The organism is Aquimarina sp. Aq78, assembly GCF_900299525.1.
GTDB lineage: Bacteria > Bacteroidota > Bacteroidia > Flavobacteriales > Flavobacteriaceae > Aquimarina.
Window position 1 is genome coordinate 57,672 of record NZ_OMKA01000002.1, and the last position, 57,671, is coordinate 115,342.

Below are 57,671 nucleotides of genomic sequence, written 5' to 3' on the forward strand. Positions count from 1 at the left end.
GTCACTAGAAAAAGGTAATTCTATGATATCGGTCCATATTCCGTCTTTGAGGGTAGCCATGTATAATTTTAGTAATACAACCCCCTTTTTACTTGTTCCTAATTTGTTGTTGGTATAGTTGTTTCTAGAAAAATATACTGTTTCTCCATCTTTACTAAAACTGGTAGATGACTCATGAAATTTTGTATTTATTTTTCCTTTTAACTTAACAGGGTCTTCCAGAGTAATCTGATCTTCTTTGATGTTTGAAGAAAAGATATCTAAAAAAGGCATTTTGTTCCATTTATGAAGTTTTGAATCATTAATATTTTTACTTCTTGACGAGGCAAATACGATTTGATTTTTGTTGTTGAAACTAGGAGCGTATTCAGAATTTTTTGAATTAATACTAAGGGGAAATATGTCATATTTCCCTGATTGCATTTCGATGAAATCTAGATAATTTCTCTTTTCTATGAAAGATTTAGCACGTTTGTCATTTCCTGTAATAGCATAGAATTGGTCCATGATATTATCGGCTTCCTTGTAGCGTTCAACACTTTTTAAGCTTTGTGCATATCTAAATAAATATTCGGGATTTAAATCTTCTGGATAGTTCTGAATTAATTTTTCATACCATTTTACAGAATCTTCAAGATCCCCTGTAAAATAAAATGAATCCCCTAGTTTAGAATATAGATTTTGAGAAGAATATCCACGTTGAGCCACATCCATGTATATTGCTCTGGCATCTATATAAGCAAATGCTGTAAAACTTTGATCTGCCTTGGTTATTTGTTTATCCTGATCTTGAGAAAAAAGCTGTGACGATGATAAGAGAATAAGTGCCCAGAAAGAAATGAAATTTCTTTTTATAAAGATTGAAGCAAAAAATAACGTGTGATTTTTCAAACGATCCCAGAATTTAATGTTAAAAACTTGTTTCCACGGGGTATTTGAAAACATACTGGAACTAAATTTAAGAAAAATTCAATTAAAAAGTCAATTCAATACCTTTATTTTAATAACTACTTTTTGTAGGAAAATGTTAATAAGACAGGGATGTATGTAATAATTCTATGATCTGTTGTTTTCTTGTTTAATATTCGTCTACCTTTGCACTAAAATCAATTATATGGCTCATAAAGCTGGCTTTGTAAATATTATAGGTAACCCTAATGTAGGTAAATCCACATTGATGAATGCTTTTATTGGCGAAAAGTTATCTATTATTACTTCTAAAGCGCAAACAACAAGACATCGTATTTTAGGAATTGTAAATGGGGATGATTTTCAGGTGATTTTATCAGATACTCCTGGGATTATAAAACCTGCTTATGAGCTTCAGGAATCAATGATGGATTTTGTTAAATCTGCTTTTGAAGATGCAGATGTATTGATATATATGGTAGAGATTGGTGAAAAGGATCTAAAAGATGAAGCTTTTTTTAATAAAATAACAAATGCAAAAATTCCTATTCTTCTACTCATAAACAAAATAGACCAGTCTAATCAGGAAAAATTAGAAGAACAGGTTCAATTCTGGAGTCAAAAGGTACCCAATGCAGAAATATATCCAGTATCTGCTTTAGAGAATTTTAACGTAAAAGAAGTTTTTGGTAGAATAGTAGAATTATTACCAGATTCTCCACCTTTTTATCCAAAAGATCAGTTAACAGATAAACCAGAACGCTTTTTTGTAAATGAAGCCATTCGAGAAAAAATATTAGTACACTATAAAAAAGAGATTCCTTATTCTGTAGAGGTAGAGACAGAGGAATTTGTAGAGGATGATGATATTATTAGAATTCGTTCGGTAATTATGGTGGAGCGAGATTCTCAAAAAGGAATAATTATAGGTCATAAAGGATCTGCTTTGAAAAGAGTAGGTACTGAGGCGCGTAAAGAACTGGAAAAGTTTTTTGGAAAAAAGATACATATAGAACTTTATGTGAAAATCAATAAAAATTGGCGTAGCAATGAACGTCAGTTAAGACGATTTGGATATAATAATTGATTTTACCTTTAAGCATAGTCTAACAAATTTCATAATAGATATTCATACAATTTATTTATGTTTTTTGATTAAATTTTTAATAATTCTATATTTTTAATAATAATATTTATTGTTTGTCGTTTTTGTTAAGTTTCATTAGTGATTGAAATTAATATATTCAATACTCTTGTGACCAAAAAACTTAACCAAAAACGCCCTTAACAATGAACACAACTACACTTTCCTTATACATCATCAAACAAAATGAAAACATAATGTATTAAGCTGATTAACAGTTTTTACAGATGTTTTTTTCACTTTTATTTTAGTTATAAACCTAACCTGTTCTTATGGGGTTCATTGCTAGGGTTTTATAAGAATAATAATCAAACTCAAAAATTATTACAATGTTTAGTATTAACAAAAAAAATGTGGCTAAAGCTACAAAACCATTTAATCTGTTAAATCTTGCGTCACTTTCTGTTTTCTTAGTTTTGACCGGTTTTACCCGATTAAATAATGAAAAAATAGTTGCAGTCCAAGAATGTAAAAACCCATTAAAAGAAGCTTTAGGTTATAATGTATTTGTAAGAGGAGAAGCTCATCTTGGAGGAGGGGATACAGAAGGCCCTGTTGCTGTCGGAGGAGATTTGACAATGAACGGAATCATTACTCTTGCATCTCATGTAGCTGGAGAGAATTATTTTAATGGAGATAGTCAGGCTTCTTCATTGGTTATTAATGGAAAAATTATATATGATTCTGGCCAGGGAATTCATCTTAATCAGGGGTTTACGAAAGTAGGTGATCTTAGCAATTCTAATGTTTTTGATAAAGATTTTAATAATGTTTCTGTGAACACTAGATTAACTTCGGGGAGGTATGATAGACTGCCTAGAGTTCAAGTACAGAGGAAACAACCAGAGAATAGTGTAGGACATAAGGATTTAATTGATTTTGAAACAGCTTTTGCTGGATTCAAATCCACATCTCTTCACCTAAGTACACTTGATGCTAATTTAACCATTGACCAGTATAACAAAATTGTACTAGTTCAAAATAAAATAAATGTTTTAAACCTTAAAGGGAGTGAGCTTATTAATTTACCTTACTTAACATTTGAGAATGAACCAAATGTTGATACACCAGTTATTATTAATGTAGATGTATCAGGAGATTTTGAGTGGAATGTGTTTAATATTAATAATATAGGAGATCATCATGGGAAGTTTATTCTTTGGAATTTCTTTAACTCTTCAAAAATAACTCTTAAAGGAGGAGGTACACTTGTTGGGACCTTATTCGCTCCAGAATCAAATGTAGTTAAAAACTCTTCAGGGAATATTAATGGACAAGTTATAGCAGCAAACTATTATCATAACGAAGGTGAATTACATCATCATGTTTTTGAGTCTTGTATAGATAATCCTGATACAGATTGTAAATTAAGGGTTGATGTAGGTGGTGATATCGAAATTTGCGATAATGAAAATATAACACTTAAAGCTTTAGTTTCTGGTAAATCTACATGTGATATTGCCTATTTATGGTCTACTGGAGAAACTACTTCTTCAATTGTTGTTAATAAAGAAGGGGTATATACTGTAATTGTAAAAGATTGCGAAAATTGTAAAGATTCAGATGCAGTTGAAGTGAGAGTAAGAAAATCGTTATTTGTTACTGTTGGAGAAGATCAAGAGATTTGCCCAGGGCAGGAAATTAATCTTGTTGCAGAAGTAAAAGGAGATTGTGCTACTTCAGGTTTGACGTATTTATGGTCAACCGGAGAAACTACAAAAAACATTATTGTTTCTCCAGAAAAAAATACGAACTATAAAGTAATAGTAAGTGGTTGTGATACATGTAAAGAAATAACAGACAAAGTACTTGTTTCTGTTTCTTCTGGTATTACAATTGATCTTGGAGAAGATCAAAAGGTATGTTTAGGAGAATCGGTAACTCTTACCTCTCCAATTGAGGCAGATACTTATCTGTGGTCAACAGGAGAAACATCCAGATCTATTACGGTATATCCAGCTAGTTATACATTGGAGGTTACTATCGGCGAATGTGTTGGTAAGGATGATGTGAAACTTACTGCTTATTCGTGTGAAGGAGGTTTTATTCCAAAAAGTAAAACGATAAATGTGTACCCAACATTTTTAAAGTCAACGGATAATTTATTTTTGAATATAAAATCTGAAGATACACAAGAGATCAAGATTTCATTATATAATGTTTCAGGATATGTGGTGGAATCAGAGATTGTTAGAAAAATATTTAAAGGAGATAATGCAATTGATATAGACCTTGATCAGTTTTCAAAACTATCTTCAGGGATTTATATGCTTAAGATAGTAGGAAACTATGGAATTAAGGCAGTGAAAAGAATAGTTATAGAATAGTTTTTTAATACATATTTGTTTAAAGCCTGTTGATATGCCTTTCAACAGGCTTTAAAATTTAGTGATAACTTAAATCTATTATTAATGGTATTTATGTAGCTCATTTATTAATGTCTATAATTTATCCTTAGCATAACGTTAAGGATATATGTGTTGTTAACATTTGAATTTTTAATCACACAAAACGAGATCAATAATGAAAATTTTTAACAAGACTATTCTTATTTCCGCAGTTGTATTAGGACTCTTTAGTGCATGTGATCCTGATGATTATCACGGTGGGGGAAATACTAATGAACTAACGTTCAGGAAAATTGGTGGATTTACCAATGGAACAGGAGATGAGGGATTTGCAGAGATTTCTGCTTTTGACCCACAAACAGATAAACTTTTTGTTGTAAATCCAAAAGAATCAGAACTTTCGGTTTGGGATATTTCTGATCCCGGCGTACCTGTACAAGGAGTAGATATATCTTTGGTTGGTAATCCAAATAGTGTAGCTGTGAACAACGGAATGGTGGCTGTGGCTTTAGAAAATTCTTCAAACAAACAAGCCAACGGAACGATTGCAATTTACAATTCAGATTCACAAGAATTACTACATACCTATCCAGCAGGTGCGTTACCAGATATGGTATCTTTTAGTCCTAATGGGAAATATATTGTAGTAGCAAATGAAGGAGAACCTAATGATTTGTATACAGATGACCCAGAAGGATCAATAACTATTATAGAGGTTGCTACCGGGCAGGTTTCGAATCTAAGTTTTACGGCTTTTGATGGCCAAACTATTGGTAATGATTTTCGGGTTTTTGGACCAGGAGCATCTCTGGCGCAAGATGTAGAACCAGAGTATGTTGCTATTTCTCATGATTCGAAAACAGCATATGTTACATTACAGGAAAATAACGGACTGGCAATCGTTAATCTGGAAACTAAAACGATTACTGATATTATCGGACTGGGAGTAAAAAATTATAGATTGACAAACAATCAAATAGATGCTAGTGATAAAGATGATATTATAGGAAATTTTCAAAATTGGCCGGTTTTTGGGTTTTATCACCCAGATGCAATAACGTATACTAAGATCAGAGGAGGGAGATACTTAATAACAGCAAATGAAGGAGATTCTAGAGATTACGATGGGTTTTCTGAAGAAAAGAGAGTAAAAGATCTTACACTTGATCCTGTTGCTTTTTCTGATGCAGCTACCTTACAATTAGATGAGAATTTGGGAAGACTAAAAATCACTACTGCAAATGGAGATGTTGATGGTGATGGAGATTATGACATGATTTATACTTATGGCGGAAGATCATTTACGATATGGTCTACATCTGGAGCAGTTATTTATGACAGTGGAGATCAAATAGGAAAAACGATTTTTGATTTGGACCCGAGTGCTTTTAATACTAACGAAGGAAGTGCAGCCGATAAAAGATCTGATGATAAAGGAGCAGAGCCAGAAGCTGTAGAAACCCTTAAAGTAGGTAGCAAAACACTGCTTTTTGTTGGGTTAGAGAGAACAGGCGGAGTTTTGGTGTATGATATATCCAATCCCACTAATCCAAAATTTTTAGAATGGTTAAAGAATGAAACAGATATTTCTCCAGAAGGATTGATTGTAGTCGAAGCAGAAGATAGTCCAACAGAAAATGATTTGATAATAGTAACTAATGAAGTGTCTAATACGGTCGCTATTTATGAAATAAATAAAAAAGATTAAATTAATATCGATAGAAGAATCCCTGTCATAATGCTGATGAGAGGCTAAAAAGCCTTGTTTTTTCACTAATAACAATAAAAACTTTGTTGTTTTACAGTAACCAACTTGACTACAATACGTGGTATATTTGACTAAGTAATTATTTCACTGACTGACTATCAATTATGAAAAGTTCCATCGGCCTGAAACATTGGCCTTTGGGCTTTTTATTTTTACTTTCTTTCCTATTGTTAATCAAATCAAAACATTTGTAGTATTGCTAAAATAAAAAGTCTAATTTTGTGCAAAATTTAGAATAGATATCAATGAGTGGTATAGTGGCAATTGTAGGAAGACCTAATGTTGGAAAGTCAACGTTCTTTAATCGATTAATTCAAAGAAGAGAGGCTATTGTAGATGCTGTTAGCGGGGTAACCCGTGATCGACATTATGGAAAGAGTGATTGGAATGGAGTAGAGTTTTCATTGATTGATACAGGTGGTTATGTTGTGGGTAGTGATGATGTTTTTGAAGCCGAAATCGATAAACAGGTAGAATTGGCTATCGATGAAGCAGACGCTATTATCTTTATGGTTGATGTAGAATCAGGAATAACAGGAATGGATCAGGATGTTGCTAATCTGCTTCGTAAAGTAGATAAGCCTGTTTTTTTGGTTGTAAATAAGGTGGATAATGGACAGAGAGCTACAAATGCGGTAGAATTTTATAATTTAGGCCTTGGCGAATATTATACTATTGCCAGTATTAACGGAAGTGGTACAGGAGAACTTCTGGATGAGTTGGTAAAAGTACTGCCCGAAAAAGAAGAAGACGAATCTAGTGAATTACCACGATTTGCTGTAGTAGGAAGGCCTAATGCAGGGAAATCTTCTTTTATTAATGCTTTGATAGGTGAAGATAGATATATCGTTACCGATATTGCAGGAACTACCCGGGATGCAATTGATACTAAATATAATCGTTTTGGGTTCGAGTTTAACCTGGTAGATACTGCAGGAATACGACGTAAGTCTAAAGTGAAAGAAGATCTGGAATTTTATTCTGTAATGCGATCAGTTCGAGCGATTGAACATAGTGATGTTTGTTTAATAGTTTTGGATGCTACCAGAGGCTTTGACGGACAAGTACAAAATATTTTTTGGCTAGCAGAGCGTAATCGTAAGGGAGTAGTGATCTTAGTTAATAAATGGGATCTTGTAGAAGATAAAGAGAATAATACCTTAAAAGATTTTGAAAAATATATACGTAAAGAAACAGAGCCATTTACCGATGTTCCTATTGTATTTATTTCAGCTTTAACAAAGCAACGTATATTTAAAGCTATCGAAACAGCTGTAGAGGTGTATAAAAACAGATCTAAGAAGATCAAAACCAGTGAGCTTAATGATGTTTTATTGCCGATAATTGAACGTAACCCACCGCCAGCCTATAAAGGTAAGTATGTGAAGATAAAGTATATTACGCAATTGCCAACACCACAACCTCAATTTGCATTTTTCTGTAATTTACCTCAGTATATAAGAGATCCATATAAACGATTTCTCGAAAACCAACTTCGTAAAGAGTTTGATTTTCATGGTGTTCCAGTTTCGGTGTATTTAAGGAAGAAGTAAGAGAAGTAATTATTGTAATTAGATAATAAGATGACTTTTTATAGTTGTTCTTTGATTTTAAGCAATTGTCCTTTGATAGATTCTAGTTTTCTGATGATGTCAAAACTATCTAATGCTTCTTGTTTTTGTTCTTTAAGATGAATTTTAGCACCTTCCAGAGTAAATCCACGCTCTTTTACAAGATGATAAATTAACTCGAGGTTCTTGATGTCCTCTGGAGTAAATTTTCGATTGCCTTTAGCATTTTTTTTAGGCTTTATAATATCAAATTCCTTTTCCCAAAAGCGAATTAAAGAGGCGTTTACATCAAAAGCATCGGCTACTTCACCAATACTGTAATACATTTTTTTTGGTAAGTCTACATACATACTTATTCTTTTTGTTGTGTAAAACTTCCATCATCTTCAAAAATAAGCTTACTTTCAGGGAAATCCTCTTCTGTTAATAATTTAATTTCCTTCAATGCTCTTTTTTTCTCATCAATAAATGGATATACTTCATCTATCTGCTTTGCAGAATGTAGCTTACCTTTAATGAAATTACCATCGGTATCAATCTCAATTTCTGCAATAGGAGCATATCCTTTAATGCCACTTAGATTAAACCGGGAGTAGGTACAGAAATTACCCAAACTGTATGCTATAAACTTATTTTTGTATACTTCAAAAGCTCTTGAAACATGTGGTCCATGTCCAATAATAATATCAGCACCTGCATCAATCATAGTATGTGCAAAACGATAAACATCACCACGATCTTCACCATAAAAACGTTCTGTTTTTCTGGGAACATGAGTGTATTTAAGGCCTTCTGCACCTCCATGAAAAGAAACAATCACGATATCTACCTTTTGTTTGAGTTCGGTTACGATTTTTTTAGCATTGGTTAAGTTATGAATTTTTATGCAATCCTTGTTAGGGGCAAAAGCACAAAATCCATACGTGATACCATCTTTTTCAAAAATTGTTGAAGGTTGAGCAAATATTCCTGCATAAGCAATATTGTGCTTTTCGAGAGTTTTAGAAGTGTTCTTAATTCCTATTTCACCAAAATCACCAATATGATTATTAGCAATACTCATTACATCAAATCCTGTTTCTTCAAGATATTTTCCAAAATACTCTGGTGATCTAAACGAATAACATTTTGATGGGTCAGAACAGCGTTTAGCATTTTCTCCTTCATCAGTAAGCGTACCTTCTAAATTGCCAAAAAGTAAATCTGCTTGACTAAGTATAGTATTAACATCATCAAAAGGACCTTTACCTTCGGGAGGTAAATAACTATCATTAGGAAAATCGGTTCCCATCATGATATCACCAACGGCCATGATTTTAATATATTTAGGTTTTGCTAATTTTTGTTGGGTGTTTTGGACTATTACGTACATCGAGTCCAGTACTTCTTTTGAATATTTTTGAGCTTGTATAGAAGAGCAAAAACCAAAAACGAAGACAATAAGAAATAGTTTACGCATCAATATTTAATCTAGAGTTTCATTAATAAGATTAGAAGCTTTAAGCATTTGGCTAAACTCTTCAGAAGATAAACTTCCATAATAAAAATTACGAGGGTTAATACGTTCTCCATCTTTGAAAATCTCATAATGTAGGTGGGGAGCAACAGATCTTCCTGTACTTCCTACATATCCAATAACATCTCCTCGTTTTACTTTCTGGCCTTTCTCTACATTATATTTACTTAGGTGTGCATATAAACTAACATAATTAAAGCCGTGATCAATGCGTATATGTTTTCCGTAACCAGAAGAATTAGCATCTGCACGGGTTACTACACCATTACCAGAGGCATAAACTGGGGTTCCTGTATTAGCCGAAAAATCCATTCCATAATGAAATTTTCTTGCTTTGGTAAAAGGATCACTTCTCCATCCATAACCAGATGCCATACGTCTTAAATCCGAATTTTGTATAGGTTGTATAGCAGGAATTGTTGCTAACAGCTCTTCTTTTTTCTCTGCCAAAGATGCAATTTCATCAAGGGATTTTGATTGAACTACAATCTGTTTGGTCAATTTGTCGATACGTTCACTGCTTTCAACAATAATATCAGAATTTTCAAATCCTTCTAGACTCTTATACCTGTTCACACCACCAAATCCGGCATTACGTAATTCACCAGGAATAGGATTAGCTCCAAAATAAAGACGATATATATTATCGTCACGTTCTGCGATTTCTTTTAAAATATTTTCATCACGCTTCAATCTTTGATTCATTAGATCATATTGAAGCTGCATGTTTTCAAGTTCTCTTTTATAGGCTTTTTCTTTAGGAGTCTCTAATTGGGGGATGTTAAGATAAATAAGGAGAAGGATAAAACCAGCTAAAAAAGAGCTAATAACTCCTAATGCGGCTATACCAAATTTACGCCCTTTCTTTTGCTCTATTCTTCGATAAGAAAGCGTCTCACTATCATAGTAATATTTAACCTTTGACATAATCTAAAATATGCTATTTTTGCAGGATATTAACCAATATGTGGTTTATAATAAACCAAGACATCGCAACAAATATAACAAATTGTTGCAAAGTCCGGAAAAAACTGACAAATATCGAATTAGAATCTTTTTTTAAAACAACGCAAAATATTGATCGCGATTGTATTAAGTGTTTTATTTCGAAAAATAGTAATAAATAGAATTCATGAAATCCCAAGAAATAAGAAATCAATTTTTAGAGTTTTTTAAATCCAAAAAACATGGCATCGTGCCTTCTGCACCTATGGTGATAAAGGACGACCCTACTTTAATGTTTACTAATGCGGGGATGAACCAGTTTAAAGAATTCTTTTTAGGTAATGGTATTCCAAAAAGTAATAGAATAACAGATACTCAAAAATGTTTGCGTGTAAGTGGTAAACATAATGATTTGGAAGAAGTAGGTATGGATACCTATCACCATACCATGTTTGAAATGCTTGGGAATTGGAGTTTTGGAGATTATTTTAAAAAAGAAGCAATTCAATGGGCCTGGGAATTGTTGACCGAAGTATACGGTATAGATAAAGAAATTCTTTATGTTTCTGTTTTCGAAGGAGCAAAAGATGAAAACCTGGATATGGATAAGGAAGCCTATGACCTCTGGACAGCTATTGTTCCAGAAGAACGTATCATCATGGGGAATAAGAAAGACAATTTCTGGGAAATGGGGGATCAGGGACCATGTGGCCCTTGTTCTGAGATTCATGTAGATATCCGTTCAGATGAGGAAAAAGCTAAAATTCCTGGTCGGGATTTGGTGAATATGGACCATCCACAAGTGGTAGAAATCTGGAACCTGGTTTTTATGCAGTATAATCGAAAAGCAGATGGGTCATTAGAGAAGTTACCAGCGCAACATGTAGATACCGGAATGGGATTCGAACGTTTATGTATGGTATTACAAGGAGTGAAGTCAAATTATGATACCGATGTTTTTACGCCTATAATTCGAGAAATTGAAACGATTACCAATTCTACATATGATAAAAATAGCTTACCAACCGATGAGGATGGAAAAGTAAGTGTTGCAATTCGTGTTATTGCCGATCATGTAAGAGCTGTATCATTTTCTATTGCAGATGGCCAACTGCCCAGTAATACAGGAGCGGGATATGTGATCCGAAGAATTTTACGTAGGGCTATTCGATATGGCTTTACTTTTCTGGATACCAAAGAACCTTTTATCTATAAGTTGGTAGAAACACTTAGCAAACAAATGAGTAAAGCTTTTCCTGAATTGAAAGCTCAGAAAAACTTAATCACTAATGTAATTAAAGAAGAAGAACAATCTTTTTTAAGAACATTGGATCAGGGACTGGTATTGTTAGAAAATGTGATTAAGAATACCAAAGGAAATATAATCTCTGGAGAGAAAGCTTTCGAGCTGTATGATACTTTTGGTTTTCCGATTGATTTGACAGCTTTAATTTTGAGCGAGCAGGGATATGAATTAGATGAAAATGCATTTGAAGTAGAACTCCAAAAACAAAAAGATAGATCTAGAGCAGCATCACAAGTAACTGCCGGAGATTGGAAAATATTACTGGATAATACTACAGAAAACTTTATTGGATATGATCACCTTACAACAAATGTAAAGGTGACCCGTTATCGCAAAGTAAATAGTAAAAAAGATGGAGAACTGTATCAGTTGGTATTTGATAAAACACCATTTTATCCTGAAGGAGGAGGACAGGTTGGAGACAAAGGATACCTAGAAGTGCCTAATGGTGATGTTGTGTATATAATAGATACCAAGAAAGAAAATAATCTTATTATTCATTTTACTAAAAACTTGCCTAAGCATATAGATGAGATTTTGACAGCTGTAGTAGATGAAAAACAACGTTCAAGATCTGCTTCAAATCATACAGCAACACATTTGATGCATCAGGCATTGCGTACAATTCTGGGGACTCATGTAGAACAAAAGGGATCGATGGTTCATAGTGGTAATTTGCGTTTTGATTTCTCTCATTTTGCTAAAATGACTACTGAAGAATTGAAAGAAGTTGAGCATTTTGTAAATGCGAGAATTCGCGAGCAGCTTCCATTAGAAGAACAACGCAATATTTCTTATGATCAGGCAATAACAGAAGGAGCTATTGCATTATTTGGAGAAAAATATGGAGATACAGTAAGAGCAATACGATTTGGAGAATCTATGGAGCTTTGCGGAGGTACTCATGTAAAAAACACCAGTAGTATATGGCATTTTAAAATTGTATCAGAAAGTGCAATTGCAGCGGGGATTCGTAGGATTGAGGCAATTACCGGTGATGCAGCAAAAGAATACTTTACAACTCAATCAGAAGCGTATGGAGAAGTAAAAGCAGTTCTTAAAACAAAGGACCCTTTAAAGACCATTGTATCATTACAAGAAGAAAACACAAGTCTGAAAAAACAGATTGAAGCCCTTCTTAAGGATAAGGCCAAAAATCTGAAAGGAGATCTTAAATCAGAATTTGAAGATGTAAATGGGGTTAAATTTCTGGCTAAAAAAGTAGATTTAGATGCAGCAGGGATTAAAGACTTGTCATTCGAATTAGGAGGTGAACTTGAAAATATTGTAGTGCTTTTTGGATCGGACCAGAAAGGTAAGGCTTTGTTGTCATGCTATATTTCTAAGAATTTGGTAGATGAGAAAAAATTGAATGCAGGACAAATGGTTCGTGAACTTGGTAAGTATATTCAAGGCGGTGGCGGCGGACAGCCGTTTTTTGCTACAGCAGGAGGAAAGAACCCTGCAGGTATAGAAGAAGCATTAGATAATGCAAAACAATATTTGAAATAATCTTAAATTATAAAACTCTCCCTCTTCCTCTATGGAAGGGGTTTGAGTAAGGAGACTTATGAACCTACACACCAAAATAACACTACAGTCTCAAGAACCAAAAATTGATTATAATTCAGAACTTTTACTGCTAGGATCATGCTTTGCAGAAAACATTGGAGAGAAATTCGAATACTTTAAGTTTAAGAATAAGATCAATCCATTTGGGATATTATTTCATCCTAAGGCTATAGAAACATTTTTGTGGATGGCTACTCAGGGAGAAAAATATACCGATACCGATTTGTTTTATATCAATGAACAATGGCACTGTTTTGATGCACATTCCTCTTTAAGCAATGCTGATCAAAATGTAGTATTGTCTAATTTAAATAATGCACTAACAGCTACAAGAGAGAATATTAAATCTGCGACACATATTTTTATCACTCTCGGTACTGCATGGGTATATCGATTAAAATCTCTGGATATGGTGGTAGCGAATTGCCATAAAATTCCGCAGCGAGAGTTTGAAAAAGAATTGTTATCTATAGATGAGATCAATCAATGCCTTCAAAATTGTATACATCTAGTTAAAGGTGTTAATCCATCTGCAGAAATTGTATTTACCGTTTCTCCTGTACGGCATAGTAAAGATGGGTTTGTAGAGAACAACAGAAGTAAATCTCATTTAATTACATCGGTACATCAAATTATTCATGAGAATAAAAATCTAAGTTATTTTCCTTCTTATGAAATCATGATGGATGAACTTAGAGATTATCGATTTTATGATTTAGATATGATTCACCCTAGTAGTTTGGCCATCCACTATATCTGGGAACGTTTTTCTGAAATTTGGATTTCTGAAAAGACTGCTCAAATCATGAATAGAGTTGAGGAAATCAAAAAAGGAATGATGCATAGGCCGTTTAATCCAAAAAGTGAGCAATATCTGTTGTTTTTGCAGAAGCTAGAAGCAAAAAAATATCAGCTATATAAAGAATATCCTCATATGATTTGGGGCTAAATAATTATTTATTTTTAAAATAAAGGAGGTTGCTATATATATATTATAGCAACCTCCTTTATAATATGTTTAATTACTAGGAATAAATAGGGGAGATAAAGTCACTGTTGCATTACCTCGAGCACCTACGTGATTAGTATAGGTTTTGTTTTTTTGAATAGTATATAAAGAGTCTACATAATCATCGTTGTTAGTATACCATTCATCTGGCATTGCTTGAATAATAGCCCCTGCTACTTGTCCAAGTACATTTACCCATGCCTGACCAGAGACAGTACCAACGATTTGAAAAATACCATCAACAATAATGGAGACCAATTGCTTAAAATTGTAGTTGTCATCTTTTTCGAATAATTGGATATTTGCTGCCTGATATTTATAATCATCCCAGAAAAGCATAATTTGGTTAGGATAATATGTTGTGCCTTCATAATCCAGATAATACATAGGTATGATCTTTACTTCGGCTTCATTACTGGTGTTTTTTATTCCAGAGGTGATAGCGTATACCTCTGCAGCACCACTGATCCAGGGTTCCTCATCTTGATTTAAACGTATTTGATCTAATTTGGTTGTTTCAAGTCCTGAATTGGCTTTTGAAGAAGGGCTTAAGTCCATTTTAGCAGATCTAAAACGATTATTTTGTAATCCAGCAGTCTGTAACTGCTTATTCATATAATTAACTTCTACTTTTAAGGTTTCATAGCCTTTGGTTTCTATAACAAGTACAGGCACATTAGGTATGTCTTTAACGTCAAGAAAAACAGTTTCTCCTTCAAGAGTATATGCTTCAATTTCCGTCCATGATTTTTCATCACCTTCGGGAGCAAATGATACTAATAGATCAGCATAATTTACCGATTTATTACTTGGTCTTTGTAGCCATAATTCTGGGATTTCTATATTGTCTGGGATTTCATTAGATTTAAGCTGATTATCTGCTTTATCTATTACCTTTTTTAAAGATTGATACGATTTCTGATCCGATATGAAAGCATTTTCTTTTAATAATTTAGATAGCTTAATACCTGGTGTGTGATCTTTGGCTAATGTCTCTACAATATTAGTCTTAAACTCTGTATTGGCGAGTAAATCAATGAGATCAAATGCGATCCTTTTTTTGTCTATACTATTCGTGTCCTGAACCACGTTAGTTTCATTAACGACTGTTTCTTCGGTTTCACAATTAAAAAATAACAAGGAAACGAGAACTACATTTAAAAGTAAAAATGATTTTTTCATAATTAATATACTTAAGTTAGTTTTGTCTTTTAAAATTAGGAAAATGATATCGTATTACCTTGATTTGTAGTGTATTAAATACTCAAAAGAAATGTGGTTAAGCCATAAAAAACGATAAGTGTTTTTTTGTTTTTTACATATTTATTATGCATGCATATAAAATAGTATTCTTTGTTTAAAATGCTGATTTTAAGGTGTTTGCTGTTTTATTGTTGTTTTTGTTTAGGAATTTTAGAAAAACACACATCCTTATGATAGCAAACTAAAAATTCTAGAAGCTATGATTTTTGATGAAGTAATTAAAAAAAAGAAATGGTATTCTATACTGTAAACTCAGAGTCGATTACGGTATCAATACCACTATTGATTAAATGTTGAATATTAGATCTTTTGGATTGTATCTTTTTAAGATGTTCTAAAACCTGTGAAGCAAATGCTGAATCTCTATCATAAACTAATTCATAAATCTCTAAACAAAGTAACCAATCATCAGGATGCTCTTTTTCTAAAATTTCGAATGCAGCTTCTAGCGAAAACATAGCATTTTTTCCTTCCCTAATATTTTTAACAGACGAGTATAAAGAGTGTAAGTCTTTTTCTTTTTGAGAATATGTCCTTTGCGCAGTAACCGATGAAGGATTATGGGTTACTAAATCAAATGAGTTATCATCTGCAGGACCAGAGAAAGCTGAAACTATTTCTTTTCCAACAGCCAGATCAAAAGTACCCCATTCTGGTTTAAAAAGATATTCGTCTTTATATTTAATGGTACATTCGCTAAACTGAATTAAAATTAATTCACCTTTAATGTTTCTTATCCCAGTAATATTGGTTCCTGCAATAGTGATTCCGCTTTCGAATTCGAATTCTATGTATTCTCCGTCATAAAAGTTATAAGCTTTCAGGTCTCTTGGAGACATGTTTTCTATAGCAAGATTAATACCTTTTAATTTTCCAAGAGGAGATCTAAGCCCATTAGGGTGAGCTTCTATACCATGGCCAATAAGCTCTTTTTCTCTAAATGAAAGTGCTGTCGGGCCACTAGTTTCAAAATAAATAACTTCGTTATCCTCATTTTTTATCATTCGGGTAAATACTCCCGAGATTTGTAAACCAGTACTTAACTCTATGGTTCCTAAATTTTCTGATTCGATTAGTTTTGCAAGTCCTCTGTGCCCACCTTTTCTCAAGGCCATGGTATCTGCAAACTCTTCTAATACCTGGCATAAATAGGCAAAATCTGGCGTTACAAAGAGTTGAGGTTGTGGTTTGGTGATGTCAAAATCCTGAAAAGCAGCATCAGGAGAGTAAGGCAGTTTTTTTACATTATTAGTCATACACCACTCACTTTCTCCAATCGAGGAAAGTAATCCGGCACCATAAATCCTGGGCTCATCTACTGTGCCAATTAGACCATATTCAACCGTCCACCAATGCAGGTTACGTATCAAAGCCATTTCCGAAGGATTTTCTTTCTGGTTTTGTAGTTCCTCTATTTTTCTTTCTGCTTCCTCTATCTCTTTAGGATCCGTACCATATGCTTCTTTTAGAATAGAAAGTGTACGCACGGCTTCATACAAATCATAATCTTTTTTAGAAGAGATAGCCTTACATCCAATTTTTCCGAAACGACGTAAGTATTCTGCATAGTCAGGATTAGCAATGATAGGAGCATGCCCTGCCGCTTCATGAATTATGTCAGGAGCAGGGGTATATTCAATATTTTCTAATTGCCTGATGTCTGATGCGATAACAAGAATATTATAAGCTTGAAATTCCATAAATGCATTAGGAGGAATAAATCCATCAACAGCTACAGCTGCCCATCCAATTTCTTTTAGAATCCGATTCATTCCATACATACTCGGTATTTCATCGATCGAAATTCCTGTCTTTTTAAGACCATTTAAGTAAGAATTATGGGCAACTTTGGTAAGTGAAGTAGTATTTTTGCGCATAACATACCTCCAAACCGCTTGATTTATTGGCGTATACTCTTCATAATTTTGTGGTTTTATGAATTGTTTTAAATGTGCGGGAAGCCTTTCAATTAGGGGGTTAGATACAATATTTAGAGACATATATAGAAATTAATTTTTTATCAAGACAATTTAATTGGAAAATTAATAGTTTTATTTTGATATTGAAGTATTCTTAAATAGTTAAATTTGTTTTATCAATTAAAAAAATAAATGGTTGTGAGAATTAAGCTGATAGTATTAGGATTATTATTATTTACATTAGGTATAAATGCCCAGGTTACATATAGTGAACCAGTAAGTTGGGGTATGCAGGAGAAAAAAAGCATAGTTCCGATGCTTATGAAAAATTTTGATTTGGCTAAAATTGAAGCTGAAGATGCCAAGAATGATTTAGATAAATCAAGACCATGGAGATTTGGTTATGAACTTAAAGTAAACTTAGGTCTTAAAAATTCTGGAGTATGGGACGAATTACCTAATGGAGATAGAATATGGCGTATTAATATTATATCTAAAGGTGCCAAGACATTAAATTTCATTTTTGATACCTATAAAATACCTAGAGGAGCTACTGTGCATCTATATAATAGAGATAAATCTGATCTTTTGGGTGCATATACAAATATCTTTAACAGACCAGACCAGATGCTAGGTACTTGGATGGTAGAAGGAGATAATGTTTGGATAGAATATTTTGAACCTGCTTCTGTTGTTGGTAAGGGACAATTAAACATTGCTAAAGTAATTCATGGATATCGCTCAATTACAAATACTCAAATTCAAAGCAAAAATCTAGGTGATTCTGGGGATTGTAATCAAGATGTAGAATGCCCTGTTGGAGAGGATTTTGATGAATTAAAAGATAGATTAAAACATGCAGTAGCTTTTGTGATTATGCAAGGTTTTGTATGTACAGGGACATTAATTAATAATACGAAGAATGATAAAGCACCATATTTTTTGACAGCTAATCATTGTAATGCTGGTAGTGAATCTACGTGGGCATTCCGTTTCAATTGGATTAGTCCTAATCCTTCTTGTGCGACAACTACAGGTAGTACAGATGCTGCAGTAAACCAAACAACGAGTGGTGCTACACGATTAGCTGCTAATGTAGAATCTGATTTCAAACTGTTGAATTTAGATGGAGGTTTAGATGAATCCTGGGATTTAGAATGGGCAGGTTGGGATCGAAGAGATATAGCAGCAAATTTTGCAATAGGGATTCACCATCCTAGCGGAGATATAATGAAGGTGTGTAGAGAAAATACAGCACTAACACAAATAAAAACTGGCATAGGAGGTTTAACCGATCCTGTTGATTCCTGGCAAGTAACAGATTGGGATCTTGGAGTTACAGAAGGAGGATCTTCTGGTTCTGCTCTTTTTAACCCAAGTGGTAGAATAGTAGGGCAACTTGCAGGAGGAGGAGCCGCTTGTTCGGGAACAAATGATAATGATCTTTCAGATTTTTATGGTAGGTTTAATGTTTCGTGGAGTTTTGGTAACTCAGATTCTAACAGACTTTCTAATTGGTTAGATTCTGATAATACTGGAAGAGAAACATTAGATATGCTTTCTCAAGAAAATGATGGTAACCCACCACCTCCACCACCTCCACCACCAATTGAGCCTGAACCAGAAGAAGAAAAAGTGTTAGCCGTTTCTTTTAATGCGTCAGAAGCTATAATTAGTATTACTAATACAGTAGAGGGAAAATTAGAATATTATCTTTATAATATCTCTGGAATGGTTGTCGGTTCTGGGAAATTGTCTGAGGAAAAAGGGCAAATTGATATGTCAGATAAATCAACAGGAATGTATTTTATTTATGTTAAAAACACATCTGATGGCACTTCTTTTACTAAAAAAGTAATTGTAAGTAAGCAATTCTAGATATAGAATAATAATATTTAAAGAGTTATTCTTTGGATCTTACACCAGAGAATAACTCTTTATTGTTACCGTCTTTTAGAATTAGAGAATCTTCTTTCAGGATTCTGGTTTTAACTTCAACAAGAGTTTTGAAAAATTCTTTTTCTATTGCTGCATTTTTTTCGCAATACATTTTTGTTGCAATAGGAAAGCTAAAAGAAATAGTTCCGTTTTCTTCAGTATACTTCGACGAAAACGTATTACAGCCAGCGTGGCCATAAGCAGAGCTTTGTTCTTCATCAAAAGTGATGTGTAATTTCCTCTCAGAAACATCTTTCCCGTTAAGAAGAGTGATGAAAAAAGTTGCCTTTTTAGTAACCTGACTTTCTTTTTCCTGATTTTTGACTGCTGCATTATTTTTGTTTGCACAACTATTTGTGTTTGAAAATGCCACGAAAAACAAAATGATCATTAAGGATTTCATAAGTCTAGATTCTTTTTATGGTTAATATAGTATTATTTATAACATAAATTCATCGTAATCATTGTTTTTGGTCGCAAAAATATGGGTTATATGAGATTAAAATTTATTTTTGAGTGGAAAACAAAATACCTACAATGAAATAAATATAGTTAAGGCTTTTCATACTAGCTTCACTTTATTAGGTGAGCTTGTCGAAAATGATTACTATGTGAATTTTATCTGACCAATAAAAATGATAAATAGAAACAGATGAGACCCGAAAGCAGAAAACAGGAAATTATAAATGCAGCGGCTATTCTTTTTAAAGAAAAAGGATATAGCGCAGTGACTATGAGAGATTTGGCAAAAGCTATGGGGATTAAAGCTGCAAGTCTGTATAATCATATTCAGTCAAAACAAGAAATATTGTCTACTATCATAATTGGACTTGCAGAAGAATTTACTGTGGGGATGAATAAAATTGTAACTTCTGATGAAAATACAATCCAAAAACTGGAAAATATTATTGACTTGCATATAGATGTGACTTTACGAAATGCAGATGGTCTGGCTTCACTTAATAATGATTGGATGCATCTTGAAGAGAGTAACCTGCAATACTTTGAGAAAATGCGAGAAGAGTATGAAGATAATTTTAGGGATATCGTAAAGAAAGGGTTGGAAAAAGGAGAGATTAAACCCTATAATGTGGAAATTATGGTTTTTTCTACACTTTCTACCTTAAGAACATTGTATTTGTGGTATCCCGAACAAAAAGAGATCGATTCTGATATCTTGAAACGCGATATGATATCGGTACTGCTTAAAGGGGTAGCATGATCAATATTTAAGGGTAGTCATAAAATTAACAAATAATTATTTGTGTATCAAACTAACAATTGTTAGTTTTGTTTAGCTATAACTATATAGTTAAATTAAGATATGACTGATTTTTATTCTATTCGCGTTTCTGAGTTAACTAAAGAAACTAAGGATTGTACATCTATTACTTTTGATATACCAGAAGAGCTTAGGAGTGCATTTTTGTTTAAGCAAGGTCAGCATCTTACTCTAAAAACATCTATAAATGATGAAGAGGTAAGACGCTCTTATTCCTTGTGTTCAAGCCCTGTCGAAAATAAATGGCAAGTGGCAGTTAAACGAATTGATCAGGGATTATTTTCTAACTTTGCAAATGACGTACTTAAAGAAGGAGATGTTATAGAAGTAATGCCTCCTATGGGAAACTTTTTTGTTGAAGTAGCCCCGTCAAAAGCTAAAAACTATATTGTTTTTGCAGCAGGAAGTGGTATTACACCTATATTATCCATATTAAAAACTCACCTTGCTTCTGAACCAGAAAGTACTTTCAAGCTCTTTTACTTGAATCGGAATGCGAAATCCATTATCTTTAAAGAAGAGATAGAAGTGCTTAGAAATAAGTATTTTGGCAGAGTAGAGATATTTTATTTTTTAACAAAAGAACAGCGGGATATACCATTGCTTAATGGGCGATTTACAGAAGAAAAGATACAAGAACTTACTGATAAAGTAATTGATATATCCAATGTAGATGAATGCTTTGTCTGCGGCCCTGAAGAAATGATCTTTTTAATTAGAGACGGGTTGGTCAATGCAGGATTATCAAAAGAGAAAATTCATTATGAACTTTTCTTTTCAGGTGTTTCTGAAGAAGATAAGAAAAAAGCAGCAGAGGTAGTTGATCATAAATTTGATGGAACCGAGGTTACTATTATAGATGGTGGAAAAGAGTTTCACTTTGCAATGGATGATGATCACGATAATATATTAGATGGAGCATTGGCCTCTGGAGCAGATTTGCCTTTTGCTTGTAAAGGTGGAGTGTGCAGTACTTGTAAATGTAAAGTTGTTGAAGGAGCAGTAGAAATGAAGGTAAACTATGCACTAGAAGAAGATGAGGTTGCTAAAGGTTTAGTATTATCTTGCCAGGCTGTTCCTACCACAGAAAAAGTAGTGGTTGATTTTGATGTATAAAACTCAAGTGTTATGAGCGAAAAAGAAATAAAAAACCAAGGGATGGAGCAGAGTCGAAGTCTAGAAGAAATCTTTGAGCAGAAAATTGCTAGAGATGAAAAGATTGAACCTAAAGATTGGATGCCAGAAAAATACCGGAAAACTCATATTCGGCAAATTTCTCAGCATGCACATTCCGAAATTATTGGAATGCTCCCAGAAGGAAACTGGATTACTCGTGCACCTTCCTTAAGGCGTAAAGTAGCTTTAATAGCTAAAGTTCAGGATGAGGCCGGGCATGGATTATACCTATATAGTGCATGTGAGACTTTAGGGATTTCTAGAGAAGAACTATACGAACAATTGCATACAGGTAAAGCAAAATACTCTAGTATATTTAATTACCCTACAGTCACTTGGGCAGATATGGGAGCAATTGGCTGGCTGGTAGACGGTGCAGCAATTATTAATCAAGTGCCACTGTGTAGTACTTCTTATGGGCCTTATGCAAGAGCTATGGTACGTGTATGTAAAGAAGAGAGTTTTCATCAGCGTCAAGGATATGAAATAATGATTACATTGGCGAATGGTACTCCAGAACAGAAAGAAATGGCACAAGATGCGTTAAATAGATGGTGGTGGCCATCGTTGATGATGCTGGGACCTACAGATGCAGAATCTGTGCATACTGCTCAATCAATGAAGTGGAAATTAAAGAGAAAAACTAATGATGAATTACGTCAGCAGTTTATCGATCAAACTGTTCCGCAAGCAGATTTAATAGGACTCACTATTCCGGATCCCGATTTAAAATGGAATGAAGAAAAAGGAAGCTACGATTTTGGAGAAATAGATTGGGACGAATTCTGGCAAGTAGTAAAAGGCCATGGTCCATGTAACAAAGAACGTATGACAGCTAGAGTTAATGCCTGGGAAAAAGGAGAATGGGTAAGAGACGCAGCTATGGCTTATGCCAAAAAACAAGAAGATAAAAAGCTTAAAAAAGCAATATAATAATTCTGAATTCAGAATTCAAAATTCATGATTATGAAAAATAACTGGCCACTTTGGGAAGTATTTGTAAGAAGTAAAAATGGTTTAGAACATCGTCATTTCGGTAGTATTCATGCAGCCGATGCAGAAATGGCTTTAGAAAATGCCAGAGATGTATATACGCGAAGAAATGAAGGAGTAAGTATATGGGTAGTAGAATCTAAACATATTACAGCATCAAACCCCGAAAATAACGGAGAATTATTTGAACCCGCTCAGGATAAAGTGTATAGACACCCAACGTTTTATACATTACCCGATGAAGTAAAGCATATGTGATTTCTGCAACTGCAAGAATTACAATTCCTGTGAATACAGGAGGCTTAACTATTTGAAATCAAAGTTATTTAAATAAGATACCCATTTTATGGGCTGTATTATGAAAAACGAAAATAAAATACAATATATCTACGGTGTAGCAGATAATGCTTTGATCCTCGGTCAACGATTGTCAGAATTGTGTGGTCATGGACCAAATCTGGAAACAGATATTGCAATGACTAATATGGCATTGGATTTATTAGGCCAAACACGAAGCTATTATCAATACGTGGCTCAGCTTTCTGGAGAAGGGAAGACTGAAGATGATATTGCTTTTTTGAGAATAGAAAGACAATACAAAAACGTACTTCTTGTTGAGCAACCAAACAAACACTTTGGATATGTGATTACAAGACAGTTCTTCTATGATGCTTTTCATTTACTATTATTAGAAGAATTGCAAAATAGTGGTGATGAAACATTAGCAGCAATTGCAAAGAAAGGAATTAAAGAAGTGAGTTATCATCAAAGATTTTCTTCTGATTGGATGAAAAGATTAGGAGATGGTACAGAAGAAAGCCATCAAAAAGTTCAGGAAGCTGTTGATGACTTATGGAAGTTTACAGATGAACTATTCCATATGACAGACGATGATAAGATTGCTGTAGAAAATGGAGTTGGAGTTAATACTGAAGCTTTGCGAGAAAAATACAATCAAAGAATTAGTGAGGTATTTGAAGAAGCTACTATTACCATACCAGAAACAAAATGGTTTCAGAAAGGTGGTAAACAAGGTATTCATAGTGAACATATGGGGTATTTACTTTCAGATTTGCAATATATGCAACGTACCTATCCTAACATGAAGTGGTAAAATAATATAGAATACTGAGTTTAGAATATTGAATGATGAAGAGAAATAAAACTTCAACCTTTGGTGTTAAATATTCGATATTTAATATTTATTATGACAATAGAATTAGAGAAACATATCGATCCAACACTGATTCCAATTTTGGAAAAAGTTCATGATCCCGAAATTCCGGTATTGTCTATTATGGATATGGGAGTCGTTCGCTCTGCTCAAATGATAGAAACTATTGCTCAGGTTACAATTACTCCAACGTATAGCGGTTGCCCCGCGATGGATGTGATAGGAGACGATATTATTACTGCTTTTGCAAAAGAAAATATAGAAGCCAAAGTTACTTTGGTTTTATCACCAGCATGGACTACCGATTGGATTACTCCAAATGGTAGAGAAGCGCTAGAAAAATATGGGATTGCTGCACCTTTAAACGAGAAAGCTGATAAAGAAGCATTACTTGGAGGTAAAAAAATAGTAAAGTGTACCCAATGTGGCTCAACAAATACAAAAATGATAAGTCAATTTGGTTCAACAGCGTGTAAAGCACTGTTTCAATGTAATGATTGCTTAGAACCTTTTGATTATTTCAAATGTCTCAAATAATGATGCTCGGATTAAGAACAACAATATATAAAGTTAGTGATCTGGATAAAGCCAAGAAGTGGTATTCAGAAGCATTTAATACAAAGCCTTATTTTGATGAACCTTTTTACGTGGGATTCAATATAGGGGGATATGAGCTTGGATTACTCCCGGAAGAAACCTCTTCAGAAGCAAAATCAGATGGTGTGCTTTCATATTGGGGTGTAGAAAAGATTGATGCAACATATCAAAGATTACTTGATTTAGGAGCTACAGAACATGAGAAACCAACAAATGTAGGAGGAGAAATAGTAGTGGCGTCAGTAAAATGCCCATGGAATAATAGTATCGGAATAATTTATAATCCACATTTCAAAATAGAGAACTAAATATGCCTTCAATCCAATTGCACATTGATAATGGAATAGCGAAAATAACGTTAAACCGTCCAGAAACTTTTAATAGTTTCAATAGAGAAATGGCCTTGTTGTTACAGAAAACATTAGATGAGTGTAATACTAATGATGAAGTAAGAGCTATTATGCTTACTGGTAACGGAAAAGCATTTTGTGCTGGCCAGGATCTTAAAGAAGTGACTTCTCCCGAGTTGAATCCAGGTTTTAGAAAAATATTAGAAGAACATTACAATCCAATAATTCGCAGGATAAGAACTATCGAAAAACCTATTGTGGCAGCCGTAAACGGAGTCGCTGCAGGAGCAGGAGCTAATATTGCATTGGCATGTGACATCGTTATAGTTTCAGAAGCTGCAAGTTTTATCCAGGCATTTAGTAAAATCGGATTAATTCCGGATAGCGCAGGAACCTTTTTTCTACCTAGATTGATTGGCTTCCAAAAAGCTTCTGCCTTAATGATGTTAGGTGATAAAGTGAGTGCAAAAGAAGCAGAGCAATTAGGAATGGTTTATAAAATGGTTGAAGTCGAAGCTTTTGAAGAAGAGGCTGTTAAATTAACTTCAAAACTAGCACTAATGCCTACCAAAGCATTGGGGTTGACCAAAAGATTACTAAATCAGTCTTTGGTAAATACGCTTGAAGAGCAATTAACAATGGAGTCAGATCTACAGATAGAATCTGCTGAAAGCGAAGATTATGCAGAAGGGGTAAATTCGTTCATTGAAAAAAGAAAACCAATATTTAAAGGTAAATAAGTAGAAATATCCAATAACGAATAAAAGAATATCGAATACTAAAGTTTTAAGTGTGAAAAACTATAAATACGATTTAGAAGAAAGATTGATTAAATTTTCAATTGATGTTATTCTAGTTTTTGGAAAATCAGAAGATAATTTTGCTTCTCAACATTTATCTAAACAATTAATACGTTCTTCAACTTCTGCTGCATTAAATTATGGAGAAGCTCAAAGTGCTGAGTCACCGAGGGATTTCCTTCATAAAATGAAAATATGTTTAAAAGAGTTAAGAGAATCACTTGTGAACTTGAAAATTCAAAAAGGAACGAATCAAGTTATAGATATTGATAAGTTAGAATTAATTATAAAAGAAAATAATGAACTCATAGCGATTTTTGTATCCAGTATTCGAACATCGCAAAATAAAAATAAGTAATGAATGCTAATCGGCTTACTGAAAATAAATATTTCAGTATTTGATATTTAACATTCGATATTCGAAATTAATTATGATTGTTGGAGTAATAGGATCAGGAACAATGGGAAGTGGTATCGCTCAGGTAGCAGCTACTTCTGGTTGTAAAGTAAAAGTATTTGACACGAAACAGGAAGCGTTAGATAGAAGTAAACAAGCTTTAGAAAAAATTCTTTCCCGCTTAATTGAAAAAGGAAGGATTGATCAAGTAGAGAAAACACGTATTCAAGGTAATATTTCTTATGTTGATGCTTTAAAAGACCTTAAAGATGCAGATCTCACAATCGAAGCTATTTTAGAGAACCTGGATATTAAAAAGAAAGTGTTTTCAGAATTAGAAACATACGTTTCTGAAAATACAATTATCGCATCCAATACCTCTTCTTTATCTATAGCATCCATAGCATCTTCATTACAAAAACCAGAGCGATGTATAGGTATTCATTTTTTTAATCCAGCTCCGTTAATGAAATTGGTTGAGGTAATTCCTGCAGTACAAACGTCAACTCAGGTTACTGATAAAGTAGTGAGTATCATCAAAGATTGGAAGAAAATAGTAGCCTTAGCTAAGGATACTCCTGGATTTATTGTGAATCGTGTAGCACGGCCTTTTTATGGAGAATCTTTACGTATTTATGAAGAAGGCTTGGCAGATGTAGCTACTATAGATTGGAGTTTAAAAACTTTGGGAGGGTTTAGAATGGGGCCTTTTGAGTTAATGGATTTTATAGGAAACGATATCAATTATACGGTTACAGAAACTGTGTTTGAAGCATTTTACTATGATCCCCGATACAAACCTTCTTTTACACAAAAGAGATTATCTGAAGCAGGATATCTGGGAAGAAAATCAGGTAAAGGGTATTATGAATATGGTGAAAATGCAATAAAGCAAAGCCCTAAAGAAGATAAAGTACTGGCGCAATATATCTTTGATAGAGTATTGGTGATGTTGATCAATGAAGCAGCAGATGCACTGTTCTGGAATATTGCCTCGGCAGAAGATATCGATATTGCAATGACCAAAGGAGTAAATTATCCAAAAGGATTGTTAACCTGGGCAGATGAAAAAGGAATAGATTGGTGTGTCAATATGTTAGACAATCTTTATAACGAATATCACGAAGATCGATATCGATGTAGCCCGATATTAAGAAAAATGGTGAGAGAGAATCGAACTTTTTTTAATAAAAAACTAGTTGCAGATAATTAATCTACCCGTATGATAAAATCAGAAAGAATTCCTCATAAGATGTTATCTCAAGATGCTTTTAGCCAATGGTTAGGTATCGAAATTATCGAAGTCGAAAAAGGAAGATGTAAAGTAGGGATGACGATTAGGAAAGAAATGTTGAATAGCATGAATAAAGCTCACGGAGGAATATCTTATAGCTTGGCAGATACAGCTTTTGGTTTTTCGGCAAATACTCATGGTAAATATGCAGTATCTATAGAAACCTCGATCAATCATATCGAAGCTTTGGAAGAGGGAGATTATTTAACAGCAGAAGCTACAGTTGATATTACTAAGACCAAAGTAGGTTTTAATATTGTAGAAGTTAAAAGAGAAAATGATATCGTTGCACTTTTTAAAGGAGTAGTATACAGAACCAGTAAAGACTGGGAAGAATAAATATTAAGAGTAAAACCGTTTACTGTATAAGTGAACAGTTTTGTTATTCCGACCCTTTGACTTAGTACAGAATAAACTATAGGTTGGAATCTCTAATTGAAGCAAAATAGAATTTAAAATATAAAACCGTAAAATGATAAATGTAGAAGTGATCCGGATACATCAGATTACACTTTAGAATTTATGATTTAACATTTAAAATTTAAACTTTTGAAAGAAGCATATATAATAGACGGAATCCGTACTCCTATAGGAAGTTATAAAGGAACATTATCGGCAGTGAGAACTGATGATTTAGGAGCTTTGGTAATAGAAAAGTTAGTAGAAAATAATCCAAATATTCCAAAAGGAGCCTATGATGATGTCATTTTGGGATGTGCTAATCAAGCCGGTGAAGATAATCGTAATGTAGCCAGAATGGCAGCATTATTAGCGGGGTTACCTTTTACTGTTCCGGGAGAAACGGTAAATCGTTTATGTAGTTCGGGACTGTCTGCAATAATCCATGCAAATAGAGCAATAAAAGCAGGAGATGGTGATCTGTTTATTTCGGGAGGAGTAGAGAATATGACACGTGGCCCATATGTAATTGCAAAACCATCATCAGCCTATGGTAATGATTCTAAAATGTATGATTCTAGTTTTGGATGGCGATTTGTAAACCAAAAAATGCATGAGCTATATGGTACAGATGGTATGGGAAATACTGCAGAGAATCTGGTAGAGAAATATAATATCTCAAGAGAAGATCAGGATACTTTTGCGTATTGGAGTCAGATGAAAGCGACCAATGCTCAGAAATCTGGGAGACTAGCTAAAGAAATTACTACAGTCGAAATTCCACAACGTAAAAAAGACCCAATCCTGTTTTCTGATGACGAGTTTGTAAAACCAACAACTACCAAAGAGGTGTTAGCAAAATTACGCCCGGCTTTTAAAAAAGAAGGAAGTGTAACTGCAGGAAACTCTTCAGGGCTAAACGATGGAGCAGCAGCTACTATTATAGCATCAGAAGATGCAGTAAAAAAATATAACTTAAAACCACTGGCCAGAATAGTAAGTTCTGCAGTAGTGGGAGTAGAACCCAGAATTATGGGAATTGGTCCTGTTCAGGCATCTAATAAAGCGTTAGAGAAAGCGGGAATTACGATGGATGATATTGATGTTATAGAACTTAATGAAGCTTTTGCTTCACAAGCATTGGCATGTATACGAGAATGGGGATTAGCAGATGACGATTCTAGAATAAACCCTAACGGAGGGTCTATTGCAATAGGACACCCATTAGGAGTGACTGGTGCTAGGATTGCATACTCTGCAGCTTTAGAATTACAACAACAAAATAAACGATATGCTCTAATTACAATGTGCGTGGGAGTAGGTCAAGGGTATGCTTGTGTAATTGAAAATACAAATATCTGATTTATGAAAAAACTAGAAAGCTACATAAACGGAAAATGGACTTCGGGTTCTGGAGATGGAATCGTAATGCACGATGCCGTAACAGGTGAAGTTATCGGTATGTCTTCAACAGAAGGATTAGATATCCCCGAGGTATTACAATACGGAAGAACCAAAGGAGGAGAAATTCTTCGAAAAATGACTTTTCAACAACGTGGTAATATGCTTAAAAAACTAGCATTATATCTCACCAAACGTAAAGAAGAGTTTTATGAACTAAGCTACCGTACGGGAGCAACCCGAGTGGATAGTTGGATCGATATCGAAGGAGGTTTTGGTAATCTTTTTGCCAATGCATCATTACGAAAACTATTTCCTAATCAACCTTATCATGTAGAAGGAGATCCTATAGATTTGTCTAAAGGCGGACGATTTATGGCACATCATATTTTGGTGCCTAAACGAGGAGTTGCAGTACATATCAACGCTTTTAATTTCCCTATTTGGGGAATGTTAGAGAAGTGTGCAGTTAATTGGATGGCAGGAGTTCCTGCAGTAGTACTACCAGGACCACAAACCGCATATTTAACTGAAGCAGTAGTGCGAGTAATTATAGATTCAGGAATATTGCCAGTAGGAGCATTGCAACTCCTTAGTGGAATGACAAAAACTATTCTGGACACCGTAGAATCTCAGGATGTAGTAACTTTTACAGGTTCTGCACATACAGGAAGAATGCTGAAAGCGCATCCAAGATTAGTAGAAGAATCTGTTCCTTTTACTATGGAAGCAGATTCATTAAATGCTTCGGTGTTAGGAAAAGATGCTGTACCAGGTACACCAGAGTTTGACTTGTTTGTCAAAGAAGTTAGAAAAGAAATGACTGTGAAATGCGGTCAGAAATGTACCGCCATACGTAGGATTATAGTACCTTCTGATCTTATCGAAGATGTGCAGATTGCTTTAGGGCAACAATTAGATAAGGTTACTGTTGGAGATCCAAGGTTAAAAGAAGTACGAATGGGTGCTTTGGCAAGCCAGCAACAAGTAGAAAGTTTTAAGAATAATATCTCCGAAATAGCCAAAACTGCTCAGATGGTATATGGTGATTTAGATAAACTTGAAACAGTTGGAGCTGATGCTCAAAAAGGAGCATTCGTGAGTCCGATTTTGATGAGAGAAGATCACCCATTCAAAAATACAAATGCTCACACTATTGAAGCGTTCGGCCCGGTAGCAACCATTATGCCTTATGATACCCTTGAAGATGCTATTACATTATCTCAAATGGGTAAAGGATCATTGGTATCTTCTATTTTTACATACGATGATAAAATAGCCAAAAAATATATAGTAGAAGCAGCTTCTCATCATGGTCGTATCCTAGTTGGTAATCGAGAAAATGCAAAACAGAGCACTGGTCATGGTTCGCCGTTACCGTTGCTTACGCATGGAGGCCCGGGACGTGCCGGTGGTGGTGAAGAAATGGGAGGAATGCGAGGAATCAAGCATTTTATGCAACGCTGTGCCATCCAGGGAACACCAACCACACTTACAGAAGTAACAGGTATATATCAGGCTAATTCTGCATATAAAGAATCAGAGAATCATCCGTTCTCGTATCATTGGGAGGATATTGAGCCGGGGATGTCACTAAAAACTCATAAACGTACAGTAACTGATACAGATATCATTGGTTTTGCAAATCTTACCTGGGATCACTTCTATGCGCATACAGATATAACATCCTTAGACGGAAGTATTTTTGAAAAACGTACCGCCCACGGATATTTTATCCTTGCAGCAGCAGCAGGTTTGTTTGTATATCCTAATAAAGGTCCGGTAGCAGCGAATTATGGATTAGAAGAATGTAGATTTTTAAGACCGATCTATCATAATGACACGGTATATGTTAGACTAACCTGTAAAGAAAAAGTAGATCGTGATGTTGCAAGTGCAGAGCACCCTAGCGGAATTGTAAAATGGTTTGTAGAGGTTTTTGATGCTGAAGACGAGTTAGTAGCTATTGCTACCATTTTAACGATGGTGCAGAAAAAACAAACCTCTCTTGTAGAAATGACTGAAGCAAAAATTAAAGAATGCTTATATAAGCTAACCACAGATGCTAAACCAAAATGGGGAATCATGACACCCCAACATATGGTTGAACATCTGGAGTATACATACAAAATTGCTTCTGGAGAAATTCAGGATTTTGAGATTGCAACGCCAGAGAAGATTCTGGATAAAGTACATAATAGTTTATATAATTATGAAGCTTTTCCTAAAAACACAGACTTTCCATTACTTAAAAAAGGAGAGTTAGAAGATCTAAGACATCCTGATCTTGAAACAGCTGTAACAAAGTTGAACGAAGAAAGAGAAGTGTATAAAACATATTTTAAGGAAAATCCAGATGCAATACTAAAAAATATTGTTTTCGGAGAGTTGAACAAATATGAATGGTATTTGTTAGAAAGAAAACATTTAAACCATCATTTTGATCAATTTAATCTATTAGGTTAAATTGATCAAAATTCCCGTGAAGACGGGAATCTAAATTATGAAGGGATGAGAATCTTATAATTAAATGTAAATGATAATTTGGAGTGTATATATCATAACAAATAAACCTAACGGAGTTCTCTATATAGGAGTGACTAAAGATTTGAAAAGAAGAATACGCCAACACAGAAATAAAATACATCCGAGAACATTTTCAGCAAGATATAATCTGGAGAAGTTGGTGTATTATGAAAATTATAAGACAAAAGAAGAAGCGTACACCCGGGAAAAGCAAATGAAAAAATAGAAGCGGGAATGGAAAATAAAATTGATTGAAAAAGATAATATAAGTTGGATTGACTTGACTGAAAATTTGACCGAGTATTTTAAAAATAATGTAGAATTAAAATAATAAGATTCCCGCCTACGCGGGAACGCAGATAATGACACAACCATACGTAAACATAAACATAGAAAACCAGGTAGGAACCATTGAGTTTTTTCATCCTGCTCATAACTCTTTGCCAGGAGATATTTTGGCTAAGCTTGCTCAAACAATTACTGATGCTGGTAATAATGATGACATCAAGGTAATTGTATTAAAAAGTGGAAGAGACAGAACGTTTTGTGCCGGAGCCAGTTTTAAAGAATTGATCAATATTAATGATGCCGAAACCGGAAAAGTATTTTTCTCTGGCTTTGCCAACGTGATCAATGCTATGCGAAAATGTCCAAAATTTATTATTGGGCGAGTACAAGGAAAAACTGTTGGTGGTGGAGTTGGATTAGCTTCTGCAACCGACTATTGTATGGCGACAAAATATGCTTCCATAAAATTAAGTGAACTTAATGTAGGTATAGGACCATTTGTAGTAGGACCTGCAGTAGAACGTAAAATAGGGTTATCTGCAATGACACAAATAGCGATTGATGCCAATTCATTTTATGATGCAGAGTGGGCTAGAGATAAAGGATTATTTACCAAAGTTTTTGAAGATGTAGAAACATTAGATGCTGAAGTAAAAGCTTTTGCAGAACATTTATGTACATACAATCCAGAGGCAATGAAGGATATGAAACAAGCATTTTGGAAAGGAACAGAGGATTGGGATACACTTTTGGCAGATAGAGCGGTAATTAGCGGAAGATTGGTACTAAGTGACTTTACAAAAGAAACATTGAAACGATTTAAATAGAACACAGAATATTAAATAGAAGAACACCGAATATTGAAGTTTGATTTAATTAGATAATAGTTTGATTTCCAGGTTCGATATTTAACATTCAATATCAGATATTTTCATGATTTACAGCTTTAAAGGATATATACCCGTAGTACACGAAAGTAGTTTTGTGCATCCATTAGCAGCAGTAACTGGTAATGTGATTATTGGTAAAAACTGTTACATCGGACCAGGAGCCGCGATACGTGGAGATTGGGGAGAGATTATCCTTGAAGATGGAGTTAATGTGCAAGAAAATTGTACTGTACATATGTTTCCGGGTAAATCTATTGTGCTCAAAGAAAGTGCACATGTAGGACACGGAGCAGTGATTCATGGAGCAAATTTGGGCCGTAATTGCTTAATAGGGATGAATACTGTGATTATGGATGATGCAGAAATTGGAGATGAATGTATAGTGGGGGCAATGTCTTTTGTGAAAGCAAATACTGCTTTTCCAAAACGAAGTTTGATTGTTGGTAATCCAGCGAAGGTAATTAAAGAAGTGAGTGATGAAATGATATACTGGAAAACAAAAGGAACAAAGTTGTATCAACAATTACCTGCAGATTGTTATGAGTCACTTAAAGAAGTAGAACCTTTAAGAGAGGTTCCGAAAGATAGAACTAAACAAGAAGCATTTTATAAAACGCTGGAAGAGTTTAAGCGAAAATAGATAATTACGAATGTCACACCAAGCTTGTTGAAATGTAATCAATGAGGATATAAAAAAGTCTTCAACAAGTTGAATGTAACATAAACGAATAAAATTAATATATTACAAATAATAAACTAACAAACATTAGTTAACCAAGATGTCGACAGTAGAATTAAAAATGCCCAAAATGGGTGAAAGTATATCAGAGGCTACCATTCTTAACTGGTTAAAGAATGTAGGTGATACAGTAGAAGAGGATGAGACGATTTTAGAAGTAGCTACAGATAAGGTAGATTCTGAGGTTCCTTCTCCTTGTAATGGAGTGATTACAGAAATACGTTACCAACCTAATGAGGTAGTAGAAATAGGACAGGTAATTGCCGTAATTGATGCAGATGCAAAATCTGTAACACTGAGCCAAAAACCTGAAAAGTCAAAAACGACTGAAAAATCACAAAAAACTCAGAAACCATTGGCTAATTCTGAATCAAGAAAAGCAAATAATTCTGAGTTCAAAACTCTAAACACAGGAGAAAACGATGGTTTCTTATCTCCTTTGATCATTAGTATTGCTCAAAAAGAAAATATAACTGTAGAAGAACTACAGAGTATTGCAGGTACAGGAGTAGATGGTCGTATACGTAAGAGTGATGTGATGCATTACCTAAAAAATAGAAAATATCCTTTACCAAGCAGACCACAACCACAAGCGCCAAAATCAACTTACAATGCACCTCCAATCTCGTTTGTAGAAGGAAAAGATCGTATTGTAGAAATGGATCGTATGCGAAAAATGATCGCAGATCATATGGTGTATTCTAAACATACCTCACCTCACGTAACCAGTTATATTGAAGTTGATGTAACTAACATTGTGAATTGGAGAAATGAAGTAAAGGTAAAGTTTAAGGAAAAACATGGAGAGAAATTAACATTCACTCCAATTTTTGTAGAAGCCGTTGCTAAGGCAATTCAGGAATACCCGATGATTAATGTTTCTGTGGATGACAAGAAGATTGTGGTACATAACGATATTAATGTTGGTATGGCAACTGCACTGCCTAATGGTAATTTAATCGTTCCGGTAGTTAAAAATGCTGATGAGAAAAACTTACTTGGATTAGCCAAACGTGTAAACCACCTGGCTAATAGTGCAAGAAATAATGCCTTAAAACCAGACGAAATACAGGGAAGTACTTTTACTATTTCTAATGTAGGAACCTTTGGAAGTTTAATGGGAACACCAATTATTAATCAACCCGAAGTTGCTATTCTTGCTTTAGGGATTATTAAGAAAAGACCCGAAGTAATTACTACAGAAAAAGGAGATGAAATTGCAATTAGAAGTATGATGTATTTATCCTTGTCTTTTGATCATAGAGTAGTAGATGGGTTTTTAGGAGGATCATTTTTACGTAAAGTAGGTGATGAATTGGAAGCTTTTGATATAAATAGAGAAATATAATAATAAATGCACAAGGGATAGAAGCTGGCTACCATGTAGCGCGAATAGCCCGACCCACTGGGATGTGCCCAAAACAATAATAATGGAGCAAAAAATCAAAATTACAACAACCTCAGATTCAAAATTAAAGGATATTGATTTTGATAATATTCCTTTGGGAAAAGCCTTTACCGATCATATGTTTATCTGTGATTATGAAGATGGAGCTTGGCAAAACCCACGAATCGAACCATTAGCATTAATTCCTACACATCCTGCAGCAATGGCTTTGCATTATGGGCAAGCAATTTTTGAAGGAATGAAAGCAACAGTAGGTAATGATAATACTCCGTTGTTATTTAGACCAGAAGAAAATGCAAAACGATTTAATCATAGTGCAGCCAGAATGGGAATGCCTTCTGTACCCGAAGAACTTTTTGTAGAGGCAGTAAAACAAATTGTAGGAATAGAGCATGGATGGATACCACCACAAGAAGGAAGCGCATTGTATTTACGCCCATTTATGTATGCAGATGAACCTTTTATCGGGATGCGAGCAGCATCAAGTTATAAGTTTATTGTAATCTGTTCTCCTGCAGGTCCGTTCTTTACTAAAAAAATCAGATTATATGCTGAAACCGAATATATAAGAGCGGCAGATGGAGGAACAGGGGAAGCAAAAGCTGCAGGAAATTATGCAGCGGCGATTCTACCAACCGAAAAAGCCAAAGCCAAAGGATATGACCAAGTATTGTGGCTGGATGCCAATGAACATAAATATATCCAGGAAGTAGGAACGATGAATATCTTTTTTAAAGTAGATGGTAAGTTTATTACGCCGAAAACCAATGGATCTATTTTAAAAGGAATTACACGGGATAGTGTGATCACTTTACTTAAAGATAAAGGTTTTGAAGTAGAAGAACGCCCGATTACGATCGATGAGGTTATTACATATTCGAAAGAAGGAAAATTAGAAGAAGCTTTTGGAACAGGAACAGCAGTTGCTATTGCTATGGTAGAAGCTATTGGATATAATGAAGAATTGATCACATTACCCAATACAAACCCTGTAAGCCAGGATATGAAGGATACTTTGGATGAGATTAAAGTTCAGAAAAGAGAAGATAAACATGGTTGGATTATACCCGTACCTGTTAGAGAGAAAGTAAGATAAAAGTTTTGTCATATTGAGCCCTTCAATAAATCTGGGACAATGCCTATAGGAATGGCTTTACTCATGAGGTTTAAAAAAGATTTTGACCGGCACAACCTGACCTGAGATTGATAAATGAAGAATTCGGAATTACAATTATTAGTAATTCAAAAATCAAAAAAAGAAATGTTAGCAGAAAAGACCATAGCAAAAGAAGCATTACAAAAAGCGTTCATGACACTTTGTAAGGCTAAGTCGATGACCGAGTTGTATGAAGAAAATTTCAAAACTGTTTCTAAATATGTACATGCAACCTCAAGAGGGCATGAAGCAATCCAAATAGCTACGGCAATGCAATTATTGCCTCAGGATTATGCGTTTCCGTATTATCGTGATGATGCCATGTTATTAGGAATCGGAATGCGACCTTATGATTTGATGTTACAATTGTTGGCTAAAAAGGATGATCCATTTTCTGGAGGTAGAACGTATTATTCACACCCTAGTTTACGTGATGAGGATAAGCCAAAAATCCCACATCAATCATCGGCAACAGGAATGCAGGCTATACCTGCAACGGGAGTAGCATTAGGGATGCAATACAAAGAATTAGTAGGGATAGATCATATTTCTGGAAACGATTCCGGCAAGAGTGAGATAACAAAGCTACCTCTGGTAGTTTGCTCTTTAGGAGATGCTTCGGTAACAGAAGGGGAGATTGCAGAAGCTTTTCAGATGGCTGCTTTAAAGCAATTACCTATTTTGTATCTGGTACAGGATAATGGATGGGATATTTCGGCTAATGCAGAAGAAACACGTGCGCAAAGTGCTTTTGAATATGCGGCAGGATTTAATGGATTAGAAGCTATTTCTATCGATGGAGCTAATTTTACCGAAAGTTATCTAGCGATACAAGAGGTAATCAAAACAATTAGAGAAGAAAGAAGACCGATTCTGGTACATGCTAGGGTACCGTTATTAAATCATCATACTTCGGGAGTACGAATGGAATGGTATCGTGATGATCTAGAAGAGGCTCGCTCTCGTGATCCATATCCGGTATTAAGAAACCAATTACTTTCATCTGGTTTTACAGAAGATGAAGTGTTGACTATCGAAGCAGAAGCAAAAGCAGTAGTAGCCAAAGATTTGGAAGAAGCAATGAAGGCTGAAGATCCAAAACCAGAAGACCTTTTTACTCATGATTTTGCACCCACACCAATTACAGAAGAGAAAGGAGAACGATCTCCTGCAGATAAAGAAGAAGTGGTGATGGTAGATTGTGCTCTGTTCGCTGTAGAAGAATTAATGAGAGAGCACAAAGAGTGTTTACTATATGGCCAGGATGTAGGAGGAAGATTAGGAGGTGTATTTAGAGAAGCGGCTACGCTGGCGCAAAAATTTGGAGATGAGCGTGTGTTTAATACTCCTATCCAGGAAGCTTTTATTGTAGGTTCTACTGTGGGAATGTCTGCAGTTGGATTAAAACCCATTGTAGAAGTACAGTTTGCAGATTATATCTGGCCGGGATTAAACCAATTATTTACAGAGGTGAGTAGGTCATGTTATTTGTCTAATGGAAAATGGCCGGTATCGATGATTCTTCGGGTTCCGATTGGAGCATATGGTAGTGGAGGACCTTATCACTCCTCTTCTGTTGAATCTGTAGTTACCAATATCCGTGGAATCAAGATTGCGTATCCAAGTAATGGGGCAGATTTAAAAGGACTAATGAAAGCTGCGTATTACGATCCAAATCCTGTAGTTATTTTGGAACACAAAGGACTGTATTGGTCAAAGGTAAAAGGAACTGATGCCGCCAGAACTATAGAGCCATCAGAAGATTATATTTTACCTTTTGGGAAAGCTAATGTTGTACAGCGTATATGGCCACAAGACGAAAAAGAAACTATGACTATCGTAACCTATGGTATGGGAGTGCATTGGGCACTTAATGCTACAAAAGATATGAAAGATGTAGTCGAGGTGATTGATTTGCGCACATTGTACCCTCTAGACGAAGAAACCATTATGGAGTCGGTAAAGAAAACAAAGAAATGCCTTGTAGTAACCGAAGAGCCAACCAATAATTCTTTTGCAAGAGCATTATCGGGTAAAATCCAGGAAGAATGTTTTAGATATCTGGATGCTCCTGTGATGACTATTGGATCAGAAAATATGCCAGCTATTCCTTTAAACAGTACACTTGAGCAAACAATGATCCCTTCTACAGAAAAGGTAAAAGAGAAGATAGACGAATTATTAAGCTATTAAGCAATTTGATAGTACTATAAATAACCCTGGTAACTTTTATTTAAAGTCACCAGGGTATGTTTTATCCCCACATACAGAATCTACCGTTGCATTCTCCAATGCCGCAAAAACCATTTCGACAACATAGATCTCCCATTTGGTAACAATTTGGTCCTGATCCACTAATAGATTTTTGAAGCTCTTTACTTAGTTTTTTTACCCCATTTACATTTAGAATACTTTTCATTTTTGAAGGTTTTAAGAGTTTATATTCAATGAATTAATGATGGTATAAGATATAAATAATAAGTGTTTTTTGCTTGAAGGGATATGATAAGATTGTGTAAAGTTATTGCTGCATCGATATCACTTAAATCACTTTCGTGATGAGATGCATTATTTTTTTAACAGTTTCCTAAACGCTTCAGCATTTCCATGAAATAGATCATAATCTACGTCACCTTTGATTCCCTTTAAGTCTTTAAGATCTGTACGTTGCCAGATAATCCAGCCTTCATTTTTCCAGGTTTTAGGAATTTTTGGAGTTTTCTTGGTATACTCGGCAATCCATAATTTATATTTAGCAAAATCGGGATGATCAAGGTATTTAATTCCAAAATAAAAATTAGAATATATAATTGGGGCCACTCCCCATTCTTTTTCTACGATTTGTAACCAGAGTAAAGTGTTTTTTTGGTACTCTTTTTTGGTCACAGGGGCTTGAATCCCTAATTCTTCCAAATCTAAAACAGGAGGTAAATCTCCCGGTTCTAATTTACCAACTGCTGCTATAAAATTTTGAGCTTGCTTTGTGGGATCGTAGCCGGTTTCATAAAAATGATAAGCACCTCTGTAGATACATTTACTTTTTGCAGCTGCTCTGTTTGTTTTAAATTTTGGATCTTTAAAATCATCACCTTCAGAGGCTTTTATATAAACAAAATTAACACCGTCTTTCTTAATGTCATCCCATTTGATGTCACCTTGAAAATGAGAAACATCCATTCCTAAAATAGAAGGGTCTGTTTCGAGTCTTTGATTTTCTGAATTGCACAAATTGTTTTTGTCTGTTGTACAAGAAAATAGTACTAACGATAGTGCGAAAAGTTGAATGGTAATTTTTTTCATGGGTTCTATTGGTTAAGTCTTAAGAGTATTTGATTGTATAAAGTTTTAGATTACTGTGAATTATTGGTAAAATCTTTGCCAAGTTTTTTTAAATTTTCCTCTTGGGCTTCTTTGATTGTACTTAATCCAGAAAAATGAAAGAACTTTTTGAGTAAGAAACTCATGATATAAAAATATAATAGCGGCAAAATAAGAAAAAGAACAATGAGGTTACTAATCATATTTATAATAAGTTTCATCAATTCTTTTTTACCTTCTTTTAAAATTTCAAAAGCTTCAGAAAACCCTTCTCCTACATCCACACTAACATCTTCAACTTTATCAACAACTGCATCTTCAACTTTTTTAAAGAGACCTATTTTTTTATGACCTTTTTCTTTAGCTTTCTCTAATTGTCTTTCTTTTCGAGCTTCTTGTTTTGATTTAATGTGTTTTCTCTTTGCTTCATATTTATTTTTGATAGATGAAAGGTGCTCATGTAATGAAGAACCAAGATCCAGTTCCATAGTGTCAGACACATAGTGTATTCCATTAACGTATAAAGAAAGTCCCGGGTTGATAAGTAATGCTATAATAAGTAATTTCAAAGCTACTTTTTTATATTTTTCAAAGAATATACCTATAAGAAAAAGCACAGGAAGTAATTTAAACAGTAATGATTTACCCATATTTACCAATATGGTTTGAACTGCGATTACAATATTAGCAAAGGTTAAATAATTGATTGCTCGTGTAAAAATATCAGAAAGCTCTATTGCCAGTCCCCCCACTAAGAGGATACCCGAATGGTCAATACCTGTAGTTATACTTTTTAATTCCATGGCAACGCCAAGGCCTAGCATCATATCCCCATTTACATCAGATAAAAAATCAATAGCTGGGGCCACTAATAGGTTACTAAATCCCAAGATGATAATAACCAAAGAAATAATGATAACCCAGATTTTATCATTCTTAATAAGATTGGATAGTGTTTGGTTGATATCCATAGTAATATTGAAGTTGGTTCGTTTTGTGTAGTTTAAAGGTAGAGAATTTTTGAAGTAAAAAGTATAGGTATTTATACGCAATTATTGAAGAAATATATGAAGTGTATTGAGAAAAATCATACACATTAAAACCATATGACTTTTTATTATTTTGATATGATTTAAGCGATGTTTTTGATGATTTAATAAAAAACTTCAAGAATAGTGTCTATGTTTCTTGAAGTAAGTACTCTTTTATAAATGTTTACGAATCAATAATATATCACCAAATATGAGAATTAGTACAATTATTACTATGCTAGTAAGTATGGCGTTGTTATCATCTTGCTCATTTAAAAAACAAGAGGATGTTCCTTCTGACCCAATTGATGCCAAAGTATCTAAACTATTATCTAGTATGACTTTGGAAGAAAAAATTGGTCAAATGACTCAAATTACAATCACTGCACTGGAAAAAGAAGGAGAACCAGGAATACTAGATAAGAATAAATTAAAAGAAGCGATTCATAAATATAAGATAGGTTCAATACTTAATACGCCAAATCCAGGAGCTCCAAAACCAAAAAGATGGAATGCGATTTTAAATGAAATTTTGGCTGAAACTAATCAAACCGATAAGAAAATTCCGATCATTTATGGAATAGATGCTATTCATGGAGCAAGTTATACAGATGGGGCTGTTTTATTTCCTCAACAAATTGGTATGGCTGCAACATGGGATTCTGAATTGGTAGAAAAATGTACCGCAATTGCAGCTTATGAGACGAGAGCATCTTCAATACCCTGGGTCTTTTCTCCTGATCTGGATTTACCGCGACATCCTGCCTGGTCAAGACTTTGGGAATCTTTTGGAGAGGATACTTATTTGTCTTCACAGATGGCTGCAGCTATGGTAAAAGGTTTTCAGGGAAATGATGTTGGTGCTTCTGATAAAGTAGCGACCTGTCTTAAACATTATATTGGATATGGTAGTACAGCTACAGGAAAAGATAGAACCCCAAGCATTATTCCTGAGAGAGTACTTAGGCAATATGATTTGCCAATATACAAGAAAAGTATAAGCGCCGGAGCCAAAAGTGTTATGGTTAGTTCTGGAGAGATTAATGGTATTCCTGTTCATGCTAGTAAAAAAATGATAACAGAGATTCTAAAAGACGAATTAGATTTTAAAGGTTTTGTGGTAACAGATTGGCAAGATATAATTTACTTACATACTCGCCATAAGGTAGCTTCTACTATGCGTGAAGCAGTTAAAAAATCAGTTATGGCAGGAATTGATATGAGTATGGTGCCAGATAATTACTCATTTTTCGAAGAGTTATTTTCTTTAGTAAGTGATGGCGAAGTACCTATGTCTAGAATTGATGATGCTGTAAGTAGAATTTTAAGAGTCAAGTTTGAACTAGATTTATTTAGAACACCTGTTACAGACCCTGAAGATTATCCGAATTTTGGTTCTCCTTCTTCGATTGCAATGTCATATATCGCCGCATCTGAGTCTATTACTTTACTAAAAAACACAGATAAAATACTTCCGATTTCTAAAGAAAGTAAGGTGTTAATAACCGGTCCAACTGCTAATAGTATGAAATACCTTAATGGTGGATGGTCATATACTTGGCAAGGAGAAAAAAGTGATGAATATGCAAATGATAAGCTTACGATTTTAGAAGCATTTAAAAATAAAATAGGAGAGCAAAATGTAATATATACACCTGGGGTATCTATTTTTGAGGAGGTCGATATTGCCAAATCTGTTTCACTTGCTAATAATGTAGATTATATTGTTTTGTGTTTGGGGGAGCATAATTATACAGAAACTCCTGGAGATATTAATGATTTGATAATCACCGAACCTCAAATCAAATTGGCTCAGGCATTAGCTAAGCTAAATAAACCGATTATACTAATTCTTAATGAAGGAAGACCAAGAATCATAAGTCAGTTTGAAAACGATATGAATGCCGTTTTACAATGTTATCTTCCAGGAAATGAAGGTGCACGTGCTTTGGTAGATATTGTTTATGGCGATATAAACCCTAGTGGAAAATTACCTTATAATTATCCCAGATATGCAAATTCTCTACAAAAATATAATAGAAAATATACTGAAAGTTTAGGAGATGAAGAACAAAATGATGATGCAAATTATCAAAGGAGTTATAATCCACAGTATGAGTTTGGTTATGGATTATCATATACAACCTTCAGTTATAAAAACTTGAATCTAGATAAGATATTTATCAATAAAGAAGATGCTGTTCAAATAACTGTTGATGTTCAAAATACAGGAATAAGAACAGGGAAAGAAGTAGTACAGCTTTACCTTAAAGATATATTTGCCAGTATTACACCAGAGGTAAAAAGCCTAAAAAGATTTAAAAAAATAGAACTTCAACCCGGAGAAATGAGAACAGTTTCATTTACAATTGGAATTGATGATTTAAAGTTTGTTAATGAAAATAATGAATGGATTGCAGAAAGTGGAGAATTCGAAGTTATGATTGGATCACTTTCTAAAAAAATTGCATTAGAAAAAGAGTTATAGGTATTTTTGGCTATATTTATTTTTTCATTTTAATGTTGAATTAATTATCAAAACGTTAAAAATATATCCTATTCTTTTGAGAATTCATAAATGCTTAAACTATTTTAAATGCAATCCGTTAAAACTAAAGATACTATATTGTGGACAAAAGTTAAATTAGGGGATTTAGATGCTTTTAATCAACTATATGATAAGTATATAGATGCACTTTATGAATTTGGTATTCAACATACCAAGGATACAGATTATGTTAAAGATTGTATCCATGATCTATTTTTGGATATATATAAATACCGTAAAAAACTTTCTGATGTAGATAATGTGAAATATTATCTTTTTAAATCTTTGAAAAGAAAGATCAATAGAAAATTTAAATCAAAACTTACTCTGTTTTCAACAGAAGAGAAAAAAAATGAAATTAGATCAGAATACAAATCAATAGAAGAAACGATTATTCAGTCAGAAAGTTCTTTAGAAATAGAAGCTAAGCTTTCTGTTGCTTTAACATCTCTTTCTAGCAGGCAGCGAAAAGGATTATCCTTAAAATTTGATGAAAAAAAATCTTACGAAGAAATTGCTGCGATCATGGGAATTTCCATAGAATCAGTACGTACACTTATCTACAGGGCGGTGAAAAAACTGCGAAATGAGATATAGGTTAAATAAAAATTAAAAAAACAATATTTTTTTGTCTATGTTTTTTGAGTTTGATGCTTTTATAGTATGGTAAGGTGCTGAATTTGTTATTTCATCTCCAAATTTTACCAAATACTATAGTATAATAATGTGTTAAGTAAAAAACACAAAATAGTAATTGATATAAAAATCTTCCCAAAATGTTAACTGAAGAAGAAAAAAGACTTTTAAAAAATAAAATAAATACGTCTGTTACAGAATATCGTAATAAAAGAAAAAATAGACAGCTAAGATATTATATAGGCGCTGCTGCAGCAATTGCAATTATATTCTTTTCTGTTAAGCATGCGAATACCTATCAAAATTCTTCAGCAATAAAAAATTATGTTGATGCTACAGATATTAGTATCGATAAAGATGGAGATGTGAAATTGGTTTTAAATGATAAAGACGAGGTAAAAATAACAGAGAAAGCATCAAGTATCACATATTCTAGCTCTGGAGGAGAAGTGAATATTAATAATTCTAAAAAAGTAGAACAACCAGTAAAGAATACTTTTAATACGATTATTGTTCCTTATGGAAAGAGAACTAAAATTACACTTTCTGAAGGCACAAAAGTATGGCTTAATTCGGGATCGAAACTTACGTATCCAGTTGTGTTTAATGGAGATAAAAGAGAAGTTCATCTCGTAGGAGAAGCTATTTTTGATGTAAAACATAACAAAAAACAACCATTTTATGTGGTTACAGATGATTATGATATTAAAGTTTTGGGTACTGTATTTAATGTAAGTAGCTATAGTGATGATTATCATACTAGTACAGCGCTAGAAAGAGGTAGTGTAGAGATAAAATATAAAGGGAATTCTATTTTTGGAAAATCAAGTATAAAAATAACTCCGGGAACACTTGCAGTATATAATAATAAAACTAAAAAGATAAGTAGAAACAGGGTTGATGTTACCAAATATATGTCATGGCGAGATGGTAAATTTATATTCAAAAAGCAAAGAATGGATATGATAGTCAAAAAGCTTTCCAGATATTATAATGTTACGATTTCAATAGAGAGTGAAGAACTTAAAAAACAAACTTTCTCTGGTCATTTGGATTTAAAAGATAGTGTAGAAAAGGTGATGGAAGTCCTCAAACAATCAACAGATTTGAGATACAAAATAGAAAACGGAAAATTTGTAATTAACTAAAAACATCAACTATATATGATATGAAATAACAAAGAGACTGTAATTTATTACAAAAAAAGTCAGAAAATGCTGTAACATTTCCTGACCTAACCAAATATTGCGATATCGCAATACTTAATGCATAAAAAACAAAATTATGAATAAAAAAGTTAACGGCGTTTCTTTTTTGTCTGAAAAGAAGAAACTCAATTTTTTATTAACCCTTATGAGAGTTTTTATTTTATTCCTGTGTTTTGGCTTAACGAGTGTGTATGCACATAACTCTTATTCACAAACTAAGCTGGATATTAACTTAAAAAACGGTACTCTTGAAGAACTGTTTGATCAAATTCATTCTCAAAGCGAGTTTATATTTTTTTATAAGGATGATATTGTAAAAACCAATACAAAAATCACACTACGTCTTAAACAATCTACTGTAAAAGAGATACTAAATAGGGTACTTCAAAAAACAGACCTCACTTATAAAATAATTGATCGGCAAATCGTAATATCTAAACGAAAAAAAGAGTTGGATACGAAAACGATTTCAGATTCAAAAGAATCCCAACAAGCAATATTAACAGGTAAAGTGATTACCGGTGACGGGACACCGTTACCAGGGGCAAGTGTCCTGATAAAAGGAACAGACAGAGGAACACAAACCGATTTTGATGGTAATTATACATTAGAAATTTCTAATGGGGAATCTCTAGTGTTTTCTTATGTTGGATTCATAACTAAAGAGGTAGTATTCTCTGGCCAATCTGCGATAGATATTACATTGATTGAAGATGCAAGTGAATTGAGTGAAGTAATTGTAACTGGATATACAAAGCAAAGTACTAGAAATATTACAGGTTCGGTTACTATTGTTCAGTCTGATGCGATAGCAGCGACAACTCCTTCTAGTATAGAGCAGTCGTTACAAGGCCAGGCCTCTGGTGTAACGGTAGGTGTCGAAGGTGGTCCTGGAGGAAATGCAGCAGTACGTATCAGAGGATATGGTACTATTAATGGTAATGATCCATTATATGTAATTGATGGTGTGCAAACAGGACAGGGGTTAAATGATCTCAATCCAGATGATATTGCTTCTATTCAAATACTTAAAGATGCAGCTGCAGCTTCAATTTATGGGATTGGTGCAGCAAATGGAGTTATTATAATCACTACCAAAAATGGAAACAGAAATAATAAGGTTTCATTTACATACAATGGAGTTACTGGAGTAGATTTTATTCCTAGATCTGTTTTTCCTGATATGGCAACACCACAACAATTGGCAGATGCATATTGGCAAGCAGCAATAAACGATGGAAATCCTAATCCATCACACCCTCAATATGGTTCTGGAGCAAGTCCGGTATTACCAGATTATATATTACCTCAGGGTGTGTCGGGTAATGTTGATGAAAGTACATATAGCTTTCCTAATAATAGAATTACTAGAGCAAATAAAGGTGGTACAGACTGGTTTGATGAATTTTTTGATTCTGCTTTAGTACAACAACACAATATAGGAATCAATGGAGGTAATGAAAATTCTAAATTTTATGTTGGTGTAGGTTTATTGGATCAGAAAGGTGTAGGTAGAGAAACATCTTTTGATCGTTATAATCTTAGGGTAAATTCTGAATTTAATATTACCGATAGATTTCGTATTGGAGAAACATTAAATACTTCTTTTTCAGAAAAGGTGGGTATTACGGATCCGTTGAACGATAATGATAATCAAAATAACGAAAGCCAACTTGCTGCTTTATATAGAATGCATCCGCTTATTCCGGTTAGGGATATTAGAGGTAATTATGCAGGAACTGCTGGTGCTGCAGGTGTAGGTATTGGATATAACGCGCTTGCGGTAGCCGATAGAAATAAAGATAATGTTACAGAGACTTTACGAGCTCTAGGTTCTATATATGCAGAATTTGATATTACTAAGGACTTATTGATAAAAACTACGTATACTGCTGATATTGGTAGTTCTAAGTTTTCATATTTTCAACCTGTAGATTATGAGAATGCTACTGCAAGAGCAGTAAATCAACTAAGAGAAACATCGACAGATGTGATCAATACAAACTGGTATAGTATTCTTCAATTTGCAAAGAATATAAATGATGTTCATAGTATAGATGTTTTTGCAGGAACAGAATTTAAGAAAAACCGATTTGAATCTTTTTATGCGCAAATTTCAAACTTTTTATTTACCACACCTGATGCTACTTTTTTAAGTGCTGGTACAGGTACACCAATAGTGGGAAGTGGTCAATCAAAAACTTCGAGTTTTTCAATATTCGGAAAAGCAGATTATGCTTTTAATGACAAGTATCTATTAAGTGCAACCGTAAGGCGTGATCAATCTTCTAAGTTCGAAGGAGGTAATCAAGTCGGTACTTTTCCTGCCGTAAGTGTTGGTTGGAGAATTTCGGGAGAGAACTTTTTGATTGACTCCTCAGTGGTAAGTAATTTACTCCTTAAGTTAAGTTGGGGAGAGCTTGGTAATGATAATATACCTGCGTTCAGAGGAGTTACTGCATTTGGTCCAAGCCTTAATTTCAATAACTATAATGGACAAACAGGCTACTTCTTAACCAATATTGGAGATCCAAATTTATCATGGGAAACTACCACTACTACTAATATAGGTCTTGATGCCGATTTTTTTAATAACAAACTTGGGATTAATTTGGATGTATACGAATCCGTTACAAAAGATATGTTGTTGGCTACTCCTGTAGACCCAACGATATACGGAAATACAATAAACTCTATTTATCGAAACTTAGGACAGATGACTAATAAAGGTTTTGATTTAGGGATTACATATTCAAGTAATTCTGATAATGCTTTTAATTATTCTATTGGAGTTAATGTTTCACATTACAATAATAATGTAGACTTTTTAGATAGAGAAAACCCAGCGCCAATTGCTAATCCTGTTTTAGGTTCTCAAACTGGTTTTGAAACTACAAATACTGCAGAAGGGCATCCAATATCTTCCTTTGTTGGTTTAACATGGGAAGGGATTGACCAAAATACTGGGAGAGCAATTCTTACGGGAGATCCACGAGATATTATAGGGGACCCTCATCCAGATTTTACATATGGAGTAAGTTTTAATGCTGATTATAAAAATTTTGATTTCACAATGCTTTTTCAAGGATCACAAGGGAATGAAATCTACAACTTAACAAAGTTTTGGACTGATTTTTCCAATTTTGAAGGTGGTAAAAGTATAGATTATGTAACAAACTCTTGGTCACCATCAAACCCTAATGGAGTATTACCTGCTTTAACATTAAATGCTAATGAAGCAACAGGTTCTTCTTACTATATCGAAGATGGGTCTTACTTAAGACTTAAAAATGTCTCACTTGGTTATTCATTAGATGATAAGATTACTTCTAAGTTAAAAGTTGAAAAAATTAGAATCTTTATACAAGGTAAAAACTTATTGACATTTACAGATTACAGCGGCCTGGATCCCGAAATTAATCTATCGAACTATACCAATCAACAACAAGCAAACCTTGAAATAGGTGTTGATAGAGGGGCGTATCCGGTTTCTAGATCCTTGAATTTAGGCTTAAATGTTACATTCTAAAAGAGAAGAAAGATGAAAAAATTATTTAACTATATAGAACCGAAAAAAATAGTGCTTTTACTATGTATTTCGGTATTGATGATCACTACTTTTCAATCTTGTAAAGAAGAATTAGAAATTCCTCTTCAAGGACAGTTTAGTTCAGATGTTATTGTATTTGATAATAATTGGGTAAGTTCTCAATTAACTGCAGCTTATGGTATGTTGGATGGAAATTTGGATACATCAGATCCATGGCGTTCAGCTGCATCAAATTGGATTTATGGAGAGGTAGCATCAGATAATGCATATAAAGGGAGTGATCCTGGAGATCAAACAATTATTGATAATGTAGAGTTTTATTTACCTAATTCTGGTGAAGGTAGATACTATGGGTATAAATGGAATTCGCTTTTTGAAGGTGTTGCACGAAGTAATGAAGCAATAAGAGGGGTGAAAGCAGGATTGGAAGCTGGAGATCTTACATCTGCCGAAGCAAATCTGTTTGAAGCTGAAGCAAGATTTTTAAGAGCCCATTATCATTTTGAAGCTAAAAAATTATGGGATAACATACCTTATGTAGATGAAACAGCAACAGAATCTTTATCCAATGAAAATGTAGATTCATGGACCCTCATCGAAGAAGATTTTAAATTTGCTATAGCACAATTATCAGATACTTCACGATTTGTTGGCGGTGCTAACAGCTGGGTTGCAAAAGCATACCTGGCAAAAATACATATGTATCAACTAGATTATGCATCGGCGGCACCAATATTGGATGATGTTATTAATGCAGGACCCTATAGTTTAGCAGCAAAGTATTCTGATAATTTTAATGCAGCATCAGAGAACAGTACAGAGTCTATATTTGCTGTTCAAAATACAGTTAGTGATGGATCTTCGCAAGATGATAATGGAAATTGGGGTGAAGCATTAAATTTTCCTAACGGAGCTCCTGTAGGAACTACAGGAGGAGCATGTTGCGGATTTTATCAACCTTCGCAAAACCTGGTAAATGCTTATAAAACAGATGCTACAGGATTACCAATGTTAGATACGTTTAACGATGTTGATGTCACGAATGATGATGGAGTGGCTTCTACCGATGCGTTTACACCACATACAGGAGAATTAGATCCTAGGTTAGATTGGAAAGTGGGTAGAAGAGGTATTGATTTTAATGGATGGGGAATTATGCCTGGGCAATCCTGGATTAGAAACCCTCCAAATGGAGGCCCTTATCTTCAAAAAATAAGTGTTTTTAGACAAAGTCAATTTAATAATGCCAGTATTGATGCTCCTTCTGCATGGGCTCCTGGCGTTAGTGCGCTAAATACTAATATCATAAGATTTGCTGAAATACTTTTATGGAGAGCCGAAATTATGGCAGTATTAGGAGAAGGAGATTTGGGAGTATCATTAGTAGATAGAGTTAGAATGCGTGCTGCAAACTCAGATGATTTTGTTAAAGAATTAGACGCAGATGGAGTACCAACGGCTACTCCTGCAGCAAACTATGTTGTCGGGACATACGGTGCTTTTTCTGGCCAGGACCAAGCTATAAAGGCTGTAGCTCATGAATATAGAATTGAAACAGCTTTAGAAGGTCATCGCTTTTTTGATTTAGTAAGAAGAGGTAATGCCGCTCAGGTTTTAAACTCTTACCTATCGGTTGAAGTTACAAAACGCCAACATTTAACTAATGCTTCATTTACTCCGGGAGTGAATGAGCGCTATCCAATACCGCAAATCGTAATTGCAGTGAGCAATGGCCAGTTAAAACAAAACAATGGATATTAGATTTGTTTATTTGAATTGTTTTTAAAAAAGACAGCGTGTTTTTACATGCTGTCTTTTACATATGATTTTGTAAAATATGATATATAAGTGCTTTGTTTTTGTTATTGGCTTGATCGTACTTACTAGTTGTTCGCAAAAGAGTACATCAATTGATGATCGAATATTTACCAGCCTAGAACACTCATCAACCGGTATTCATTTTAGTAATGATCTTACCGAAAATGACTCTTTGAATTATTTTACATATTCATACTTATATATGGGCGGAGGTGTTGCAACAGGAGATATTAATAACGATGGACTTATAGATGTTTATTTTACAGGAAATCAGGTTTCAAACAAATTATATATCAATAGAGGTAATCTTAAGTTTGAAGATATTACCATAAAAGCTGGTGTTGATGGAGATGATAGATGGTATACTGGTGTAACTATGGTAGATGTTAATGCAGATGGATTTTTAGACATATACTGCTCTGTAGGTGGAAAATTTGGAACTAAAATGAATCAATTGTTTATCAATAATGGAGATCAAACATTTTCTGAAAAAGCTCACGAATATAATATCAATGATATAGGAAATAGTGTTCAGGGAACATTTTTTGATTATGATAATGATGGAGATTTGGATCTATATGTAGCAAATTATCCTCCCACAAAATTTAACGCCCCTAATTTCTACTATAAATTTAAAATGGCGAATACCAAAGCCGAAGAAACAGATCATTTATACAGAAATGATGGAGATACATTCACTGATGTTACAGAAGAAGCAGGAGTAAAAAGCTTCGGACTTTCATTAAGTGCAACGGTTGGAGACTTAAACAATGATGGATGGTCTGATATATATGTGTCAAATGATTTTAGTACCCCAGATTATCTATATATAAATAATCAGGACGGAACTTTTAAAGAAGTAATTAAAGAAGCAACTTCTCATACTGCTTTTTTCGGTATGGGAACCGATATTGCTGATTATAATAATGATGGAAATCTGGATATTTTTCAGGTAGATATGGATGCTCAAAAAAATCGCCGTAAAAAAGCAAATATGGCGAGTATGAATCCTAAACTATTTTGGAGCACAGTTAATTCTGGTTTTCACTATCAATATATGCATAACTGTATGCAAGTTAATACAGGGATAAACAATGATGGGATTCCTTATTTTTCTAATGTTTCCAGAATAACAGGAACTTCTTCGACAGATTGGAGTTGGGGACCACTCTTTGCAGATTTTGATAATGACGGCCGTAAAGATTTATTTATTACCAATGGTACCAGAAGAGAAATAAATAATAACGACTATTTTGAGAATTTAAATAAGCTAAAAAATAAGAAAGATAGCCTTTTGCAAAGAAGTTTAAAGATTCCTTCAGAGAAGATAGATAACTTCATGTTTCGCAATGTTGGAAATTATAGTTTTGAAAATGTAAATGAACGATGGGGGATACAGTATAAAGGTTTCTCTAATGGGGTTGCTTATGCAGATTTGGATAATGATGGAGATTTGGAAATTGTCACAAATAATATCGATGATTATGCATCAATTTTCGAAAATAAGAGTGCAGAAAAAAATAACTATATCACCATCCAATTTGAGGGTAATACCAAAAATAAGTTCGGATTAGGTAATAGGGTATATTTGACAACAGGGAACCAAACTCAAATGCAAGAGCTTACTTTATCAAGAGGGTTTCAGTCATCAGTCGCTCCAGAACTACATTTTGGAGTCAATCAATCAAAAACTATTAAAGAGTTAAAAGTTGTTTGGACAGATGGAAAATATCAAATGCTTAAGAATCTCGAAGTAAACCAAAAATTAGTAGTAAAATATGAAGATGCTATAACCAAAAATTCAGTATCAAAAAAAGAGTCAGTTTTATTTACTTCAGAAGAAAATGAGCATTTTTCACAATATAAACATCAAGAAAATAGCTATAATGATTTTTCTAAGCAGGTTTTGCTTCCACATAAGATGTCGGCATTTGGACCAGGAATGGCTGTGGGAGATATAAATAATGATGGATTAGATGATTATTTTGTGGGTGGTGCATCAGAACAAGCAGGAAGCTTGTTTTTTCAAAATGCAACTGGATTTGAAAAACAAACTATTAAGGCATTTGAAGAAGATAAAATTAATGAAGATGTTGGAGCTGTTTTTTTTGATGCAGATCAAGATGGAGATAATGACTTATATGTGGTGAGTGGCGGTTATGAATTCTCTCCAACGTCAGATATGCTACAAGATAGGTTATACATTAATGATGGTGGAGGGCATTTTTCCAAAGCAAAAAATAGCTTACCAAAAATGTTAACCAGTGGTTCGAGAGCATATCCTTTAGATTTTGATAAGGATGGTAAGCAAGATTTGCTGGTTTTAGGACGCCAGGTTCCTGAACAATACCCAATTCCTGCACATAGCTATCTGTTAAAAAATAATAGTCGAGATGGAAACATACAGTTTGATGATGTTACAGATTCTCATGCAAAAAATTTTATCGATTTAGGAATGGCCACAAGTGCAGTAATTACCGATTATGATAATGATGATTGGTTAGATATTATTGTTGTTGGAGAATGGATGCCAATTAGGGTCTTTAAAAATATTAAAACAGGTTTTAAAGAAGTATCGCAAGAATTGGGATTAACAAAAGATACAACAGGATGGTGGTGGAGTATCGGGCAAGGAGATTTTGATAACGATGGTGATATAGATTATATAATAGGAAATAATGGATTGAATTATAAGTATAAAGCCACAGAAGATGAAACTTTTGATATTTATGTAAACGATTTTGATAAGGATAGTAATGCCGATATTGTACTTAGTTATTATAATGACGGGGAGCAATTTCCAGTTAGAGGAAGAGAATGTTCATCGGATCAAATATCAATGATCAAACATAAATTTAAAGACTATGAAAGTTTTTCTGAAGCCACACTAGTTGATGTATACACCAAAAAATCGCTAGAATCATCATTACATTATCAAATAAAATCTTTTGCAAGTGTATATCTTGAAAATAAAGATGGCAAATTCTTTATTCACAAATTACCATTAGAAGCTCAGGTATCATCGATTAATCAAATTTTGGTAGATGATTTTGATGAAGATGGTAATATAGATGCTCTTATAGCAGGAAATTTATATGCTTCAGAAGTTGAAACACCAAGAAATGATGCTGGGCACGGATTATTCTTAAAAGGCAATGGAAAAGGCAAATTCAAGCCAATTTCTGCAATCAAAAGCGGTTTGTTCATACAGGGAGACGTCAAAGATTTGGCTATACTACAGGCAGATACTACTAGATATGTTGTAGCAGCAAAAAACAACGATTATTTACAATTTGTAAGAATTCGAGAAGTAAGTAAAAACACTCCTTAGGTTTCGAGATTATAAGAATGAGAGAAGATAAAAAAGTGTAAAGAATATTTTGATACACATTGGCAAAATAATGATCATTATATCATTTGCCATATATGTATAATTTTGATTGTTAGTGGTTTATGTTGAAATTATAAATGAAGATTAAAATAAAATTATGAATTATATAGGTATTATTTCTTTTTTAGGGTTTACACTTTTAGTAGGTGTTATTTCTTACTTATCTACAAAAAAAACAAATGAAAAATCTTCTGATGGTTATTTTTTAGGAGGTAGGAGTTTGACAGCGGGAGTTATTGCAGGGTCCTTATTACTCACTAATTTATCAACAGAACAGATTGTTGGTCTAAATGGAGCAGCGTTTAAAGAAGGAATATTAGTTATGGCGTGGGAGACACTTGCAGCCATTGCTATGGTAATTACTGCCATATTTTTATTACCTCGTTATCTAAAAGGCGGGATTACTACAGTTCCCCAGTTTTTACAACGAAGATATGATACAACAACCAAAGCAATAACCTCGGGTTTATTTCTTACGGGTTATGCAGTTATTTTGTTACCAACAGTTTTATATTCTGGAGCGTTGGCTATTAATACAATGTTTAATATCCCGGAACTTCTGGGAGTATCAGAATCAATAGCATTATGGATTACTGTATGGGGAATTGGAAGTATAGGCTCAATTTATGCAATTTTTGGAGGGTTAAAAGCTGTAGCAGTATCAGATACAATTAATGCTATTGGATTATTAATAGGAGGGGTAATGATTCCTTTATTTGGATTGTGGGATATTGGAAGCGGCAGTATTTTAGAAGGAATTAATGTTTTATTAGATTTATATCCCGATAAATTTAATTCTATAGGAGATAATAAAGCATCGGTTCCCTTTACAACCATTTTTACGGGAATGATGCTTGTACAACTATTTTACTGGGGAACCAATCAGGCTATTATACAAAGAGCTCTTGGAGCAAAAAACTTAAAAGAAGGCCAAAAAGGCTTGTTATTAGGGTCATTTGTTAAAATCTTGGGGCCAATTATAGTTGTGTTACCTGGTATTATTGCTTTCCATATGTTTGGAGATACACTCAAAAACCCAGATGAAGCTTATCCTATGTTGGTAAGTAAAGTATTACCAATATCCTTAGTTGGTTTTTTTGCGGCGGTATTGTTTGGAGCGATTTTAAGTTCATTTAATAGTGCTTTGAATAGTTCTGTTACACTATTTGGAATAGATATTTATAAAGAATATTTTAATAAAGAAGCAAGTGAGGCTACTGTTGTAAAAGCAGGAAAACGATTTGGAGTTATCTTAGCAATAATATCAATGTTTGTAGCCCCACTCCTAGTATACGCTTCAGATGGATTATTTGGCTACCTGCAAGAAGCAAATGGTATTTATAGTATTCCAATCTTAACCATAATTGTAGTGGGGTATTTAACAAAATATGTTCCTGCAATTGCTGCAAAAATAGGACTTATCTCTGGCTCCTTGTTGTATATTATTAGCCAGTTTATATTAAAACCGTATGTGATTGGAGATGAAAATTATCCACATTTTTTACATGTAATGGCATTGCTGTTTATTCTAAATGTAATCATTATGCTACTTATCGGTAGACTATACCCACGGAAAGATGAATACAAGCAAAAATACACGGGACAAGTAAATATAAGTCCATTCAAATATGTAGTACCTATAGGTATATCAATTTGTATTACAGTTATTGTTATCTATATGTGTTTTTCATAAAATAAGAGATCCTTTTTGATATAATTCAGACCCCAACCCTGTTACTTCCCCATTTGTAACAGGGCACTACTACAAGCCCTCGTTTATGGTAATCCTATTTAGACCTTATGAGGGTTTGTTGTTAACTGAAATCTCAATTTTTGTGTAGATCATGTCATCATTTATAAAAAGTGCGATGTCTGTCGTTTTTACTTTGTATTCCTTCTGAGCCAGGAGGGTATAAAGCTTTACACATCGCCGTGATGTAATTAGATAACCATTTTGTTACTAGTGTATCGATTTTTCTTTTTGTATTTTTTTCTTTGGTATTGGTAAGTTGTGTTTTCATAATATTACTTTTTTTGAATTGTTATTTATGTGCCTCGTGACGATTCATATCCGCGTGAGTCAATTTTTTGAAAAGAATTTGCATAATTTTCTGTTCGTTTCTTTGTTGTAGAGTTCACAATGAACTTTCCTGTTTCTTTGGTTTTATGTAAAAACCATTGTGATACATTATTTCTCATGATTGTTGTTTTAAAGATTAATAGAACCGATAAGGTTATCTTATCAGTTTTTTTAGGTATATATTATTGTGCATTGTATTAGATGATCTGTAAAATGTTGGTAATTAGATGTATGAGGAATACCGTATTCCTCATGATGTTTTACCAGAATATCCTTCGAAAATTTCTATATTGCTTATTCAATTAGAACTATAAAACATGGATAGTATATCAACAATTATTTTAGCTTTATCCCTTATTATTATAATGCTTGGAATGGGATTGTCTCTGGTTGTTGATGATTTTAAAAGAATATTTATATATCCTAAAGCAATATTGTTAGGATTGACTAATCAAATACTAATTTTGCCAGTGTTGGGATTTGCATTGGCATCCTTATTCCCAATACAACCCGAAATTGCAATTGGAATTATGATCTTAACTGCATGTCCTGGTGGACCTACTTCTAATTTAATATCTCATTTGGCAAAAGGAGATATAGCATTATCTGTTACTCTTACTGCATTAAGTAGTTTGATTACTATTTTAACTATACCATTTATTATAAATTTTGCACTTCTTCACTTTTTGGAAGAGGGGCAAATGATTAGATTGGATGTGATGACAACCATTATTCAGATATTGGTAATTACCATTATTCCTGTGGGTATTGGTATGTTGATTAGAAAATATAATGAACGATTTGCTTTAAAAATGGCTAAACCTGTTCGACGAGCCTCTGGGATTGTACTCATACTTGTAATTGCGGGTATCACAATTAAAGAAAAAGATAATATTGTGTCTTATTTTCAGCAAGCAGGAGTAGTTGCTTTATGTTTAAATGTTATTACCATGATTGTAGGATATTATTCTTCTAGATTATTTAGAATTAAAGATAAAAGAGCCATTTCAATTGCAATTGAGTCTGGGATTCAAAACGGGACTTTAGCAATAACTATTGCTGTTGTTTTGCTTGAAAATACTTCGTTTGCAGTTGCTCCTGCGGTATATAGCTTATTAATGTTTTTTACGGGGGGTATTGCTGTCTATTTGGGTATTAAGAAAAGTAATATCCAGAAAAATTAGTAGTACTGATCCCGCAGTGCGGGATGTACATCCAAGAGACAGTCGGATGTACTAGCAATTACGCTACAGTACATACTATACTATAGAGGTTCTGGTATTAGAACCTAATACATTTAGTTTTCTTCAATATGTCAATGAACTATATCAATAAAAAAAGACGCCTTACTAGGGCGTCTTTTTTATATCTTGATTTGTTTATAAGTTATATTCTTATAATTATCTTTTCTATATAATAGACACCTTTTATGTTCACTCCAGAACAATACCTCGATTGTTTATTAAAAAGTCGGGTTAACATATGTTGTGAATTACTAAGTGTCATTTTTATTTTTTTAAGTTAAATGCGTACTATTAATATTAATCTAAGTTCGCAATTGTTTAGATGCAAAGATCAAAACAATTTTTAAATGAGCAAACATTTTTTCAAGTTATTTTATTGGTAATCAATCAGTTATAGTTATTTTGAAACATAGGAATTCCTGTCCGTTTTTCAACAGATTTTGGATAGTTGCAGCAATTGTCTGTCTCCCTGTTGCTTAGTTTCCAAATAGTATTTTTTATGTGCTAATTAATTTCTATTCATATGTTTAATTTTTTTATTGAGTTTATTCAGATTACTTAATTTATTAGATTAAAATGTATTGTTACTTTATAAGATTCTACACTTTAGGAGGATTATTTCGACTCGATTTTCTGTATTTACTTCATTTTACATCAAAATGGTTCAACAAAAAAAGCGTCCAATTTCTTGGACGCTTGAGTTATATTTAGTCTTTGTTTTAAATCACTTCAAAAAAAATCAAAAATAGCTACATAGCATCCTATTTTG

The 57,671-nt window shown here is 33.8% G+C and carries 45 protein-coding genes (1 of these 45 only partly in view); 34 read left to right on the forward strand and 11 right to left on the reverse strand.

Going from position 1 to position 57,671, the window contains the following annotated elements; genetic code table 11:
- A protein-coding gene (locus tag DG435_RS04705) for an OmpA family protein (RefSeq protein WP_106792037.1) crosses the window boundary here: on the reverse strand, positions 1-945 show its 5' portion. It extends 1,134 nt beyond the left edge of the window; the window shows 945 of its 2,079 coding nt (coding positions 1-945); the start codon lies at positions 943-945; its stop codon lies off the left edge, out of view.
- 169 nt (positions 946-1,114) lie between these two features.
- Between DG435_RS04705 and era the strand changes: the two genes are divergently transcribed.
- The 4 genes from era (at position 1,115) to der (ending at position 7,722) form a co-directional block, all read left to right on the forward strand.
- Positions 1,115-1,996: a GTPase Era gene (era, locus tag DG435_RS04710; protein WP_106792036.1), complete on the forward strand. Its 882-nt coding sequence runs from the start codon at positions 1,115-1,117 to the stop codon at positions 1,994-1,996.
- A gap of 386 nt (positions 1,997-2,382) precedes the next feature.
- On the forward strand, positions 2,383-4,380 hold the full coding sequence (locus DG435_RS04715; RefSeq protein ID WP_106792035.1) for a collagen-binding domain-containing protein: 1,998 nt from the start codon (positions 2,383-2,385) through the stop codon (positions 4,378-4,380).
- Positions 4,381-4,576: 196 nt separating this feature from the next.
- A complete protein-coding gene (locus tag DG435_RS04720; RefSeq protein WP_106792034.1) occupies positions 4,577-6,109 on the forward strand; it encodes a choice-of-anchor I family protein in 1,533 nt (510 codons plus the stop codon).
- Positions 6,110-6,414: 305 nt separating this feature from the next.
- Entirely contained in the window at positions 6,415-7,722 is a 1,308-nt protein-coding gene (der, locus tag DG435_RS04725; protein WP_106792033.1) for a ribosome biogenesis GTPase Der, read from the forward strand.
- Between the two features lie 38 nt (positions 7,723-7,760).
- Here der and DG435_RS04730 read toward each other — a convergent pair whose 3' ends face one another.
- The 3 genes from DG435_RS04730 to DG435_RS04740 are packed head-to-tail and all read right to left on the reverse strand — an operon-like array spanning position 7,761 to position 10,183.
- On the reverse strand, positions 7,761-8,090 hold the full coding sequence (locus tag DG435_RS04730; protein WP_024772724.1) for a MerR family transcriptional regulator: 330 nt from the start codon (positions 8,088-8,090) through the stop codon (positions 7,761-7,763).
- Positions 8,091-8,092: 2 nt separating this feature from the next.
- A complete protein-coding gene (locus DG435_RS04735) occupies positions 8,093-9,199 on the reverse strand; it encodes a CapA family protein (RefSeq protein WP_106792032.1) in 1,107 nt (368 codons plus the stop codon).
- A gap of 6 nt (positions 9,200-9,205) precedes the next feature.
- Positions 9,206-10,183 (reverse strand): M23 family metallopeptidase, encoded by a 978-nt coding sequence (locus tag DG435_RS04740; RefSeq protein WP_106792031.1) that lies wholly within the window; start codon positions 10,181-10,183, stop codon positions 9,206-9,208.
- Positions 10,184-10,388: 205 nt separating this feature from the next.
- Here DG435_RS04740 and alaS point away from each other — a divergent pair, with 205 nt between their 5' ends.
- Together alaS and DG435_RS04750 are read left to right on the forward strand one after the other, a co-directional pair.
- Positions 10,389-13,019: an alanine--tRNA ligase gene (gene alaS, locus DG435_RS04745; RefSeq protein ID WP_106792030.1), complete on the forward strand. Its 2,631-nt coding sequence runs from the start codon at positions 10,389-10,391 to the stop codon at positions 13,017-13,019.
- Positions 13,020-13,077: 58 nt separating this feature from the next.
- Complete coding sequence (locus DG435_RS04750; protein ID WP_106792029.1) at positions 13,078-14,028, forward strand: GSCFA domain-containing protein; 951 nt, start codon at positions 13,078-13,080, stop codon at positions 14,026-14,028.
- A gap of 69 nt (positions 14,029-14,097) precedes the next feature.
- Here the strand turns inward: DG435_RS04750 and DG435_RS04755 are convergent, their stop codons facing one another.
- Together DG435_RS04755 and DG435_RS04760 are read right to left on the reverse strand one after the other, a co-directional pair.
- Complete coding sequence (locus DG435_RS04755) at positions 14,098-15,270, reverse strand: DUF3103 family protein (protein ID WP_106792028.1); 1,173 nt, start codon at positions 15,268-15,270, stop codon at positions 14,098-14,100.
- Between the two features lie 320 nt (positions 15,271-15,590).
- Entirely contained in the window at positions 15,591-17,351 is a 1,761-nt protein-coding gene (locus DG435_RS04760) for an aromatic amino acid hydroxylase (RefSeq protein ID WP_106792027.1), read from the reverse strand.
- Positions 17,352-17,468: 117 nt separating this feature from the next.
- Between DG435_RS04760 and DG435_RS04765 the strand changes: the two genes are divergently transcribed.
- Positions 17,469-19,148 carry a T9SS type A sorting domain-containing protein gene (locus tag DG435_RS04765; protein WP_159025525.1) on the forward strand — a complete coding sequence of 560 codons (1,680 nt, stop codon included), beginning with the start codon at positions 17,469-17,471 and terminating at the stop codon, positions 19,146-19,148.
- Positions 19,149-19,173: 25 nt separating this feature from the next.
- Here the strand turns inward: DG435_RS04765 and DG435_RS04770 are convergent, their stop codons facing one another.
- Positions 19,174-19,611 (reverse strand): META domain-containing protein, encoded by a 438-nt coding sequence (locus tag DG435_RS04770; RefSeq protein ID WP_106792025.1) that lies wholly within the window; start codon positions 19,609-19,611, stop codon positions 19,174-19,176.
- 249 nt (positions 19,612-19,860) lie between these two features.
- On the opposite strand from DG435_RS04770, the gene DG435_RS04775 reads away from it, so the two are divergent.
- From DG435_RS04775 to DG435_RS04865, 19 genes are all read left to right on the forward strand, one after another.
- Positions 19,861-20,430: a TetR/AcrR family transcriptional regulator gene (locus tag DG435_RS04775; protein ID WP_024772715.1), complete on the forward strand. Its 570-nt coding sequence runs from the start codon at positions 19,861-19,863 to the stop codon at positions 20,428-20,430.
- 102 nt (positions 20,431-20,532) lie between these two features.
- On the forward strand, positions 20,533-21,606 hold the full coding sequence (gene paaE, locus DG435_RS04780) for a 1,2-phenylacetyl-CoA epoxidase subunit PaaE (RefSeq protein ID WP_106792024.1): 1,074 nt from the start codon (positions 20,533-20,535) through the stop codon (positions 21,604-21,606).
- Positions 21,607-21,618: 12 nt separating this feature from the next.
- Entirely contained in the window at positions 21,619-22,599 is a 981-nt protein-coding gene (gene paaA / locus DG435_RS04785) for a 1,2-phenylacetyl-CoA epoxidase subunit PaaA (protein WP_106792023.1), read from the forward strand.
- Between the two features lie 33 nt (positions 22,600-22,632).
- Positions 22,633-22,917, forward strand: coding sequence for a 1,2-phenylacetyl-CoA epoxidase subunit PaaB (gene paaB / locus DG435_RS04790; protein ID WP_025667674.1), 285 nt, complete (start codon positions 22,633-22,635; stop codon positions 22,915-22,917).
- Between the two features lie 100 nt (positions 22,918-23,017).
- Positions 23,018-23,773: a 1,2-phenylacetyl-CoA epoxidase subunit PaaC gene (paaC, locus tag DG435_RS04795; protein ID WP_106792086.1), complete on the forward strand. Its 756-nt coding sequence runs from the start codon at positions 23,018-23,020 to the stop codon at positions 23,771-23,773.
- A 93-nt stretch (positions 23,774-23,866) separates the two neighbouring features.
- Positions 23,867-24,370 carry a 1,2-phenylacetyl-CoA epoxidase subunit PaaD gene (gene paaD, locus DG435_RS04800; protein WP_106792022.1) on the forward strand — a complete coding sequence of 168 codons (504 nt, stop codon included), beginning with the start codon at positions 23,867-23,869 and terminating at the stop codon, positions 24,368-24,370.
- Positions 24,370-24,738 (forward strand): VOC family protein, encoded by a 369-nt coding sequence (locus tag DG435_RS04805; RefSeq protein WP_035093485.1) that lies wholly within the window; start codon positions 24,370-24,372, stop codon positions 24,736-24,738. The genes paaD and DG435_RS04805 overlap by 1 nt, the downstream gene beginning before the upstream one ends.
- A 2-nt stretch (positions 24,739-24,740) precedes the next feature.
- Entirely contained in the window at positions 24,741-25,520 is a 780-nt protein-coding gene (locus DG435_RS04810; RefSeq protein ID WP_106792020.1) for an enoyl-CoA hydratase-related protein, read from the forward strand.
- Positions 25,521-25,572: 52 nt separating this feature from the next.
- Complete coding sequence (locus DG435_RS04815; protein ID WP_106792019.1) at positions 25,573-25,938, forward strand: four helix bundle protein; 366 nt, start codon at positions 25,573-25,575, stop codon at positions 25,936-25,938.
- 73 nt (positions 25,939-26,011) lie between these two features.
- Positions 26,012-27,190, forward strand: a complete 1,179-nt coding sequence (locus DG435_RS04820) for a 3-hydroxyacyl-CoA dehydrogenase NAD-binding domain-containing protein (RefSeq protein WP_106792018.1) — start codon at positions 26,012-26,014, stop codon at positions 27,188-27,190.
- Positions 27,191-27,199: 9 nt separating this feature from the next.
- Positions 27,200-27,610: a PaaI family thioesterase gene (locus DG435_RS04825; RefSeq protein WP_199852655.1), complete on the forward strand. Its 411-nt coding sequence runs from the start codon at positions 27,200-27,202 to the stop codon at positions 27,608-27,610.
- A 210-nt stretch (positions 27,611-27,820) separates the two neighbouring features.
- Entirely contained in the window at positions 27,821-29,032 is a 1,212-nt protein-coding gene (pcaF, locus tag DG435_RS04830; protein WP_106792017.1) for a 3-oxoadipyl-CoA thiolase, read from the forward strand.
- A gap of 3 nt (positions 29,033-29,035) precedes the next feature.
- Positions 29,036-31,537, forward strand: a complete 2,502-nt coding sequence (gene paaZ, locus DG435_RS04835) for a phenylacetic acid degradation bifunctional protein PaaZ (protein WP_106792016.1) — start codon at positions 29,036-29,038, stop codon at positions 31,535-31,537.
- A gap of 70 nt (positions 31,538-31,607) precedes the next feature.
- Positions 31,608-31,823, forward strand: coding sequence for a GIY-YIG nuclease family protein (locus tag DG435_RS04840; RefSeq protein WP_106792015.1), 216 nt, complete (start codon positions 31,608-31,610; stop codon positions 31,821-31,823).
- A 136-nt stretch (positions 31,824-31,959) separates the two neighbouring features.
- The gene (locus DG435_RS04845) at positions 31,960-32,712 is read left to right on the forward strand and encodes an enoyl-CoA hydratase/isomerase family protein (protein ID WP_106792014.1); all 753 of its coding nucleotides are present in this window, start codon (positions 31,960-31,962) and stop codon (positions 32,710-32,712) included.
- A 106-nt stretch (positions 32,713-32,818) separates the two neighbouring features.
- Positions 32,819-33,415: a transferase hexapeptide repeat family protein gene (locus DG435_RS04850; RefSeq protein WP_106792013.1), complete on the forward strand. Its 597-nt coding sequence runs from the start codon at positions 32,819-32,821 to the stop codon at positions 33,413-33,415.
- A gap of 139 nt (positions 33,416-33,554) precedes the next feature.
- Positions 33,555-34,862 (forward strand): dihydrolipoamide acetyltransferase family protein, encoded by a 1,308-nt coding sequence (locus tag DG435_RS04855; RefSeq protein ID WP_106792012.1) that lies wholly within the window; start codon positions 33,555-33,557, stop codon positions 34,860-34,862.
- A gap of 82 nt (positions 34,863-34,944) precedes the next feature.
- On the forward strand, positions 34,945-36,018 hold the full coding sequence (locus DG435_RS04860) for a branched-chain amino acid aminotransferase (RefSeq protein WP_106792011.1): 1,074 nt from the start codon (positions 34,945-34,947) through the stop codon (positions 36,016-36,018).
- Positions 36,019-36,183: 165 nt separating this feature from the next.
- On the forward strand, positions 36,184-38,271 hold the full coding sequence (locus DG435_RS04865) for a thiamine pyrophosphate-dependent enzyme (RefSeq protein WP_106792084.1): 2,088 nt from the start codon (positions 36,184-36,186) through the stop codon (positions 38,269-38,271).
- 61 nt (positions 38,272-38,332) lie between these two features.
- Here the strand turns inward: DG435_RS04865 and DG435_RS25435 are convergent, their stop codons facing one another.
- The 3 genes from DG435_RS25435 to DG435_RS04875 form a co-directional block, all read right to left on the reverse strand.
- Positions 38,333-38,497, reverse strand: coding sequence for a hypothetical protein (locus tag DG435_RS25435; protein WP_159025524.1), 165 nt, complete (start codon positions 38,495-38,497; stop codon positions 38,333-38,335).
- Between the two features lie 149 nt (positions 38,498-38,646).
- On the reverse strand, positions 38,647-39,378 hold the full coding sequence (locus tag DG435_RS04870) for a glycoside hydrolase family 25 protein (RefSeq protein WP_106792010.1): 732 nt from the start codon (positions 39,376-39,378) through the stop codon (positions 38,647-38,649).
- Positions 39,379-39,428: 50 nt separating this feature from the next.
- A complete protein-coding gene (locus DG435_RS04875; protein ID WP_106792009.1) occupies positions 39,429-40,367 on the reverse strand; it encodes a hypothetical protein in 939 nt (312 codons plus the stop codon).
- A 271-nt stretch (positions 40,368-40,638) separates the two neighbouring features.
- Between DG435_RS04875 and DG435_RS04880 the strand changes: the two genes are divergently transcribed.
- From DG435_RS04880 to DG435_RS04910, 7 genes are all read left to right on the forward strand, one after another.
- A complete protein-coding gene (locus tag DG435_RS04880) occupies positions 40,639-42,915 on the forward strand; it encodes a glycoside hydrolase family 3 N-terminal domain-containing protein (protein ID WP_234387069.1) in 2,277 nt (758 codons plus the stop codon).
- 108 nt (positions 42,916-43,023) lie between these two features.
- The gene (locus DG435_RS04885; RefSeq protein WP_106792008.1) at positions 43,024-43,572 is read left to right on the forward strand and encodes an RNA polymerase sigma factor; all 549 of its coding nucleotides are present in this window, start codon (positions 43,024-43,026) and stop codon (positions 43,570-43,572) included.
- Between the two features lie 179 nt (positions 43,573-43,751).
- A complete protein-coding gene (locus DG435_RS04890) occupies positions 43,752-44,759 on the forward strand; it encodes a FecR family protein (protein ID WP_106792007.1) in 1,008 nt (335 codons plus the stop codon).
- Between the two features lie 136 nt (positions 44,760-44,895).
- Entirely contained in the window at positions 44,896-48,348 is a 3,453-nt protein-coding gene (locus tag DG435_RS04895; RefSeq protein ID WP_106792006.1) for a TonB-dependent receptor, read from the forward strand.
- 12 nt (positions 48,349-48,360) lie between these two features.
- Entirely contained in the window at positions 48,361-50,130 is a 1,770-nt protein-coding gene (locus tag DG435_RS04900; RefSeq protein ID WP_106792005.1) for a RagB/SusD family nutrient uptake outer membrane protein, read from the forward strand.
- Between the two features lie 76 nt (positions 50,131-50,206).
- Positions 50,207-53,518, forward strand: coding sequence for a VCBS repeat-containing protein (locus tag DG435_RS04905; RefSeq protein WP_106792004.1), 3,312 nt, complete (start codon positions 50,207-50,209; stop codon positions 53,516-53,518).
- Between the two features lie 157 nt (positions 53,519-53,675).
- Entirely contained in the window at positions 53,676-55,271 is a 1,596-nt protein-coding gene (locus tag DG435_RS04910; RefSeq protein WP_234387068.1) for a solute:sodium symporter family transporter, read from the forward strand.
- A 157-nt stretch (positions 55,272-55,428) separates the two neighbouring features.
- Here the strand turns inward: DG435_RS04910 and DG435_RS25440 are convergent, their stop codons facing one another.
- A complete protein-coding gene (locus DG435_RS25440; RefSeq protein WP_159025523.1) occupies positions 55,429-55,599 on the reverse strand; it encodes a hypothetical protein in 171 nt (56 codons plus the stop codon).
- A gap of 376 nt (positions 55,600-55,975) precedes the next feature.
- On the opposite strand from DG435_RS25440, the gene DG435_RS04915 reads away from it, so the two are divergent.
- A complete protein-coding gene (locus DG435_RS04915) occupies positions 55,976-56,842 on the forward strand; it encodes a bile acid:sodium symporter family protein (protein ID WP_106792003.1) in 867 nt (288 codons plus the stop codon).
- Positions 56,843-57,671 lie beyond the last annotated feature (829 nt).

What these genes read in the sequence shown, in the direction of transcription:
- era (WP_106792036.1), top strand. Translation starts at nt 1,115, where the DNA reads ATGGCTCATAAAGCTGGCTTTGTAAATATTATAGGTAACCCTAATGTA.
- DG435_RS04715 (WP_106792035.1), top strand. Translation starts at nt 2,383, where the DNA reads ATGTTTAGTATTAACAAAAAAAATGTGGCTAAAGCTACAAAACCATTT.
- DG435_RS04720 (WP_106792034.1), top strand. Translation starts at nt 4,577, where the DNA reads ATGAAAATTTTTAACAAGACTATTCTTATTTCCGCAGTTGTATTAGGA.
- der (WP_106792033.1), top strand. Translation starts at nt 6,415, where the DNA reads ATGAGTGGTATAGTGGCAATTGTAGGAAGACCTAATGTTGGAAAGTCA.
- DG435_RS04730 (WP_024772724.1), bottom strand. Translation starts at nt 8,090, where the DNA reads ATGTATGTAGACTTACCAAAAAAAATGTATTACAGTATTGGTGAAGTA.
- DG435_RS04735 (WP_106792032.1), bottom strand. Translation starts at nt 9,199, where the DNA reads ATGCGTAAACTATTTCTTATTGTCTTCGTTTTTGGTTTTTGCTCTTCT.
- DG435_RS04740 (WP_106792031.1), bottom strand. Translation starts at nt 10,183, where the DNA reads ATGTCAAAGGTTAAATATTACTATGATAGTGAGACGCTTTCTTATCGA.
- alaS (WP_106792030.1), top strand. Translation starts at nt 10,389, where the DNA reads ATGAAATCCCAAGAAATAAGAAATCAATTTTTAGAGTTTTTTAAATCC.
- DG435_RS04750 (WP_106792029.1), top strand. Translation starts at nt 13,078, where the DNA reads ATGAACCTACACACCAAAATAACACTACAGTCTCAAGAACCAAAAATT.
- DG435_RS04755 (WP_106792028.1), bottom strand. Translation starts at nt 15,270, where the DNA reads ATGAAAAAATCATTTTTACTTTTAAATGTAGTTCTCGTTTCCTTGTTA.
- DG435_RS04760 (WP_106792027.1), bottom strand. Translation starts at nt 17,351, where the DNA reads ATGTCTCTAAATATTGTATCTAACCCCCTAATTGAAAGGCTTCCCGCA.
- DG435_RS04770 (WP_106792025.1), bottom strand. Translation starts at nt 19,611, where the DNA reads ATGAAATCCTTAATGATCATTTTGTTTTTCGTGGCATTTTCAAACACA.
- DG435_RS04775 (WP_024772715.1), top strand. Translation starts at nt 19,861, where the DNA reads ATGAGACCCGAAAGCAGAAAACAGGAAATTATAAATGCAGCGGCTATT.
- paaE (WP_106792024.1), top strand. Translation starts at nt 20,533, where the DNA reads ATGACTGATTTTTATTCTATTCGCGTTTCTGAGTTAACTAAAGAAACT.
- paaA (WP_106792023.1), top strand. Translation starts at nt 21,619, where the DNA reads ATGAGCGAAAAAGAAATAAAAAACCAAGGGATGGAGCAGAGTCGAAGT.
- paaB (WP_025667674.1), top strand. Translation starts at nt 22,633, where the DNA reads ATGAAAAATAACTGGCCACTTTGGGAAGTATTTGTAAGAAGTAAAAAT.
- paaC (WP_106792086.1), top strand. Translation starts at nt 23,018, where the DNA reads ATGAAAAACGAAAATAAAATACAATATATCTACGGTGTAGCAGATAAT.
- paaD (WP_106792022.1), top strand. Translation starts at nt 23,867, where the DNA reads ATGACAATAGAATTAGAGAAACATATCGATCCAACACTGATTCCAATT.
- DG435_RS04805 (WP_035093485.1), top strand. Translation starts at nt 24,370, where the DNA reads ATGATGCTCGGATTAAGAACAACAATATATAAAGTTAGTGATCTGGAT.
- DG435_RS04810 (WP_106792020.1), top strand. Translation starts at nt 24,741, where the DNA reads ATGCCTTCAATCCAATTGCACATTGATAATGGAATAGCGAAAATAACG.
- DG435_RS04820 (WP_106792018.1), top strand. Translation starts at nt 26,012, where the DNA reads ATGATTGTTGGAGTAATAGGATCAGGAACAATGGGAAGTGGTATCGCT.
- DG435_RS04825 (WP_199852655.1), top strand. Translation starts at nt 27,200, where the DNA reads ATGATAAAATCAGAAAGAATTCCTCATAAGATGTTATCTCAAGATGCT.
- paaZ (WP_106792016.1), top strand. Translation starts at nt 29,036, where the DNA reads ATGAAAAAACTAGAAAGCTACATAAACGGAAAATGGACTTCGGGTTCT.
- DG435_RS04840 (WP_106792015.1), top strand. Translation starts at nt 31,608, where the DNA reads ATGATAATTTGGAGTGTATATATCATAACAAATAAACCTAACGGAGTT.
- DG435_RS04845 (WP_106792014.1), top strand. Translation starts at nt 31,960, where the DNA reads ATGACACAACCATACGTAAACATAAACATAGAAAACCAGGTAGGAACC.
- DG435_RS04850 (WP_106792013.1), top strand. Translation starts at nt 32,819, where the DNA reads ATGATTTACAGCTTTAAAGGATATATACCCGTAGTACACGAAAGTAGT.
- DG435_RS04855 (WP_106792012.1), top strand. Translation starts at nt 33,555, where the DNA reads ATGTCGACAGTAGAATTAAAAATGCCCAAAATGGGTGAAAGTATATCA.
- DG435_RS04860 (WP_106792011.1), top strand. Translation starts at nt 34,945, where the DNA reads ATGGAGCAAAAAATCAAAATTACAACAACCTCAGATTCAAAATTAAAG.
- DG435_RS04865 (WP_106792084.1), top strand. Translation starts at nt 36,184, where the DNA reads ATGTTAGCAGAAAAGACCATAGCAAAAGAAGCATTACAAAAAGCGTTC.
- DG435_RS25435 (WP_159025524.1), bottom strand. Translation starts at nt 38,497, where the DNA reads ATGAAAAGTATTCTAAATGTAAATGGGGTAAAAAAACTAAGTAAAGAG.
- DG435_RS04870 (WP_106792010.1), bottom strand. Translation starts at nt 39,378, where the DNA reads ATGAAAAAAATTACCATTCAACTTTTCGCACTATCGTTAGTACTATTT.
- DG435_RS04875 (WP_106792009.1), bottom strand. Translation starts at nt 40,367, where the DNA reads ATGGATATCAACCAAACACTATCCAATCTTATTAAGAATGATAAAATC.
- DG435_RS04880 (WP_234387069.1), top strand. Translation starts at nt 40,639, where the DNA reads ATGAGAATTAGTACAATTATTACTATGCTAGTAAGTATGGCGTTGTTA.
- DG435_RS04885 (WP_106792008.1), top strand. Translation starts at nt 43,024, where the DNA reads ATGCAATCCGTTAAAACTAAAGATACTATATTGTGGACAAAAGTTAAA.
- DG435_RS04890 (WP_106792007.1), top strand. Translation starts at nt 43,752, where the DNA reads ATGTTAACTGAAGAAGAAAAAAGACTTTTAAAAAATAAAATAAATACG.
- DG435_RS04895 (WP_106792006.1), top strand. Translation starts at nt 44,896, where the DNA reads ATGAATAAAAAAGTTAACGGCGTTTCTTTTTTGTCTGAAAAGAAGAAA.
- DG435_RS04900 (WP_106792005.1), top strand. Translation starts at nt 48,361, where the DNA reads ATGAAAAAATTATTTAACTATATAGAACCGAAAAAAATAGTGCTTTTA.
- DG435_RS04905 (WP_106792004.1), top strand. Translation starts at nt 50,207, where the DNA reads ATGATATATAAGTGCTTTGTTTTTGTTATTGGCTTGATCGTACTTACT.
- DG435_RS04910 (WP_234387068.1), top strand. Translation starts at nt 53,676, where the DNA reads ATGAATTATATAGGTATTATTTCTTTTTTAGGGTTTACACTTTTAGTA.
- DG435_RS25440 (WP_159025523.1), bottom strand. Translation starts at nt 55,599, where the DNA reads ATGAAAACACAACTTACCAATACCAAAGAAAAAAATACAAAAAGAAAA.
- DG435_RS04915 (WP_106792003.1), top strand. Translation starts at nt 55,976, where the DNA reads ATGGATAGTATATCAACAATTATTTTAGCTTTATCCCTTATTATTATA.